At 44.3% G+C, this 57,671-nt stretch carries 34 protein-coding genes and 1 pseudogene (1 of these 35 running past the window's edge); 15 read left to right on the top strand and 20 right to left on the bottom strand.

Translation table 11 applies throughout. The annotated features are described in order from the left end of the window. On the bottom strand, positions 1-2,069 hold the 5' portion of the coding sequence (locus LC586_RS23545) for a non-ribosomal peptide synthetase (RefSeq protein WP_229487081.1). It extends 754 nt beyond the left edge of the window; the window shows 2,069 of its 2,823 coding nt (coding positions 1-2,069); its start codon is at positions 2,067-2,069; its stop codon lies beyond the left edge, outside the window. A 643-nt stretch (positions 2,070-2,712) separates the two neighbouring features. On the opposite strand from LC586_RS23545, the gene LC586_RS23540 reads away from it, so the two are divergent. Further along, the gene (locus LC586_RS23540) at positions 2,713-3,198 is read left to right on the top strand and encodes an AMIN domain-containing protein (RefSeq protein ID WP_438822928.1); all 486 of its coding nucleotides are present in this window, start codon (positions 2,713-2,715) and stop codon (positions 3,196-3,198) included. On the opposite strand, the gene LC586_RS23535 is transcribed toward LC586_RS23540, so the two are convergent. Genes LC586_RS23535 through LC586_RS23520 form a run of 4 tightly spaced genes read right to left on the bottom strand, consistent with a single transcriptional unit; the run spans position 3,195 to position 5,960 of the window. Then, positions 3,195-3,443, bottom strand: coding sequence for a hypothetical protein (locus LC586_RS23535; protein ID WP_229487080.1), 249 nt, complete (start codon positions 3,441-3,443; stop codon positions 3,195-3,197). The two genes, LC586_RS23540 and LC586_RS23535, sit on opposite strands and share 4 nt — an antisense overlap. 42 nt (positions 3,444-3,485) lie before the next feature. Next, entirely contained in the window at positions 3,486-5,288 is a 1,803-nt protein-coding gene (locus LC586_RS23530) for an ABC transporter ATP-binding protein/permease (protein WP_229487079.1), read from the bottom strand. Continuing rightward, positions 5,278-5,643, bottom strand: coding sequence for an aspartyl protease (locus tag LC586_RS23525; RefSeq protein WP_229487078.1), 366 nt, complete (start codon positions 5,641-5,643; stop codon positions 5,278-5,280). The genes LC586_RS23530 and LC586_RS23525 overlap by 11 nt, the downstream gene beginning before the upstream one ends. Then, entirely contained in the window at positions 5,640-5,960 is a 321-nt protein-coding gene (locus LC586_RS23520) for a hypothetical protein (protein WP_229487077.1), read from the bottom strand. The genes LC586_RS23525 and LC586_RS23520 overlap by 4 nt, the downstream gene beginning before the upstream one ends. 87 nt (positions 5,961-6,047) lie before the next feature. On the opposite strand from LC586_RS23520, the gene LC586_RS23515 reads away from it, so the two are divergent. Both LC586_RS23515 and LC586_RS23510 read left to right on the top strand, forming a co-directional pair. After that, entirely contained in the window at positions 6,048-6,278 is a 231-nt protein-coding gene (locus LC586_RS23515) for a type II toxin-antitoxin system Phd/YefM family antitoxin (RefSeq protein ID WP_229454164.1), read from the top strand. A 5-nt stretch (positions 6,279-6,283) separates the two neighbouring features. After that, entirely contained in the window at positions 6,284-6,661 is a 378-nt protein-coding gene (locus LC586_RS23510) for a type II toxin-antitoxin system VapC family toxin (protein ID WP_233715667.1), read from the top strand. Here the strand turns inward: LC586_RS23510 and LC586_RS23505 are convergent. Then, a complete protein-coding gene (locus LC586_RS23505; protein WP_229487076.1) occupies positions 6,641-8,353 on the bottom strand; it encodes an ABC transporter ATP-binding protein/permease in 1,713 nt (570 codons plus the stop codon). The two genes, LC586_RS23510 and LC586_RS23505, sit on opposite strands and share 21 nt — an antisense overlap. Positions 8,354-9,049: 696 nt before the next feature. Further along, positions 9,050-9,772: a VOC family protein gene (locus LC586_RS23500; protein ID WP_229487075.1), complete on the bottom strand. Its 723-nt coding sequence runs from the start codon at positions 9,770-9,772 to the stop codon at positions 9,050-9,052. Positions 9,773-11,301: 1,529 nt separating this feature from the next. Between LC586_RS23500 and LC586_RS23495 the strand changes: the two genes are divergently transcribed. Together LC586_RS23495 and LC586_RS23490 are read left to right on the top strand one after the other, a co-directional pair. Further along, a complete protein-coding gene (locus LC586_RS23495) occupies positions 11,302-18,687 on the top strand; it encodes a pre-peptidase C-terminal domain-containing protein (protein WP_229487074.1) in 7,386 nt (2,461 codons plus the stop codon). 434 nt (positions 18,688-19,121) lie between these two features. Next, positions 19,122-20,174, top strand: coding sequence for an LLM class flavin-dependent oxidoreductase (locus LC586_RS23490; RefSeq protein WP_229487073.1), 1,053 nt, complete (start codon positions 19,122-19,124; stop codon positions 20,172-20,174). 212 nt (positions 20,175-20,386) lie between these two features. Here the strand turns inward: LC586_RS23490 and LC586_RS23485 are convergent, their stop codons facing one another. Beyond that, positions 20,387-21,241 carry a sterol desaturase family protein gene (locus tag LC586_RS23485; RefSeq protein WP_229487072.1) on the bottom strand — a complete coding sequence of 285 codons (855 nt, stop codon included), beginning with the start codon at positions 21,239-21,241 and terminating at the stop codon, positions 20,387-20,389. Between the two features lie 151 nt (positions 21,242-21,392). Here LC586_RS23485 and LC586_RS23480 point away from each other — a divergent pair, with 151 nt between their 5' ends. Next, the gene (locus tag LC586_RS23480; RefSeq protein ID WP_229487071.1) at positions 21,393-22,112 is read left to right on the top strand and encodes a COG4280 domain-containing protein; all 720 of its coding nucleotides are present in this window, start codon (positions 21,393-21,395) and stop codon (positions 22,110-22,112) included. 293 nt (positions 22,113-22,405) lie between these two features. Further along, positions 22,406-23,473, top strand: a complete 1,068-nt coding sequence (locus tag LC586_RS23475; protein ID WP_229487070.1) for a ferredoxin family protein — start codon at positions 22,406-22,408, stop codon at positions 23,471-23,473. A 31-nt stretch (positions 23,474-23,504) separates the two neighbouring features. On the opposite strand, the gene LC586_RS23470 is transcribed toward LC586_RS23475, so the two are convergent. The 7 genes from LC586_RS23470 to LC586_RS23440 form a co-directional block, all read right to left on the bottom strand. Then, the gene (locus LC586_RS23470; protein WP_229487069.1) at positions 23,505-24,482 is read right to left on the bottom strand and encodes a DUF3102 domain-containing protein; all 978 of its coding nucleotides are present in this window, start codon (positions 24,480-24,482) and stop codon (positions 23,505-23,507) included. A 426-nt stretch (positions 24,483-24,908) separates the two neighbouring features. After that, a complete protein-coding gene (locus LC586_RS23465; protein ID WP_229487068.1) occupies positions 24,909-26,198 on the bottom strand; it encodes a serine hydrolase domain-containing protein in 1,290 nt (429 codons plus the stop codon). Positions 26,199-26,224: 26 nt separating this feature from the next. Then, positions 26,225-27,085: a bluetail domain-containing putative surface protein gene (locus tag LC586_RS41205; protein WP_306423285.1), complete on the bottom strand. Its 861-nt coding sequence runs from the start codon at positions 27,083-27,085 to the stop codon at positions 26,225-26,227. Positions 27,086-27,351: 266 nt separating this feature from the next. Continuing rightward, positions 27,352-28,680, bottom strand: coding sequence for an MFS transporter (locus LC586_RS23455; RefSeq protein ID WP_229487067.1), 1,329 nt, complete (start codon positions 28,678-28,680; stop codon positions 27,352-27,354). Beyond that, the gene (locus LC586_RS23450) at positions 28,626-29,207 is read right to left on the bottom strand and encodes a hypothetical protein (RefSeq protein ID WP_229487066.1); all 582 of its coding nucleotides are present in this window, start codon (positions 29,205-29,207) and stop codon (positions 28,626-28,628) included. The genes LC586_RS23455 and LC586_RS23450 overlap by 55 nt, the downstream gene beginning before the upstream one ends. A gap of 22 nt (positions 29,208-29,229) precedes the next feature. Next, positions 29,230-31,779: a TonB-dependent siderophore receptor gene (locus tag LC586_RS23445; RefSeq protein WP_229487065.1), complete on the bottom strand. Its 2,550-nt coding sequence runs from the start codon at positions 31,777-31,779 to the stop codon at positions 29,230-29,232. A 16-nt stretch (positions 31,780-31,795) separates the two neighbouring features. After that, positions 31,796-31,960, bottom strand: coding sequence for a hypothetical protein (locus LC586_RS23440; RefSeq protein ID WP_229487064.1), 165 nt, complete (start codon positions 31,958-31,960; stop codon positions 31,796-31,798). A 451-nt stretch (positions 31,961-32,411) separates the two neighbouring features. Between LC586_RS23440 and LC586_RS23435 the strand changes: the two genes are divergently transcribed. The 4 genes from LC586_RS23435 (at position 32,412) to LC586_RS23420 (ending at position 52,594) form a co-directional block, all read left to right on the top strand. Continuing rightward, the gene (locus tag LC586_RS23435; protein WP_229487063.1) at positions 32,412-36,188 is read left to right on the top strand and encodes an AMP-binding protein; all 3,777 of its coding nucleotides are present in this window, start codon (positions 32,412-32,414) and stop codon (positions 36,186-36,188) included. 100 nt (positions 36,189-36,288) lie between these two features. Next, entirely contained in the window at positions 36,289-36,447 is a 159-nt protein-coding gene (locus LC586_RS23430) for a hypothetical protein (RefSeq protein WP_229487062.1), read from the top strand. 178 nt (positions 36,448-36,625) lie between these two features. Beyond that, a complete protein-coding gene (locus LC586_RS23425) occupies positions 36,626-44,476 on the top strand; it encodes a type I polyketide synthase (protein WP_229487061.1) in 7,851 nt (2,616 codons plus the stop codon). Positions 44,477-44,638: 162 nt separating this feature from the next. Then, on the top strand, positions 44,639-52,594 hold the full coding sequence (locus LC586_RS23420; RefSeq protein WP_229487060.1) for a type I polyketide synthase: 7,956 nt from the start codon (positions 44,639-44,641) through the stop codon (positions 52,592-52,594). A 341-nt stretch (positions 52,595-52,935) separates the two neighbouring features. Here LC586_RS23420 and LC586_RS40790 read toward each other — a convergent pair whose 3' ends face one another. Genes LC586_RS40790 through LC586_RS23410 form a run of 3 tightly spaced genes read right to left on the bottom strand, consistent with a single transcriptional unit; the run spans position 52,936 to position 53,480 of the window. Continuing rightward, positions 52,936-53,061 carry a hypothetical protein gene (locus LC586_RS40790; protein ID WP_267921718.1) on the bottom strand — a complete coding sequence of 42 codons (126 nt, stop codon included), beginning with the start codon at positions 53,059-53,061 and terminating at the stop codon, positions 52,936-52,938. Positions 53,062-53,090: 29 nt separating this feature from the next. Continuing rightward, on the bottom strand, positions 53,091-53,255 hold the full coding sequence (locus tag LC586_RS23415) for a hypothetical protein (protein WP_229487059.1): 165 nt from the start codon (positions 53,253-53,255) through the stop codon (positions 53,091-53,093). Positions 53,256-53,297: 42 nt separating this feature from the next. Continuing rightward, entirely contained in the window at positions 53,298-53,480 is a 183-nt protein-coding gene (locus LC586_RS23410; RefSeq protein WP_229487058.1) for a hypothetical protein, read from the bottom strand. A gap of 231 nt (positions 53,481-53,711) precedes the next feature. Here LC586_RS23410 and LC586_RS23405 point away from each other — a divergent pair, with 231 nt between their 5' ends. Continuing rightward, positions 53,712-53,915: a hypothetical protein gene (locus tag LC586_RS23405; protein ID WP_229487057.1), complete on the top strand. Its 204-nt coding sequence runs from the start codon at positions 53,712-53,714 to the stop codon at positions 53,913-53,915. Between the two features lie 425 nt (positions 53,916-54,340). On the opposite strand, the gene LC586_RS23400 is transcribed toward LC586_RS23405, so the two are convergent. Together LC586_RS23400 and LC586_RS23395 are read right to left on the bottom strand one after the other, a co-directional pair. After that, positions 54,341-54,496, bottom strand: a complete 156-nt coding sequence (locus LC586_RS23400) for a hypothetical protein (RefSeq protein ID WP_229487056.1) — start codon at positions 54,494-54,496, stop codon at positions 54,341-54,343. Then, the gene (locus LC586_RS23395; protein ID WP_229487055.1) at positions 54,497-55,147 is read right to left on the bottom strand and encodes a hypothetical protein; all 651 of its coding nucleotides are present in this window, start codon (positions 55,145-55,147) and stop codon (positions 54,497-54,499) included. A 125-nt stretch (positions 55,148-55,272) separates the two neighbouring features. On the opposite strand from LC586_RS23395, the gene cas8a1 reads away from it, so the two are divergent. The 3 genes and pseudogenes from cas8a1 to cas4 all read left to right on the top strand — a co-directional run. Next, positions 55,273-56,205: a type I-MYXAN CRISPR-associated Cas8a1/Cmx1 gene (cas8a1, locus tag LC586_RS23390; RefSeq protein WP_229487054.1), complete on the top strand. Its 933-nt coding sequence runs from the start codon at positions 55,273-55,275 to the stop codon at positions 56,203-56,205. Next, entirely contained in the window at positions 56,202-56,828 is a 627-nt protein-coding gene (cas5, locus tag LC586_RS23385) for a type I-MYXAN CRISPR-associated protein Cas5/Cmx5/DevS (protein ID WP_229487053.1), read from the top strand. Before cas8a1 ends, cas5 begins: the two co-directional genes overlap by 4 nt. Positions 56,829-57,010: 182 nt before the next feature. Continuing rightward, a pseudogene (gene cas4, locus LC586_RS23380) lies at positions 57,011-57,577 on the top strand (CRISPR-associated protein Cas4); the annotation flags it as partial. Positions 57,578-57,671: the final 94 nt, after the last annotated feature.

The raw sequence follows: 57,671 nt of genomic DNA, 5'->3' as shown, positions 1-57,671 counted from the left end.
ACAACGAGGTTGACGGGATTGTGTTCGGGATTTTGGGCGATAACTGGCCAATCTTTGTCTAAACAAACCACTTGACAAGAATGTGGTAACTGAGCGGCAAATGCATCTGTTGTTAGTAGTATGGCTGGTTGAGCATCCGCCAGCATATACGCCAAGCGATCGCGGGGCAATTTACTATCTAGGGGAATGTATGCTCCAGAAGCTTTGAGGACTGCTAATAGGGCGATAATTAATTCAGGCGATCGCTCTAAATAAATCCCCACTAAAGACTCTGTGGTAATACCTTGCGATCGCAAATAATGTGCTAGTTGATTGGCTTTGCTGTTGAGTTCTGCATAGGTTATTACCTCACTCCCCTTGTATCCAGGAATTACCCCCCTTAATCCCCCAATGTTTTGGGGGGAAACCGGAAAATCTAGTTCCCTGCTGTCACTCTCCCTCCCCAAAGCATTGGGAGGGTTGGGGTGGGGTGAAATAACAGCGACATTTTCCGGTGTCTTTTCTACCTGAGCCTCAAATTGCTGATGCAGCCATTGTTGGGGATAATTAACTTGGGTTTGATTCCATTCTTCTAAGATTTGTCGCCGTTCTTGAGAAGTCAAAATTGGTAATTCCGATAGGCGTTGTTGGGAATTAGTGACAATTGCTGTTAATAAAACCCCCAAATGCTGAATCATTCGGGCGATGGTTTGCTGATGAAATAAATCCGTACAGTACTCCAGCACCATCAACAACCCTTGGGAGCGTTCTACCAAATGGCAAGTCAAATCGAATTTGGTTGAACCTGTTTCTACCCAAGATTGCTGAATTTGTAAATCTGGTAGTAAGTTCAAGGTGGAGTCATTCTGCAACTGATATGCCTCGTTTTGCACCTGAAACATGACTTGCACTAAGGGATTATGACTCAAGTCACGCTCTGGATGTAGCGCTTCTACTACCTTGGCAAAAGGAACATCCTGATGCTTAAAAGCCTCTGCTGCTGTTGTTCGCACCCGTTCCAAGACGGTGTGAAAGCTCGGATTGCCAGATAAATCTGTACGTAAAACTAGAGTGTTGACGAAAAAGCCGATTAGTGGTTCAACTTCTGAACGATTGCGATTGGCGCTTGGTACTCCTAAAACAATCTCATCTTGGCCGCAATAGCGATGCAGCAACACTTTAAATGCTGCTAGCAACAGCATAAATAGAGTTACACCCTGCTGCTGGGCGAGGTGTTTAAGTGATTCCAGAAGCGACAAGGGTAGTAGTTCTGATTGTGTCGCACCGCGAAATTGTTGTAAAGGCGATCGCGGCAAATCTGTCGGTAACTCTAGCATGGGCAAGTCGGCTAACTGTTTTTGCCAGTAGGCCAATTGCGCTTTCATCTCTTCACCCTGAAGCGATTGTCTCTGCCACAGAGCAAAATCTGCATACTGAATCGGTAATTCTGTTAAAGATGGGTTTTGCCTCAAAGCCAGTGCCCGATAGCATTGCGCTAATTCCCGCAGCAAAATTCCCCGTGACCAACCATCAGCGATGATGTGATGTACTGTTAGTAATAGGGTGCTTCGTTGGGGCGCTAGACGAATTAATCTCACCCGCATCAGAGGCGCTATGCTTAAATTGAATGCTTGACTAGCTTCGGCTATGGCTAAACGTTGGGCTTCTTGCTGCTGTTGAGTTGGAGGTAAAGCTTGCAAATCAATAACTGGCAATTTTAGGTTGAATGTTGGTGCAATTTTCTGACAGGGTTTGCCTTCAAAAGAAGCAAAAGCCGTTCTCAAAACCTCTTGTCGCTGTCCAATTATCTGCAAACTCGCCAGCAAAATCGGAATGTCGAGTTTACCTTCTAGCTCCCAGGCGATCGCAATATTGTATGCTGGGTTATTGGGATCAAGCTGGTGCAGAAACCATAGCCTTTCCTGTGCCAGGGAAAGAGGCAATTCTTTCGTAGCCCCACGACGAGGAATAGATAACTTGCTCTTAACTTGCTGGCGTTTGAGTTGCTCAAACAGCGCCCTTTGTTCTGGAGTCAGGGCGGCAATTCGTTGGTTTAGTTGATTATTAATGCTTTCTTGTGAGGGATTCATCTCAGTGTTACCAACTTCTTGCGTTATAGAATTTAGGACTTACGCACTGTACAAATGTATCGTGATGTGAATTAACGATAATACGTTGTTTCAGGCTTTGATTAATTATCCTGCGATGGTCAATAGACCATGCTGTAGGGGCTAAGCAATGCTTAGCCCTTACGAAAAATATGGTTTTTCAACTTATTCATATTTGGCATTTATTGTCAATGCGTAAGTCCTAGAATTATAAATTTGCACACAGATATACACCTGTACTTTCGCCAGTCATATCATGTCCGTATAATTAGTTATTTTCCACAGTCATTGCACCCCACCCCCAGCCCCTAAGAGCTCTTCGGGAGGGGAGACAAAGCGACGATTGTCGGGGTGGGGTTCTTCGGGTTTAATAAGTAATCTAGCGGACATGATATCACTCAAGTGGTAAAAAGTTATATTATGATTATTTAACCAGATTATTGCAAGTTTTTACTAATAAACCTAGTAGTCTAACAATCAAATGTGATATTACTTAAGTACAATAAACAGTTATTAAGCGTATGGTAGCAGATTTAAATCAGTGAAAAGTTACCACGATGGTAATTGATAACTAAATAATTGATAGGATGTTCTCTCAAAGCCGAGTAATCCAGGTGTAAGTTAGATGAAGCGATCGCTAAAAGTTTTGTTGCTAACAAGTTCATTTTTCGTACTATTAACAAATCCTGCCCACAGTCAAGATACATCTCCTGCTAATAACGTCCAAATACTAGTGCAGTCGCCAACACCAGAAATAACCGCAGTTACAGGAGTCAGGGCGAATCGCACAGATCAGGGTGTGGAGATAATTTTACAGACATCTCTTGGGGATAAGCTACAAATCGTTAATCGCAATGCGGGGAATGACTATATTGCAGATGTTCCCAGCGCTCAACTGCGCCTACCAAGCGGTAATGCATTTGCATTCCGCTCGAACAAGCCACTTCCGAGTGTCCCGGAAATCACAGTGACTAACTTTGATGCCAATACTATTCGGATTACAGTCAAAGGTGAGGCGAGTTTACCAAATGTCGAATTGTTTGATAGTCCAGATGAGGGTTTGATTTTTGGCATTGCTGGTGCTGCTTCTTCCACACCGCCGGGAAATTAAATCCAATTCAATATCGATCGCGTTAAAAATGACAACCAAAGGCAATTTGGTATAAGCAACAGATACCTCGAAGTCGTGTTGAGGTACTTAAAAATCGTGTTGAGGTACTTGAAAATCGTGTTGGAGTACTTAAAAATCGTGTTGAGGTACTTAAAAATCGTGTTGAGGTACTTAAAAATCGTGTTGAGGTACTCCAAAATCGTGTTGGAGTACTTCAAACTTTGTCGCACCGCGATCAAGTACACAGGTGCGTAGGCTAGCAAACACCGTAGGCATCGCTTTCAAAATTAAGCATCCTCAATCAAAGACAGCATAAAACTGCCACCACCTTGTAATTCCAGCATCCAGCGATGGAAAGAGCGCAGTGAGGAACGATGCCCAACGCTAATATAAGTGATGTCCGTTTTTTGTAATAACTCATATAGTAAGGTTTGATTGTTCTCATCTAAAGCGCTCGTGGCTTCATCGAGAATCGCGTATTGTGGCGACTGCAACAGCAAACGGGCAAAAGCCAGCCGTTGTTGTTCTCCCACTGATAGTACTCGTCCCCAATCTTCAACTATATCTAATACCGCAGTTCGTTCAACTAAATTAGTTAAGTTTACTTGCTGCAAAACTTGCAAAAGTTCATCCTTTGCCACTACTCTATCAGAATGGGGATAAAGTAACTGCTGTCGCAAACTGCCCAGAACCATGTAGGGACGTTGGGGTAAAAATAAAAGGTGCGATCGCTCCGGATGAGTGATTGTTCCAGAGCCAGCCTCCCATAACCCTGCTAAAGCACGGAGCAAGGAAGTTTTACCAACACCGCTTTTGCCACTAATCAACAGAGATTCCCCAACAGTAAGGGTGAAGGATAAATCCTGTACCAAAACTGTTTGATAATCAGGGGTTTGGAGTGTGACATTCTGAAAGCTCAGACAAGCATCTTCAACCCAGTTGAGAACAGTACACCCCTCACCATCCCTTCCTTTAGGAATTACCCCCCTTAATCCCCCAATGTTTTGGGGGGAAACCGGAAAATCTAGTTCCCTCCCCAATGCATCGGGAGGGTGTCCGATAGGACGGGTGGGGTTTTGTGCGCCATGCATAACTGTTTGCAACTCGTCAAGCCGAGTCACAGCTGCTGCTAAAGCACTTAGTTGCTCAAATTGACTGACAATTAAACCCAAAGCAATCAAAATACTGCGAAACGCAACTCCTGCTTGAGCAGATACACCAATTTCTAACTCACCAGAGAGAATCTGAGGAGCCAGAACCAATGTTGGTAGTAAGAATGTAATGTATTGATAGCTGTTCTGAAATAAATCTAAGCCCAACTGCCAGCGAATTAGGCGAGTAAAGTTACTAAAAACGCGCCCAAATCGCTGCCAAAGCTCTTGAGATTCCACAACTTCCCCTTGGTAGAATGCGATCGCCTCAGCATTATCCCGAATCCGAATCAAGCCATAACGAAAATCTGCTTCCCGTTTAAGTTGCTCCAAGTTAATCCCAACCAAGATCCGTCCAAAAGCGATTGTTGTCACCACCGTGCCAGCGATCGCGTAAATGATTAAAAACATCATCAACGGCTGAGAAATTCTCCACAGGAGTCCAGAGAACCCGATGAGTTGCAAAATTGAATCCGATATAACAAGAGCAAAGTAAAGGCATTGTTGAGTAAAATTTTGAATATCTTCGGCAATTCGTTGATCGGGATTATCAATTTCAGAATAGGCGGTGAGGCGATAAAAATTCTGTTGATAAAAGTATTTATTGAGAAAATAATCTGTTAACCATTGTCTCCAAAATAAATTTAGTTTCCCTTGAATATATACCTTCAGAGAAATAATCGGTACACCGATAAATAACACCCCAAAAAATATAATAACTGCTTGGTAAAAGCGATTTTTATCTGCTGCTGCTAAGGAAGATTCCATTTCTCCTAAAAAAATACTCACTGCAATCAGTAAGCCTGTTCCCAACAGTGATAGGCAAAGCAATAACAATAATAGTGCAACTGCCTTCCATCTCTGTTGTGAAAGCCAGTAAAGTTTCCCAACTCGCCAAAACTGATGTAGGAGGCGATAGTTAAATAATTTATTCCCCAAGTGTTAATGTTCCCGATTGAATATCTACCACTAAGCGTCTGGTTTTTAACCACTGACGACCAAGTAAAATTTCCGTGACTCCTTGTCCTACGTGGACTGGAATATCAAATTCTTGCCGATTAATTTTTACCTTACCAGCATAAATTTTAAAATTTGCTTCCCCTTGTGCAGTTTGCTGTACTCTTGTCTGCAAGTAAATCCAGTCCAGCCCTTGTAAATCTTGCTCGTTAATAGCTAACCAACCAGAAAAACCTGTATCTAACATGACATCAACAACTAACTCTAACTCATTCGCAGTCACAAGCTCTATCTCAAAAAACAAAGCCTCCTGATCACCAAACCAGCCTTGAATCATATCGTTCCCGAAACCCCTGTATCATTAATTCTGAAGAGAAATAATGGTACTGTACCGGGGTGCTTCTGGCGAGCAACTTTCATCGCTACTTCTTCATCTTGGTCAATAAAATAATCTCCACTTTCTGGCTCAACTACCATATACCAGTTGTAATGAGTTTCAATCACTTCTGGTTTAACGCGGTCAAAAATAAGCTGACAACGTTGGTGAAAATTTTCATCTTCTGCTCTCTTTTGCGCTTTGTGTTCTTCTGTCCACTGGATGTGAGGAAAAATTCTTCCCCGGCGTGCTGTTCGACTAGATTGTGCTTCGCTCATGGTTATCACTTTCCAATCAATATCTATTATGTTCCCACATCCAGGGCTATAGGTTAAAATTGAATGGAAGTTTTCAAGGGGATTTTCATGCAACAAGTGACCCTAGCTGAAGCCTCTGAACATCTGGCTCAATTCATTGATGCAGCTCTTAAAGGTGAGGAGATTGTCATTCTCAAAGACAAGCAACCTGTTGTTAAACTCACACCAATAGAGCCAGTCAAACGCCGTCCTGCTAAGGCTGGTAGTGGCAAAGGGTTGATATGGATGTCAGATGATTTTGATGAACCTTTGGAAGATTTTAAAGAATATATGGAATAAGATTCTTGCTGGACACGCATACTTTTATTTGGTTTGTCACCGATAGCCCTAAACTCAGCCTTTCAGCAAAAGCACTAATTGAAGACGAGTACAACGAAAAGTTGTTCAGCACTGCCAGTATTTGGGAAATGGCAATTAAACATAGTCTCGGCAAGTTGAGATTTGATTTACCACTTCAAACATTTGTGAAACAGCAAATCACACAAAACAGTATGGATTTGCTGAGTATCGAATTGGATCATCTTGCGGTTGTTGCCACCATGCCATTGCATCATCGAGATCCATTTGACCGATTGTTGATTGCCCAAGCGATAGTAGAACAAGTACCCATCTTGGGAATGGACTCGGCTTTTGATGCATATTCAATTCAAAGACTTTGGTAGATTTTCCCTTTTTTCATAGTCTTTTGTTGAAAACAATTGCCATTCTTGTTGTTGCCGTAATTCCAACACAAACTGATGATAATTCAGCAATTGGGTGCGATGTCCGACACTGATGTAAGTGATTGGTGTTTCTTGTAACTTTTGGTATAAACTGGCTGCGGTTTCTTCATCAAGAGCGCTTGTCGCTTCGTCAAGAATAGCGTATGTTGGTTCACTCAATAGCAGTCGGGCAAAGGCGAGTCTCTGTTGTTCTCCCAAAGATAACACCCGTGACCAATCAACAAAGGCATCTAGTCCACCGTAACGGCCAGCTAAATCTGGTAGATGAACCTGATGAAGGGTTTGCAGAAGAGTTTCTTTAGCGATCGCTTTTTCTGTATGGGGATAAAGTAACTGTTGGCGGAGAGTTCCCCAAGGCATATAGGGACGTTGCGGAAGAAACAGTATGCGGTCTGGGGCGGGTCTGGCGATCACACCTTCTCCTTCTACCCAAAATCCAGCGATTGCACGCAATAGGGATGTTTTACCTACTCCACTTGCTCCCATAATCAATAATGATTGACCAGGTAATACTGTTATAGATAAATCTTGAATTAGTTTGGTTTGGCGATCGGGAATTTGTAGTGTCAAATGGTTAACGGCAATATACGTCTCTTCGATCAACTGAATTCCCGAATCTGGCTGGAATGATGTGATCTTTTCCATCTTGGTTGTAAGTTCAGTCAGCCGTCTAATTCCTGCTGTCAAGGCACTGAGTTGATCGAACTGGGTAATAATTAGTCCTAGTGCAAATCCCACTCGCTCAAAGGCTGCTTGAGATTGCGTAACAGCCCCCAATTCTAATTCACGAGAAAAAATTCGAGGTGCCAAAATGATAAAGGGCAAAATAAAGGTTAAATATTGATAACCGTTTTGAAAAATATTTAAGTTGAATTGCCAGCGAATCAGACGATTGATATTAGTAAACACGCGCCAAAATCGCTGTTTCATTTGTGCTGATTCCTCTGCTTGTCCTTCATAAAAGGCGATCGCTTCTGCATTGTCTCGAATCCGCACTAAACCATAGCGAAAATCTGCTTCTCGCTTCAGTTGCTCTAAGTTAATTCCAACTAATGCTCGTCCAAAGACTAGTGTTGTGATTAATGTACCAACGACTGCATAGACCAGCAGAGTTATCATCAGAATGGGAGAAATAAACCACAGTAAGCCAATAAAACCAATTAATTGCACCAGGGAATCTAGACACATAACTAATAGGAAAATTAGTCGTTGGGTGACATTTTTAATATCCTCAGCCATGCGCTGATCGGGATTATCAACCTCAGAAAAAGCCTGTAAATGATAAAATGATTGTTTGGTAAAGTATTGATTAATATAGTAAGATGTTAGCCATTTTCGCCAATCTAGGCTAATTTTTCCTTGGATGTAGTTTTTCCCAGAAATAAATATAATATTTACAATTATAATGCTGAAGAAAAAACCAATTGCTTGCTGAAATCGATTGACGTTCTGCTGTGCTAGGGATGAAGTCAATTCTCCTCGTTGTAATGTTTCAAAAATTACGAATGTGCTGCTTCCCAAGGAGAAAGCTATTAGGAGTAGTAACTGGAAAATTACACCCCAACGTAGCTGGTTAAACCAATAAGGTTGAATAATTTGCCGAAATTGCTGCCAGATTTGAAAATTTAGCATTTTTATTTCATATGATGTCCAGTAATTTGCCTATAATTCTCGCGTTATATCATGTCCGCATAAATAGTTACGCTAACCACAGTCATTACACCCCACCCCCAACCCCTCCCCGCAAGCGGGGAGGGGAGACAAAGCATAGCTTTGGCGGGGTGGGGTTCTTCGGGTTTCATAAGTAATCAAGCGGACATGATATTACCCCTCCCCAACCATCCCCAAAGCATCGGCTACGGTGTACACACAAGTGCTGTCCACATACGTTTCAACTTTTTTACCCACATTTTTGTCAGAGTTAAACTGTCACACTTACCGACATCCCGCCCAGAACTAAAGTTCACCGGCTTTTAGCTGAAGTCCACGCTTTGTGGACTAAATTGATTATTCAGTCCACAAAGCGTGGACTTTAGCTATGAGACTCGGAATTCATTCCGAGGCGGGATAGAAACGCAGTGCAAGATTTATTAATAAAGATATGGCTGCGACAAGACTTGTGTGTACACCGTAGCCAAAGCATCGGGGAGGATGCCCGATAGGGCGGGTGGGGTAGTTTTATTATGGGTAATTGAGCGGACTTGAGATCATGCAGAGACAAGAGAGGCGCACAGAGAACGCCAATGAGTGTAGTTTAAGAGTCAGGAGTGAAAATCTATAACCAATTTTTATGCTTTATCTTCTTTCTTAACTGAAAAAGCAGCGATACTAAAATTTTAAAACTAGAGGAATACTGATCGCTCGCGCATTTAATATACTCCTCTGCATATAATTGTCAAAGGTCAACTCTAGACATGGGGAAATTCCCTGCTCAACTTGCACTACTCCATCCTCTACTAGCAGTGCTAGAGGTTGAGTTAGAGGGTAAGTATGAGTAACAGTTACCTCTATTCGTGTCATTTTTCTCAGCCCTAGTGGATGAGACACAAACTGTTTCTGGAAGTTGGGAAAGTTTTTTAATAAAGTTGGTAAGGCGATCGCATCAGGAATGACAAAGCATAGGGGTTCAGTTTGTGTGACTAAATTATCACTGGAAAAACTTAACAGTAGTTCTGTCTTTTGGGGTTGCGATCGCCGAAGTTCATCCTCCTGCAACGAGGATGTAGCGCGATACTGCTGGTGCAGGGCAATGCCAAAGGGAGAGATTTGTGTTTGTTGCCAATGCGATCGCGCCAAAAAGTCTATGCCTGTGCGGACAGCATAGATTTCAGCGGCTACTTCATCCTCAACCCAGATAAATTCTAGATAAAAGTTCTCAAAAAAGAGAATCTGTGAGGCTGTACCTCGTTCTGCCTGCTGCACAGGAGGACTGGCAAACATCAACCCTGCTCGCTCAAAGAACTCAACTTGAGGTGCATCCTCAACACAAATAAAAATGTGGTCAACTTCTAGCAAGGAATTATTTATCGAAATCAGCAACTGAGTTTTCATGTAAAAATTTGCACTGCTAAATGTAAAAATACGTAAATCAAATAATTCAGTTAAAACCCTGACTGTGTAAGCTATTGTGATGATTTTTTTGATACATCTAAATCTAACTTTGCTTTTTCAACTGGCTAAACAGCAAATGTTTTTAGTAATATTTGCTACTAAAATTCAGTACAATATGCAAACTGAAATTTATGTCTGTTTTGTAAAAATTACCAATTTTATTAATCAGACAAGCCTCCTGATAAAGCAAAAACCATGCCAGCATTTTTAACTAAATATTAAAATAACTAGTAATTATTCTCAGTTAACACGTAAATGGGATTTTTTGTCAAGTCCCTAGTTGTCAGCACGGGTATCTTGCTCCGGTGTACACACAAGTCGAATTTCTTTTTACATTTACCCCCCTTAATCCCAGGGCTGTTTCATTCCCTAAAAGGCGCTGATTTACAAGCGTTTCGAGCAAATAAATCAGGTGACTAAAAAATCTGATTGAACAAGAAAATGGCGATCGCACTTAAATTTATCCGTTGAAGTGGTAGCTTTTCGATTACAAAGTCCCCTAAATTTCTCGCTTATACTCTTGACAAAATCATGATCTTATCGAATGAAACAGCCCTGCCGTGGTGGAAAGTCTTCTTTGAATTGGTCTATCTTACACAACTTTTTCATTCCGATCGCGCGCAAACTCGGTTTCCGAACTATTCCTCAAGCACAACGCGCACTCTCTAACCAACTCGATAGAGTTTTTTCTTTCTTTGTATGAAACCACCCTGCTCCCCTTAGCAAGGGGAGACAAAGCACAGCTTTGGCGGGGTGGGGTGCATTTCTGGAGATGTCTACTATTTATTTTTACGCTTCATGCAAATTTTGCACTAATTGCCAATCTGCTGCAATGCATATAACCAAAAAGGCTTTACTTAAATTTTATAATTCATATTTCCGATTAAATACGGTTGTGGTATTGTTTATGGTATAGTTCTGTTATCAACAATATTTCTCAACTAAAAGCTAATCAAGGTGTTATGCACGAATAAGCTATACCGTTTCAAAACTGCAAGCCTTGACAATCAAGGTTTTTCATAAATAAAACAGGTAGTTTATTTTGGCGTGGCTCCTAACTTAGTTTTTGCTTGACTCAGGGTGTCTAGCACTGGATTTACAGCCATTTTCAACTGGGTAGAAGCCCATCGTCGGGGTATGGCAGTGCTGTTCCTCAACTCTTGTATTCAATTCCGATGAAATTCGCTGTAACAATTTTCAGTGGCAAGAAATGAAAAATAGTGGAAGGAACCAAACACAACATTGACCTGCAATGAGAACGGTTTCTTCCACTACAAAAAAATGCAGACTTTACTGGCAGTTACAGCAGTTTTCATGTATTTCAACCACATCTGTCGTAAGGGCACAGCATTGCTGTGCCCCTACCGCGTGGTCTATTTACCTGAAAATAGCTGTAATGATGGCAAAGCAGATTCAACGATTGCCACAGCCACTATCACCGTTTATCCACTAACACCAACACATAATTTATGCCAACGATTATTGGGATTAGTTCGACACCGATTACCGTGGATGCTGAAGATAATCTGCTCACTTACGGACTCGTAAAATCTACGACAGGTGTAAGTGTCCTCAACCTATCACTGAATGTAGAAGGTTTAATACCAGAAGAAGGGTTAGTAGTCAATGTTGTCAGCAATATTGACTTGTTGAAGTACCTGAATGGGTTGGGCACCTCACCCTTTGCACCAGGTGCCGAAATCCTAGAGGGAATTTACGACGAAACAGGCAAAGGCATTGGCTTCAAGGTGAAGGTGGCAACCCCGAATTCATTGATCGCTTTCCGCTTAAAGAGTGAGCTACCAGCAGATGAGTTAGAAACAGTCACCTTCTCCGTGCAACCAGGAAATGGGTACAATGTGAACCCAGAGAGTGATTCCACAACATTTCCTGTATACAACACTATACAAGACGTTCCCACTCCTAGCGTCACCCCAGAAGTTAGCTTCACGGCCACCAATACAACCATAGTAGAGTCACAAGGCGATCGCATCACCTTCAACTTCACCCTCAGCGAACCTCCACCAGCAGAAGGTGTAACTATCTTTGTCGGTGGCGGTGGATTCGGTAGTTTGGGCGAGTTTGACGTGTTGAATGCCCAAGTGAGCGGTGGTGACTTTCCTGCTGCCAACTTCGCCAGCAATGGTTTCTACTTCCATATTACCGAGCAGACAGCCAGTGTCTCAGTAGCAGCGTTCCCAGATGATACCTCAGAAGGACTTGAGGGCATTAACTTTAGCCTCCAAGGAGGCCCAGGCTACACGGTAAATGCTGCCACCAGCCAGGTGTTAGTGACGATTCAAGACACACCCGAATCGACCTTACCGCAAGTCACACTCATAGGTACACCCACCACCCTAATAGAAGCAGATAGCACAGTATCTCGACACACCTTCACCCTAAGTGCGCCTCCCTCAGCCGATGGGCTGATTGTCTCGGTCAGCGCTGCTAATTTGAGTGAATTTGACCTGGCGCAAATCAGCGTTACTGGCGGCAGTATTACGGCAGTGAGAGCCGATGGCTTTGACTTGAAGTTCACCAGCCAAGAGGTTTTAATTGAATTGCCCGTGAAGAATGATGGAGTAGCCGAAGGAACAGAAACGGCCGTCTTCACCTTGTTAGCGGGAACAGGCTACGTAATTGGTGAGAGTAGCCAAGCCACATTCACCATTTTAGATACCCCTCAACCCCTGAGCGCAGAAATCGAAAGCAATGACACCATTGCCACAGCCAATAACACCTTATTGAGCGCCGCCAATCCCACACTTGCCATCACTGGGGCAATTGATTACAACGCCGCCAACCGTTATCGGATCAACCCTACAGACGCAGGCTTTACCTATGTTGATAACACCGAAGATGTAGACCTGTATAAAGTTGAGTTGAAAGCAGGCGATCGCTTGGCGCTTGACATCGACGCTCAACAAAACGATTCTACCCTCTCCTCAGCCCTGCAAGTTTTTGATGCCAGTGGTCAAGTACTAGCAGCTAACCGCAGAGCGCCTGCTCCTAATGAAATATTCCTCTCCCGCAACGACTCTTATCTCGATTTCACCGCATCTGAGGCAGGGACATACTACGTTGGAGTCAGTAGCAATCCGAACTACAACCGGAGTGTCGAAAATCCCACTCTCACCAATTTTGACCCCTACAATCCCAACCAGCAGGGAAGCGGCACAGGTACAAGCAGCGGCACTTATACCCTGAATCTGAGTCTCAACCCAGAAGTTGGTACAGTTGTCAATCCTCCCCTACCTGTTCCCAGGGGTACTAGACCCATCATCTCCTTAGAAACAATTACTGGTACTTACTCTGGTCGTGATACAGGTGAAAAGATTCTCTCTCCATACCTGGTAACATCTCCACCAGAGGGTGCAGCAGTATTAGTCATCTCTTTGCAGGCAGACGGGGACATTCCCGAAGCTGGCGCTGATGTCACCATCAACTCCAACATCGTCCTGCGGGAATACTTCGGTAACTCCGTCAGAAACAAACCCTTCAGTGTAGGTGGTGAAGTTGGCAATGCCATTTATGACGCACAAACAGGTGAAGCGACGGGCTTTACTTTCAACCTCACCCAGAATAACGCCTACATCAGCTTCATTGTTCCCACCACTACCGAGATTGAAGGCTCTCAATCAGCCACCTTCGCTTTATTACCTGGTGACAACACCAGAGTTAACCCAAATGCTGACTCGTCTACAGTTACCTTCTACGAAACTTTAGAGCAAGCACCCCCACTAACGGTTATTCCCAAGGTAGGACTGGAGGTTAGCCAGACGCGGCTCGTCGAGTCAGAAGGAACTTCTACCGTACTCACATTTACCCTAGACCAGGCACCACCACCCGAAGGTGTACTAATCTATGTCAATAGCAGTGTTACTGGAGCGGTGGCTGAGTTTAACGTCTTCCAAACCGAAGTCAATGGTGCTTCCTTCCCCTATGGCAACTTCCAGGCAGGTGGTTTTTACGTCAAACTGACTGAGCAGACCGCGACTCTTACCCTGTCGGCTTTTGATGATGCGGAAGTTGAAGGCATAGAATCTCTGAAATTTGAACTTCAGTCAGGTGAAGGATATACAATTGATCCAATCAAAGCAGCCGTTACTTTTACACTGCTTGATACGCCGACATCTCAGATTCAAGTTAGCGATGAACTCAGTCCCACTAATCTGATTGAGTCGGCAGAAACAGTAGTTGAGAACGAAGGTGACAGCCTGCAAACCGTCAATGATGTCATCCCACAGGCAATTGATACGAAACTGGACAAAGATAACACCAGCTTCAAGATTCAGGCGGAAATCGGCAATGCACCAGGGAACTTCATCGATAAATCTGAAGATGTAGACCTGTACAAAGTCGAACTCAAAACAGGCGACAAGATTAAAATTGACACTGACTCCGTGCCTTTTCTAATTGAAGGGTTTGAAAACGACCAATTTGTAGATACGGAACTGCGGCTATTTGACTCCACAGGTCAGCAGTTGGCAACATCGTTTAACAACCCCGCCCCGGATGAGTTATTTGTTTCCAACCGCGATGCCTACCTAGAATTCACAGCCACCGCAGACGGAGCCTACTACATTGGTGTCGCCGCCAATAGTAATCGTTACTATGACCCCTTCACAGCAGGTAGTGGCGGTGGTCGGATTATTCCTGCCTCTGGAACTAACATTGGCAACTACGAACTTAGCATTGACCTCACCGCTGTTCCTCGTCCCCCTGAGCCAACAGTATCCTTCAACACGATCGCTGGAGCATTCGATTCATCAGATAATCTGTTGGCACCAGTCATAGTCAAAACCTTAGAAGATGGCACTTCCCTACTGACATTCGTCTTCAGTGTTGATGGCGAAATCCCAGAAGATGGTCTAGTTGTCACACTCAACAGTGATATTGCTTTCCGAGATTACTTCAGCAACCTGGGAGTCGAACCATTTAGCCCCGGCGGTGAATTTGTCGGTGCAGTCTACAATTCAGATGGCGAAGCCACCGGATTCAAATTCAAACTTACTCAAGCCAACGCCCTCATTAACCTGTCAGTTAAAGACAACAGTGCTGGTGCGACCACCGATACAGCCACCTTTACCCTAGAAGCAGGCACAGGCTACGACGTTGGCGCTGCTAGTTCCACTGTCACCTTCTACGAGAGCCTCGACCAAGTACCTGCTGCGACGGTAACTCCAACGGTTAGCCTCAGCACCAACAATACCTCCCTCAGTGAAGCCACAAATAACACAACCACCTTGACCTTTACCCTCAGCGAACCACCTCCAGCCGGAGGTTTGCTGGTATATGTCAACAGTCCCAGCCAAACAGGGGGAGAAGGTGATGCAACAGGACGCACCCTGGCAGAATTTGATGTCTACAACGCACAGGTTACAGGCGGAGTCTTCCCAGCACCCAACTTTGGTGCCAGTGGTTTCTACTTCAAAATTACCGAACAAACAGCAAGCATTACCCTGCCAGCCTTTGCTGATGGCGAAGTCGAAGGTATCGATGAAATCGCCTTCAACTTGCAACAAGCACCGGGTTACACCATCGACGCTGACGCCCCAGGAGTGACATTAACAGTTGTAGACGATGCAACTTCCCAAATTCAGGTGAGTTTGACAACCTCTCCCTCGGTGTTGGTAGAGTCGGAAGCAACGGTATCACTACATACCTTTAGCCTCAGTGCTACGCCACCAGAAGCAGGTGTCACTGTCTCAGTCAGAGCGCCCAATCTCGGAGAGTTTAATCTGGATGGCATCGTAATTGAGGGTGGCGAAATTGTCGCTGTCCGCAATAACGGCTTTGACCTGAAAATTACTGCCCAAGATGCCACTATTCAGCTGCCTGTGAAGGCGGATGGCATCCCTGAGTTAGTCGAGCGGGCTTTGTTTACCTTACTACCAGGTACAGGATACCAAGTTAACTCAGCCGCTAATTTTGGTAAGTTTACCATCGCCGATATCCCAGAGTTTACGCCCCCTCTGACTGAGGTGAGCGAACCCAATGACACCATAGAGACGGCGTTTGACACCAAACTCAGTTCTGCCTATCCCTTCTTTAGTATCGATAGTGCAATTGACTTTGAGTATGATAACAACTACGAAACTGAGAAAGGCTTGATTTTTGTCGATGCCTCAGAAGACGTAGATTTATACAAGGTTGAACTCAAAGCCGGAGACACCATCAAGATTGATGTTGACGCTAACCAGTTTGAATCAGGTCGTAAGGTGGACACCTCGCTGCGTGTCTTTGATGCCAACGGTGTCCAGGTAGGCTACAACGAAGATGGTGCGGCTCCTGATGAACTGTTTGTTGGCAAGTGGGCATCCTATTTGGAATTTACAGCTCCTGAGGATGGTGTGTATTATGCTGGGGTTGCCATCTACAACAATACAAAATACGATCCACCCCAGCCAGCTAGTGGCAATGGCAACTCGGCTACTGACCCCAATGAGTACGGCACCGGCAAATACACGCTTAACATCAGTCTCAACGATCCGGATGCATTTATCGCCAACCCGACAGAGATTCCTGCTGGTAACGGAGAAGGCCCGGCAATTTCCTTGTTCACCATTGCAGGGACTTACAAGAACGACTTTGACAAACTTGACTTTGGAATTGTCTCACCTGAGATATCAGAAACTGTTGCAGAAGGTGCAACGTCGGCTATTACCTTTGTCCTGACAGCAGAGGGTGAAATTCCCACAGGTGGAATCGAAGTTTTTATCCAGAGTGACAATCCCTTGCTGGACTATTTGGGAAATCGTGATTCTTTCGGTTCTCTCCTCAGTGATAAACCCTTTAGCCGTGGCGGACAGTTTTTAGATGCTGTTTATAACGAAGCAGGTGAAGCAATTGGTTTTAACTTCCGCCTGGAGGAAGCTTTTGCAACGATTGTGATTCCGCCTAGTAATCGGGAAACATCTGAAACCAATGGAGCTGAAACTGTTACTTTCTCTGTAGTGGAGAGCGTAGGGTATACCGTTTCAGATTCCAGCAGTTCTACTGTTACCTTCTACGACACCGTAGCTGAAGTTCCCACACCGACTGTTATCCCAGAAGTCAGCATTGCATTTAGTCAGACGGAACTGATTGAATCAGAGGGAACCACCACTGTGATCACTCTGTCACTCAGTGAACCACCTCCACCAGAAGGGGTGCAAGTTTACATCAGCGGTAATGCCCAAGATGCACTGAATGAATTCGCCATCTTTGATGGCCAGTTCACAGGTGGCGTACCTGCTGCTGATGGTGCAGTTAGCGGCTTCTACTTCAAGCTGTTGGAGCAAACGGCAACCATTACCCTACCTGTGTTCAACAGCACCGACATCGTTGAAGGCATTGAGGAGTTTAAATTCGAGGTCAAACCCGGAGCAGGCTACACTGTCAGTCCAACCAATGGTTCGGCTGTCATTACCATCAAAGACACCCCTGACTCGAAGATTCAAGTGAATCTCAGCACGGAACCAAAAGTGTTGATTGAGACAGAGGAAACTCTAGGCAAGCTCAACTTTAGCTTGAGTGCCACGCCACCCACTGAAGGCGTAATTGTCACAGTCAGTGTTCCCGACCTGGAAGAAAACTTCGTTACAGATAGCCTGGTTGTGGAAGGAGGCTCTCTGGTTGCATCTTCAGCCCAGGATAATACCTTCACTCTGAAGATTACTGAGAAAAACGCTAGTTTGAGTGTGGCGATCGCTAACGATAATATAGCAGAAGGTGTAGAAACTGCTACCGTAACGATATTAGCTGGCGAGGGCTATCAAATTAATCCTGAAGCCAATAGCGCCACTTTCACACTCGTTGATTCTCCAGATCAGGCTCCTGCTTCAACGGCAGAATCAAATGATACTTTAGCAACTGCGATCGCTACTGGTCTGACAGCAACCAATACCAGCGTCACTTTTGACGGCGAAATTGGTGAATATACTGTTGGTGAAGGTGATAATCAGATTCAAGTCGATGGTAGTGAAGATGTAGACCTTTACAAAGTCAATCTCAAAGGCGGGGATAAGCTCTCGATCAACGTTGATGCCGCAGAAATAGACTCCAAGTTGCTTTACTCACAGCTACGGGTCTTCGATGTCGAGGGCAAGGAACTGCTGAAAACTGGCTTCGATGATTTCCAAGCAGCACCAGATGAAGTTTTCTCAACCTTCAACGATCCTTACCTACAGTTTTCTGCTCAAACGGATGGCACTTATTTTGTCGGCATCAGCCAACTTGGCAACGAGTTCTACGATCCCAATACGGTGGGCAGTGGTTCCGGCGAGGTGTACCCTGATTTTGGGATTGAAACTGGTAAGTACACAGTCAGTTTCGGGCTATCTGCTGAAGAACCCACCAGTCCCTTTGGCGACGCGGGTGACAACACCCTAATTGGCACTGCTGACAACGACCAACTGTTTGGCAACGGTGGTAATGACAAACTGTTGAGTAGAGGTGGCGATGACCTACTGTTTGGTGGCTCTGGCAATGACCTGCTGAATGGTGGCGATGGCAATGACCAACTATTTGGCAATGGTGGTAAAGACACTTTGCTCGGCGGTGCTGGCGATGACATCATCTACAGTGGTTCGGGAGACGACTTGATTAACGGTGGTGTTGGCAATGACACCCTCTACCTGAACGGCGGTAATGATGTTGTTGTTTTGGCACAAGCTCAGGGTGTAGATACCATCAACAACTTGCAGATTTCTTTTGGTCAGCGCCTTGGTTTAGGTAGCAGTTTGAGTTATGACCAGTTGACTCTGAGTCAGAGTGGATTAGATACTGTGATTAAAGTCGGTGATGAGACACTTGGAGTACTGAAGCTTGTTCAAGCAAGTAGTCTCAATTCATCGGCGTTTACCAGTGTTTAATTAGCTATGCACAACGCCAGTTAATTAACGTGAGTTCGATGAACCTCTCCTTTAGGCGCTACGGTGTACATACAAGTCTGAAATATCTTACAAATCTGGGTTGGGGCTTGAGTTTTACCCCACCCTAACCCTCCCCGATGCATTGGGGAGGGAACCGGAGATCGGATCTCTCCCCTTTGGAACCGGAGATCGGATCTCCTCCCTTTGGAACCGGAGATCGGATCTCCCGCCTTTGGAACCGGAGATCGGATCTCCCGCCTTTGGAACCGGAGATCGGATCTCCCCCCAATGCATCGGGGGGATTAAGGGGGGTAATGCCATATAGCAGTTGTCGAACTCACGTTTAATTAGTCAAATGTTTGAATGAACAAAGGGGGGACTTTCAGATATTTCATCTGAATCCCCTTTTTCCTCAAGTTGAATGCAAAAGAATTATGGATTTTAGCCTGTTTTATTTCGATGGTGATGGCTCTGTTGCTCGTCCTCATCAATACCAACTTTTAATCGAAAGTGCTAAATTTGCTGACCAAAATGGTTTAACAGCTATTTGGACTCCAGAACGTCATTTTCACGCCTTTGGAGGACTTTATCCAAATCCAGCAATTACTAGTGCAGCGATCGCTATGATTACTAAACAAGTGCAATTACGTGCTGGTAGTTTTGTCCTACCTTTACATGATCCTGTACGAGCTACTGAAGAATGGGCGGTAGTAGATAATTTATCACAGGGAAGGGTAGCGATCGCTTTTGCTTCTGGTTGGACTGTGGATGATTTTGTCTTAGCCCGTGAACCCCATGTTAATCGCAAAGCCGCAATGTGGCGAGATTTGGAGGTGATGCGAAAACTCTGGCGGGGCGAGTCGGTTGAACGTCAGGACGCTACGGGAAAAGTATTTTCAGTAAAAACACTGCCTAGACCTGTACAATCAGAACTTCCTATCTGGATCACTTGTCAGTCGTCAGAAACTTTTGTGGAAGCTGGTAAGCTAGGGGCGCACGTCTTAACTTCGTTGCTCGGTGGTACATTAGATGATATTGCCCCCAAAATTAAACTTTACCGCAACTCTCTAGCAAAACATGGACACGATCGCCAAGCAGGGAAAGTAGCGCTGATGATCCATACTTTTTTAGGGGATGACATCAACGATGTTAAGGAAAAAGTCACGCAACCTTTCTGCAATTACCTTAAAACTCACTACGAATTAATAGAAAGTTTGGCGAAGAGTATGGGCTTAAAAGTCAGCCTGAAAAATTTTTCTGAAGACGATATCGATAGTATACTGCAATTTGGTGTCGAAGGATTTATGAAAGGGCGATCGCTGATTGGTACGCCCGATAGTTGTCGCCCTTTTGTTGAAGAAATTCGCGCCGCAGGTGTGGATGAAATTGCTTGTTTAATTGACTTTGTACAAGATTACGATTTGGTAATGGCAAGTTTACCGTTTGTGAGTCAATTACAACAAAAATTAGCCCCTTCGTTGAGGTAAAAAAGTAAAAGTTTTGTGAATATGCTCTATAGAAAATGGAAGATTTTTAAACTCCTCCAACCCATTAATTCATCGTAGCTAAATTCTGTATCCTCAAAGCCGCCAAAAGCTTTAATTGGACAAGATAATGATGCTTGTGGGGTAGAAACTTAAGTTTCTAACACCGCATCAGCCTGCAATAACTAGGAAATTGTTTGGTGGTCATATTAAAATTACCGCAATAGTTTTTTCTGAGCTAACTTCTTTTTTAATACTCCCAAATAGCGTTGCCCAAACCATTCTCGAAATGGCAAAATAGTAGCATCCCAAAGGTTATTGTACTTTTCACCAGTAGTTAATCCTGTCGCTGGAAATTCACCTTTTCGCGCTCGGTGGTAAGAGCCAAAAACAATATCCCAAATCGGGAAAAATAAAGCAAAATTTTTATCTATATGTTCTGGCTGAAATGAATGATGAATTCTATGGTGTTGTGGCCCAACTATAATTGGTGTGAAAATACCTAATTCTAAACGTAAATTTAAATGGATAAATTGTAACCAGATAATTTCAATAAACGCCAATAATCCTACGGCTATTGGTTCAATGTGAAACAATAAACTCATAGGAATGACAATAAACGCGAGAATCAATGGTTCTTCTAGCCAATGTACCCGCCGAGTACTGGTGACATTTAAGGAAACTTCACTGTGGTGAAATTTATGTTGTTCCCACAAAAAGGAATTGGTATGTTGAAATCGATGTAACCAGTAATAAAAGAAGTCAACAATTAGAAAATAAAAAACTATCCCAAGGATTGTTTCTATCCAATTACTCGGTTCTGGTAGAGTTAAATAAGGGCCGCCCAGCCAATGCCGAGTTATTTCGACTAATGCTCCAATCCCGATCGCATTGAGCAAAAATGCAAATAAAGTATAGACAACATACCACTTTAAGTTAAAAACAATATCACGAAACGGCTGATTTGGCTCCACTGGACGCAACCGTTCAATCAAAATAAAAACACCATATATCAAAAATGCCTTCAGCACATATTTAATAAAGCCGAAGACAGCATCATTCCATTCCATATTTGAAGTAACCTCAATTTGTAGAGCAGAGGGATTATTGGATGCTGTGAATTTTTATAATAATAGCACAGACTGGTGCATAATTATTAGGAATCGCTCTTATTCTACTAGATTGCCACTGTGTTTTCATCATAGTTATTAAGGAGATTCAATGAATTTGAGTATTTTCCTAGCTGCACTTGGCAGCACGGGCATTGAATTTTTAGAAGTTGTAGCGATCGCCTATGCTATTGGTAGCTCTGGCTATGTCCGTGAGGCGATTTGGGGGGCGATTACAGGTTTAGTTGTGGTATTACTAGGAGCGATCGCTCTTGGCACAGGATTACAGTTTCTCCCTCTGCAACCGTTGCAAATCATCATTGGTTTGCTTCTGCTGGGGTTTGGCTGGAGATGGGTAAATAAATCTGTGCGCCGACTAGCAACGGGACGGCGAGCAGGTTGGGTTGATGAGAATGTTCTCGAAAAAGAAGGTATTGCTTTAGATCAGCAATCGCCAGGATTTAGTAAACTGAATTTTTTGATTATGACCAAAAGTGCTGCTCTGGAGGCTTTGGAGGTGGGTGTAATTGTGATTACACTGGGATTAGCCTCTAGTGCTTGGTATGAAGCGATCGCTGCTACAGGACTGGCGCTATTATTATCGCTAGTTGCGGTAGTCGCTCTACATCAATATTTGGTTAAATTGCCAGAGGTGTTAATCAAGCTTGGTGCTGGGATTATGCTCAGTTCTTTGGGAACTTTCTGGTTAGGGGAAGGTATGGGGGTAGAATTCCCTTTTGATGAGTTTTCAATTTTGATTTTGCTTGGGTTATATAGTACTACTGCAGCAGCTGCTATTTATTGGTTGAGAAGGGAAGTTGTAGCGGATTAAAGAGCTATCAATTAAACCTGGAGAACCCCACCCCTTGCTACTACGGTGTACACACAAGTCTGAAATAGCTGATTAACCAAGGTTTTACCCCACCCTAACCCTCCCTTTACAAGGGGAGGGAACTAGATTTCTTGTTTCCCCCCAAAACATCGGGGGGATTAAGGGGGGTAAAACCTTAGCAAGGGGAGGGGAGACAAAGCATAGCTTTGGCGGCGTGGGGTGCAATAACTGTAAGAATCATAACTAATTATCCGAACTTGATATCACGCAAAGGCACAAAGGTAAGAAGTCTAATGGATTGTCGTTACTGTTCGGTGGTTTCTCAAGCTAATGGTGAAGATCCAATTGGCACCGCAGGTACGGTGGATGAATGGTTGCTTGTGGAAGTACCACGTCCCTGGAAGGCTGAACTTTGGCAAGAAAAACCGGAATTTCAGCCACTTTTGCAAGTTGTGGAACGGTTAGCGTCTAACCCGATGCGGTATTTCAAAGGTCGGCTGTTAGCGATCGCTCCTGACAAGGCTTATACTCATCCAGAATGGATCAGAGTCTTTTGTTATCAGCGTCCAGCCCAGCTATTTGCTCAGTATACCAAGCAGGAATATTTACTTCCCCTAACTCAGGTTGCTCTTTTGGCAGAAGCTCTGTTATTTCAGCCGCAAAATTTACCCAGTTTTCAAACTTATCGTCAGCCAACAGAACACATTCGAGAAATTCTGGTTTGTACCCACGCCAACTACGACTTAGCTTGTGGGCGGTTTGGCTATCCCCTTTACCAACTTCTACGCCAAAAGTATGCAACAGAATCAGATAGTCTGCGAGTATGGCAAACTAATCATTTTGGTGGACACCAGTTTGCGCCGACGTTGATTGATTTTCCCACCGGTCAAGTTTGGGGACACCTGAAAGCGGATGTTTTGGATTGTTTGATTTATCGACAGGGTGATGTTTCCCAGTTGCAACCTTTCTATCGTGGCTGGACAGGTTTGGGGAAATTTGAGCAAATTGCTGAGAGAAAAATTTGGATGGAGTCAGGCTGGGATTGGCTGGATTATCCCAAAAATGGGCGTATTTTAGCAAAAGATGAAGGTGGTATGGCGCGATCGCTCCTTAAGGGCATCTTTAAACGTGTTCCATTTCCAAAATTAAAACTTGTGGTTGCAAGATGGGATGAACAAGCAACCTGGGCAAAAATACAGATTGATTACACGAGTAGTAATAATAGCCACCGAGGTGCATACGAAGCCACCGTTAAATTGACGGGAACAGTCACTAGTAAAGGCAAATCTGGAGATGATGTACCCCTAACTACCGTCAACCAGTACAGCATAGATCATCTCTTAAAAATTCGTAATTCGTAATTCGTAATTCGTAATTCCCCATGCCCAATTTTCAAACTTCTTTTGCACTCAATCCTGATCCGACAATTGCCCGTTGGCACAATTCCAGTGACGGATCTCCAGCAACTACTCGTCGCCCTAGATGATGAGCGATCGCAATCATATTTTCTTGAGGCAGCCAGGGAAACACTACTAAGTCTCCTGGTTGCGAAAACATGGTCACTAATTGCTCAAGGGTATTTGTTTGCAAGCTAAAGGGTTGCAGAATGATTACTGTTGCTGCTTCCTCAATCAGCCAATCATGATCCCAATCATCTGAAGTCACAGCAACAGCTAAAGTGACTGGAGGGATTTTAGCAAAAAACTCTGGTGAAGCTGTATCACCGTGAAATAACAGGTGCTGCTGTCCTAACCGCCACCAACGAAATTGGCTCCTAACAGTAGCTTCAGGTGTTGTCTCTACATGAGTGACAGGAACCTCAATAACTGGGGATGGAGAATTGTTTTTTTGGCTGGATTTTGGCAGAATGGCGACAATTTCTGGCTTTATTGCCTCTTGTGATGTAGTTATCGAGTCAGTTTTTTCTTCTTGCTGATGTTTAATAGTTTGGACTAAATCTTTGTGGGTGATGCGCTTACCAGTTTTCGCTTCTTCTAGATACTGCTCCCGCAGTTTTTGGGGTGTGGAGGGTGCAGCAAGTAGATACAAAGCGGAGGTAGCAATGTCAATTTGTGCAAGATTTGCACGGTTGCCAAAGGTTTCATATACATTAATAAAGTTGTATGCTGTCCGACGGCTCCAACCAAATTCTGCTTTCAACCAAGTATCAAATTGTCCATGCTTCAGTTTAGAACGCACTTCTGCCAATCGTTGCCCAATCTCCCAAATGTCCTGGGCAGTCCGCCGTAGCTGCTCTCGGATTTCTGTTGTGTGCTGCTCAACTAAAGTCCGTTGCTCTGGTGTGAGAAGTTCATAATCAAAACGAGTGATAATTGTATCTTTTGTATCCTTGTTACTTGATTTTCTCATTGTGATTTTCCAGATCCATTGGCGAAGAACTCAGCTATTTTGGATTACAGATAGAACATACACAAAATCGTGAGGATAATCTCACTCAGATGTAGCTAGACTTCCTGCACTCAATACACTATATTCTTCATTTTATTTTAAAAGTAGAAAAATATGGAAATTAGACTCACTACAAAAGCTGAGTATTTGGTAGCTGGTAAAATTTTACCTTCTTAACACAAGAGCTTGATGAATAACCTGAATTGCCCATATAATAACCTCAAAGAGCCTCTAGCTAAAGCTAGAGGCTGCGGTGGTGTACACAAGTCTGATTTACCCCACCCTAACCCTCCCCGATGTATTGGGGAGGGAACCGGATTTCTGGTCTTCCCCCTTGTCAAGGAGTGGGGTTCTTTGGGTTTAATAAGTAATTAAGTGAACATGATATTAAACCTTATTCCGGCAACATATATTGTTTAGGAGTGGCAATCTTGACCTCAAAGTTAACCCCATGCTGACAAGCAACAGCAGTCCAGGGATCATTCCTGGTTCTGGAACTGACGCAGTGGATTTATGCCGTCTTAAGGTAGTTAAGGTTGCACCCGATAAGTTTTGGTTAGATCGCGCATTAATTAATTCAATATAAGTGATGTTTTCCAAAGGCGAGTACCACATATTGGAGCGATATCCCAGAGTTTGTCCTCGATGGATGTACCAGAAGCGATTGGGGGATTCAATAGTACCGATGCCCAGTCCATAAGCAGAATAATTCTCTGATGCAATGGGGCTGATGGTCGTCAGCATTTGGTTGAGGGTATCAGGCTCCAACAGTTCGCCGCCGATTAGGGCTTGAATAAAGGTAGCTAAATCCGCAGTGTTGGACACCATCGCCCCAGCAGACCAGGCCCAAGAGAGATTGGCAACAGAAATATCGTTGAGCGTGCCATTTTGATCAAAGTCCCAATAGCCTTTGACATAGCCACCTGGGATAGCTTCTTCTTCGGCAAAAAAGGTATTGCTGAGGGCTAGGGGATCGAGGATGCGATCGCGGATTTCATCTGCAATATTACCTTTCGTTGCCGCTTCCAGCACCATGCCCAACAAGAGAAAGTTGGTATTGGAATACTCCCACAACTCTCCTGGCTCAGAGCTAGCCTCTGTGCCATTAATTAAGCTCACCAGTTCCTCTGGTTGCCAATTATTAAAAAAAACTCCTGGGTTGACCGCAGCCTGTGTAAACAGCACATCGGTATAGTCGGCAAGGCCGCTAGTATGGTTCAAGAGTTGGCGCACTGTAATCCGCTCTGAGTTCGGAATCGCCGCCGTTACTGTCTTTGGTAGTCGGTCAACTAGGGTATCCTCCAGACCAAGGATACCCTCTTCGACTAGTTGTAATATGGTTGTTGCCACGAAAGTCTTGGTAATGCTGCCGATTTGGAAGCGATCGCTAGGCTGTAATTGTGTATCTGTTGCTATGTCTGCCACCCCGCTAGCCCCAAACCAGGTGACTTTAGGGCTGATAATCGCTACGGCTGCCCCCGGAATGTTGCCCCGTGCTTGATCCAGACTTGCCTGTAGCTGCTCTGCCAGGTCTTGATTGACAGAAGATGGTAATGAATTTGTTGCAAGAGTGATCGATAAGGCAGGGGAAGAAATCGATCCAGTTACCAGGGTTACAGCTGGAGCAAACAATAGGGCTGAGGTGAGAATACTTGTTGGGAGGATTCTAAAAAGCATAGTTATGATCAAGGTCAAAAGGACTGCTACGCCAACGTGGTTGTAAAATTACTGCTCCCCAGGGTTCCAGTTAATCCTGTTACCTCAATGATGGCATCAGTAGTGCCGTTAAACCCTGCTGTATTATTATTAATGGCGGCAAAGGTGCGACTTCCAAAGGTAAATCGAGCAGCAAAGTTTGCTCCAAAATTAGCGGTGGTTAATTTAGCTCCAATTCCAGCCTCATTAAGAGTTGCAACACTTCCCGCATTCAAGAATCCGGCTCGTGCAGTGGAAACGAGGAATAGATCATTACCAGCAGTGGCATTGAAGTCTGTAATAATATCAAAATTACTGAACAGGGAATCAGCTAAATTGCGGTAGTCAAAGCGATCCACTCCAAGACCTCCTGTTAGAGTATCTTTTCCACTTCCCCCAGTTAGTATGTCGTTACCAGCATTACCAATGAGGACGTTGTTAGCACTGTTACCAGTGAGGTTGTCGTTACCTGCCCCACCAATAATCGCATCGTCGAATAAGTTAACAGCGATCGCACTGAAACTTGGATTAACAGTGTAGCCTGTTCCAGGCTGGAGTGTATAAACTACGGTTTGTGGACTTTCCACAATTCCATCGACGAAAATCGGCAGACTAACTGTGGCAACTTGAGACTTAATGTTAAAGTAGAACCCTGTAAAATCAAAATCTCCCTCTGGGGCATCACCTCCGGAATAAGCGATCGCAAATAAATCGAGTTGGGTCAATGATTGGGCGATATTGCCTTTCAGGTAAACTGTCACGCCTGCTGATGGCGGGGTTTCACTTAACTCAAAGCTAAAGGTTAAAATAGTACCTTGAGTTTCAACCAGATTTTGAGTATTGGCTGTGATTTTGACTACTGGCGCCATAAGTCATTTCCTGTGTGTAAGTTAAATTTTCGTTACAGATATCGGGATGAGATGATGTCCGGTAAATTGCCTATAATTCTCGCATTACCCCTCCCCAATGCATCGAGGAGGGTGCGCGATAGCGCGGGTGGGATAGTTTTATTATGGGTAATTGAACGGACTTGATATGAATTGGGCAAGCTGCGGAAATAGGGGAGACTCTGAAAAGATTTTTGCTTTACTCTTGCAAAATTTGCACGAATTTGCCTTCTTCAAGGCTAATGAACTTAAGATTGGGAGCTATCTGGTATTAAGTCCTCTACTCGTCGCAAAGAACGCACGCTGTACCCCAAGATTCCTACTATTACCGTGCAAATACTCATGCTGACAAATAGCAAAGTAATGCCTGAACCAATCCGAGTACCAAAGAAGTTACCGAAAATAGGCGCTAAACTCCCCGTCGGACGCATTGCTGGTTCAAATACTTGGTCAGCTAGAAAACCAGCGATTAACGGTGCGATGGTTGAGATCGTCACGCCAATGAGTTGATCTGCTGCTAAAACTCGCCCTTGTAAAGCTGGTGGCACTTTAGTATACCAGATAGCATTACTAGAACTATAAAACATAGGAATAAGTGCTGCTGCCAGAAAATGGGCAACTATCCAAACTGGTAATGTTTGTCCAAGACCGAGAATTGTTCTAAAGAAACCATATCCGGCAAAACCAAGTAACATTCCATGAATGCGGCGTTTAAATCCTCCCCAGGCTCCCAATAGTAGGGCACCGATGACACCGCCAATACCCGCAGCCGTGGTGACAGCGCCGAGAATTTCTGAGTCGCCACCTGTGCGGGCGAGAATCATCGGGCTGTAAAGAGCTTTGCTGATATCATTGGGAATGGCGAATAAAGTAAAGGCGATCGCCATTGCTGTTAAAGAAGGATTTGCCCAAATATAGCGAAATCCAAAGGTCAACTTTTGCCACAGGGTTTCTTGGTGATCATCCACTGTTTTTTCTATAGATGTCCGGGGAATTCTGACAATCAGCAAGGTTACAAAGGAAGCGATAAAAGTCGCTAAGTCAATCCAAAAGATGCTTTGCAACCCAAAACGCGGATAGAGAAACCCTGCTAAGGCGGGGGCAAAAATTGCCGCACTGTAGTTTACAGCACTCCCCAAGCTTTCAGCACGGGTATATTGTTCTTGGGGAACCAGCAGGGCGATGGAAGTTGAATATGCCAGAACTTGTAACTGTCCAAAACCACCATAAAGGGCGACTATTATATATAGATGCCACACCTGTAATTGCTGAGTGAGATATAGCAGCGCTACTGCTAGAGTACATAAAAAGGCGACAACTTCAGCAATGAGCATGAGCAACCGCCGATCGTAGCGATCAACGGCAATACCGGCAAAGGTGGTAATCAGCAATCTGGGTAGTTGGGCGAAGAAACCCACTAACGCCAAAGCTGTTGCTGAACCCGTTTTGTCCCATACCCAAATTGTCAGTGCAAACACTGTCATAAAACTGCCGATGGTTGATACCATTTGACCCAGCCAGATTACCAAAAAAGTTCGCATTGTGGGAAGTTGGAGGAATTGAAGGGACTGGGGCATGGGGGATGGGGCATGGGGCATGAGGCATGGGGCATGGGGCATGGGGCATGGGGAGTGGAGTTCAAAGACTCATTAACGGAGTTCAAAGACTCATTAACGGAGTTCAAAGACTCATTAACGGAGTTCAAAGACTCATTAATGGAGTTCAAAGACTCATTAATGGAGTTCAAAGACTCATTAATGGAGTTCAAAGACTCATTAACGGAGTTCAAAGACTCATTAATGGAGTTCAAAGACTCATTAATGGAGTTCAAAGACTCATTAATGGAGTTCAAAGACTCATTAACGGAGTTCAAAGACTCGTCGGCGAGTATCAAAGACTCATTAACGGAGTTCAAAGACTCGTCGGCGAGTATCAAAGACTCCTGGGCGAGTATCAAAGACTCGTCGGCGAGTATTAAAGACTCATCCCCTATTCCCCATGCCCCATGCCCCATGCCCAATGCCCAATGCCCAATACTTCGGCTTACCTCGGCTTCGCTCGGCACAAGTCGCTCAGTACAAGTGCCCAATGCCCCATGCCCCATGCCCAATGCCCCATGTCTAATATTAAAATTCCCAGGAAATGGTGCCGGTAATAGCAAAAGGCGCACCTGGGACAACGCGGACAATATCGCGGGCACCCTCGAAGTAATCTTGATCGAACAAGTTTTGGAAATTGATCCCAGCGCGGAAGTTGTCGCGGCGATAAAACAGCGATGCATCTGTTCGCCAGTATGAGGGTAGAGTGAATCTATTTAGTAAATCACCTTGTCGTTCTCCTTGGTTAAATAGACCAATGCCAACTCCTAACCCCTTTAGGCTACCAGATTGCAGTTCATAAGTAGTCCACAATCCGAAAGCATTTTTGGGGACATTTTGTAATTGCCTACCCACAAATTCTGGGCGGCTATCTTCCAGAATTTCTGTATCTGTATAAGCATAGCTGGCTGTTAGGTTCCAACCCGGTAGAATTTCCCCAGCAATGTCTAGTTCAATCCCACGGCTACGTTGTTTGCCGATTTGAAATTGTGATAGGGGATCGTCGAGTCCTTGAGCCGCGATATTGCTGCGTTCCAAGTTGTAAAATGCTAGGGTGGTAGAAAGGCGATCGCCTAATAGATTTGCTTTTACACCGACTTCGTATTGAACACCACGTTCTGGTTCAAATGGATCACCATTATCAAATTCTCCAGTCTCATCATTGAAGATGCGAGTTCTGCCAGCAACTGGTTTAAATGATTCGCTGTAGCTGGCATACAATGAAATATTTTCAGTTGGCTTAATTACTAAACCAACACGAGGACTAAAGACAGTATCGCTACGCTCAAAACTTTGGCTGGGGTTAAGTAAATCATCATAGATTTGTTCGGCAAAATCCAAACGTCCACCCAAAACTAAGATAATGCTCTTTGATAGAGAAATTTGATTTTGGAGGTAGAGACCGATAGTGTTTTCCTGAGCGTCAGTGTTAGTATCAATATCCAGATCTAGCAAGCTCGAGGGAATGATGTTCTCAGGGTCATAAACAGGATTGAAGATATTAATGGGACTCAAAAAGTTAATGTTCTGCTGATCCTTAAACCTTTGTCTAGCAAGCTCTACACCGAATAGCAAATTATGTTCAATACTTCCAGTTTGAAATTTACCCTCTAAACTAGTATTGAATGTCAAGGTAGATAATTCACTGGGATTTTCCACCAAGGTTCGGTTGAGAGTTTGTTGATCTGGCTCCAATCCATCTGGTGTATCGGGATTAGTAAAGCTACGGATGGCAATCACCCCAGTATTTTCAGAAACATCTAAAAACGAAGCTAAAAATTCATTTTTTATTGACCAATTAGAACTAAGACGTTGGTCTAATCGATAACCTAAGCGGGTTACGTTTGCTTCACTTTCAGATAGGGAAGGTTCACCCAAGTTGGCATCTAGTGCGACTTTGCCATTGGGGTTAGAAATCACCGTCCCAGAGGCGGGTAAATCTGGTGCTGTCTCAAAGCTGCGGTATTTGAGATATTCTAAATCGACAATTAATGTTGTGTCTTTGTTACTAATCAGCCTGACGGATGGAGATATAAAGAAAGATTCATTATTTTCAAATTGTTTGAAGCTGTCAGCCCGTTCATAGGAAGAATTTAAGCGGTAAGCAACACCATCTGTGCCCAAAGGGCCGGAGAAGTCCAAGGAGGGACGCTGTAAACCGAATGATCCCACTTGATACTCAACTGAATAAAATGGTTGATCTAAAGGTTGCTTTGTGACTAGGTTAATCACTCCACCTAAATCCCCGCGCCCAAACAGCACCGAAGCTGGCCCTTTGAGGAGTTCTAATCGTTCAACGTTACTAATGTCACTATTAAAGCGTAGGGTTTCATCCCGCAGACCATTACGCAAAATATTAGTAGATTCAAATCCCCGAATCACCGGATTTAAAGCTGGGGCTTGGGATGGCGAACGTCCGGTATTGGCGCTACTGGTGTTTTTCAAGATTTCCCCGACTGTGCGCGTACCCTGATCCTTGATCACCTCTTGGGGGATGACTTGAATCGCTTGTGGTACATCGATAATTGGGGTGTCGGTGCGAGTACCAACAGAGGAATTAGGAACTTGGTAGGTTGGCCGGGGACTTTCTCCGATAACGGTGATTTCGATGGGTTCTTCTGGTTCCTGTGCTTCTGAAGTTTGGTCAGCTGGTGGGGGTGGATTTTGGGCGGTGGTAGATGGGGTGAGATTAAAAACTAATCCTTGGTTACTTTGTTGGATATTTGCTGTGGGTAATGCTGCATTCCCAATGACTCTGATCTCAACGGTGTTGGCATCTAACTGGGTAACAGCAACTTCGGCTATATCAGGTGCGGGATTCTGTTGTAAAAAAGATTGTCCTTGTGTTAACTGGAGTTGAGTGTTAGCGACGGTGATGATTAGGGTTTTACCTTCGCTAGTAGTTATGGTGTTTAAAAATTCTGTGGTTGGTGTTTGGAGAACAATTTCTAAACCTTGATTGTTAGAATTGATTTGCACTCCTGTTACAGGAATGGGTGCTGCCCAAGCTGGCTGCAATGCTAAAAGAGTTACTACGCTAGCAACTACTATCGATGGTTGGCAATAATTCCACGTCATGTCAAAGTTTCCTCACTCACACTCGAAAATATTGGGCATTGGCGAGCCAGCGCCGTGGGCGGGTTTCCCGACTTGAGGCGACTGGCGTCATTGGGCATTGAGCATTGGCGAGCCAGCGCCGTAGGCGGGTTTCCCGACTTGTTCGCGCAGCGTCTCCGACAGGAGAAGCAACTGGCGTCATTGGGATAACTCTTGACTTATCTTCCTAATCCCTAATAAAAATGCTGTCATACCGTTTCTTTGTGAAGCTGCATAATTTACCCCCCGGCTACGCCGTTCCCCCAAGGCATCGGGGGGACTACAGAGGGGTTTTATTAAGTGCATCTTCATACATAATTGGTATAAATTTTGCTATTGGCTGATCGCAATCTGTGTATTTCAGTGTCAATTATATACATGGATACAAAAAGCTCAGTATGATAACTATCAAACTAAGATGGCAAATTTTACTAAACTTCTTGAGAAGTATTATGAAAAATAATATATCCTATATTGCATAGGTTAGATTAGAAAAAAAATGATATTTTTACTGTGTTTGCTCTAGTTGCAGATAAAAATAGCGGTAACGTGCAAATTTTTCACAAATTAGTTAGTCAATTTCACTCCCTCATCAAGCAGTTAGTTGCATGGTTATGTCTCGTCAAAGAGAAAATTTCTCAATAGCTCTACAAGAAGCAGTAACACTCCCGGATGTTTTGCTCTTGTGGATACAGGAGCAGCCTAACTCTATCGGGTTCAATTTTCTACAAGACGGAGAAAGTCTTAGTCTTACATATTGGGAGTTAGATCAACAAGCACGGGCGATAGCGCAAGCGCTGACTTGTCAGTTCGCAACTCATTTACAAACCCAGGATTGGCAAAAAGAGCCTGTACTGTTGATGTACCCACCAGGGCTAGAATTGATTGCGGCAATCATGGGCTGTTTTTATGCTGGCGTGATTGCTGTTCCTGTATATCCACCACGTCGCAATCGTAATTTAGATCGGTTATTAGCGATCGCATCTGATGCCCAACCAAGTGGAATTTTGACGACGGTGGCTTTGTCAAGCTCGTTAAAGGCGATCACTACTCTGCCGATAATTGCTACTGATGGCATTTCTTTAGACTTGGCTGATGGTTGGCAACGTCCCTCACTGAATGCCGACAGCATCGCCATGCTTCAGTATACCTCTGGTTCAACTGGTACACCAAAGGGAGTGATGCTCAGTCATGGGAATTTACTGCATAATTTAGCGCAAGTTTATCATCGTTTTGGACATTCATTTAGCAGTAAGTTTGTCAGTTGGTTGCCGCCGTATCATGATATGGGTTTAATTGGGGGAATTTTTCAGCCACTTTATGGCGGTTTCCCTGTGACGCTGATGCCTTCTGTGGCCTTTCTCCAGAAACCAATTCGTTGGTTGCAGGCGATTTCCCAAACCCGCGCCACAACTAGCGGCGCTCCTAATTTTGCCTACGAGATGTGTCTGCACGATATTCGCCCAGAAGAATGTCAAGATTTGGATTTGAGTAGTTGGGAAATCGCATTTACCGGGGCAGAGCCAATTCGGGCACAAACCCTAGAAAAATTTGTCACAACCTTTGCTCAATATGGGTTTCGGTCCGAAGCCTTCTATCCCTGTTATGGGTTAGCAGAAGCAACATTATTTGTCACTGGCGGACATAAGGACAAAGCACCGACTATTGAGACTTTTACTGACCAAAAGGCGATCGTTGGTTGTGGTTGCGCTAGTGCTGAACAAACAGTCATAATTGTTGATCCCGAATCCCGAAAACCACGTTTAGAAGGAGAAGAAGGGGAAATTTGGGTTAGGGGTGCGAGTGTAGCTCAAGGTTACTGGGGTCGTCTAGAGGAGACAGAAGCAACTTTTAGAGCGACTTTGGCATCAGAAGCGGGTTCATTTTTACGAACGGGAGATTTAGGGTTTTTGCGGGGTGAGGAATTATTTGTCACTGGGCGGATAAAAGATATTATTATAATCAGAGGGCAAAATTATTACCCTCAAGATATTGAAGCTAGCGTTGCTCACAGTCATGAAATGCTTAATCCTCATTGGGGAGCGGCTTTCAGTGTGGAATTTTCTGGGGAAGAACGGTTAGTAGTTGTTCAAGAAGTAGAACGTAGTGCTTGGCGATTGCTCGATACCGCAGCCATAATCACAGCCATTCGGGGGGCAATTTCCCGCGAACATGAGTTGCAGGTGTATGCTATTTGCTTGCTCAAACCCAGCAGCATACCCAAAACTTCCAGTGGCAAGGTGCAACGCCATGCTTGTCGGGCTGGGTTTATCAATAAGAGTTTAGATGTAATTTCTCAGTGGGAACTTCAAGATATTACCCCACCCGCGCTAACGCGCACCCCCCTCTGTCCCCCCTTGGTAAGGGGGGATGAAAGGGGTGTAGGAGGGTTGGGGAGGGGTGATTTGGTGGGTAGCAAATACAAAACAGATAACTTAATTGAATGGTTACGAGATTACGCTAACCATCATATTAATTCGCGCTTGATGGATGAACGGCGTTGTATTTCACCCCACATTGTTTTAGATTTTGGCAATCGGGGTTTATTGGGAATGCAAGTACCACTTAATTATGGTGGGTTAGGTTTAGGATATACGGACACCATCAGGATTATACAACAATTAGGGGCAATAGATTCTACCTTAGCGCTGTTTGTGGGACTGAATAACGTGTTGGGAATTCGTCCAATTTTGTTGCATGGTACGTCATCGCTGAAGGAAGAATTACTGCCAATGCTTGCCACGGGAAGGGAATTAGCAGCATTTGCCCTCACTGAACCGGGAGCAGGTGCTAATCCCCAAGCGATCGCATCCCAAGCGATCGCAAATGGTAATGGTTGGCGGTTGCGGGGTGAGAAAATTTGGAGTGGTTCTGCGGCTTGGGCGGGTGTAATTAATGTGTTTGTCCAACATCAACATCAAGGTATTAGCGGTTTTGCAGTGCGTCGGGGTAGCCCTGGATTGCGCCAGGGGAAAGAAGCACTAACAATGGGAATGCGGGGAATGGTACAAAATACCGTTTATTTAGAAGATGTTCCCGTCACATCTGAGCAACTTTTGGGTGGTGTGGGCACTGGGATGAGTGTTGCCCAGGATGCGATGATGTATGGTAGATTAGCGATCGCAGCTGCTTGTGTAGGTGGGATGAAACGCTGCCTCCAACTGATGTGGCGCTATAGTGAACGTCGGCAAATTTCTACCGGACGATTGCTAGAGCATCCTGTGGTTTTACATCGCCTTGAGGAATTGACAGCGGCAATTACCACAGTTGAAACCTTGGTAATGCGAATTTGTGAGTTACTCGACCAAGGAATTACCGTCCCAGTGGAAGCGTACACAGCTTGTAAAATTTCTGCCCCCGAATTTTACTGGATAACAGCAGATTTACTGGTACAAACCTTGGGTGGACGCGGCTATATCGAAAGCAACCTAGCACCACAAATTCTTCGGGATGCGCGAGTTTTTCGGATATTTGAAGGGCCGACGGAAACCTTATGTGGATTTTTGGGTGCGCGTCTGCTGAAACAGGGCGAAGAACTGCAACAATTTCTGACTCAGACTTTGGGTGCAGTGGAAGTAGCTCAAAGATTAGCTAATGCAGTAGAAAGAATTAGCGATCGCTTCACTAATAATATAACTACTCAGCGTTGGGCATCCTATCAACTTGGTGAATTGGCGAGTGATGCTATCCTTTGGGCAGCAATGGGAGGTATGATGGATAAATCAGCGAATATCCAAAGAGCGATCGCTTGGATCAAAAATCGGTTTGAAGAGAAACTCCACCAAGCTTTAAATTTCACACCTGATAACTTGTCATTAGCCAACCTGCAAACAACAGCTAATTTGATTAGTGAGTATGCACAGACGATTGGTGATGTAGAACAAACTTTAGCAGGTGAAGACGATCAGCTAGATGAATTGTTACGTAAATCAACAGTCTCCTTAGAAAATCCAGTTTCCCAGAACTTAACTGTTTTCAACTTCCCCTTGCCAAGAACAGAGTTAACAAGAGGTGGGTTTAATTCCGAAATCCAAACCTGGTTAATCACTTGGTTGAGTCAGAAATTGCACGTTTCTATCTCAGAAATTGACTCAACGAAAGCCTTTGCTGACTATGGCATCGATTCTGTTACGGCGGTAGAATTAGCTCAAGATTTACAAGAATGGTTGGGTATTTCTCATAAATTAGAAGCAACCATCGCCTGGAATTTTCCCACAATTGAAGATTTAGCCCATTATTTGAGCGATACATTTAGAACTCAGCCCGCAAATGGGGAAGCAGGGGGAGAAAATTTTACCCTATCTCCCTCATTAGAAGATTTATCAGCAGCAGAAATGGCAGAACTGCTAGCTCAAGAAATTGCTATAGCACGACAAAGGACACGTTCATGAACACACAAGTCTCAAAATTTTTTTTAACCAACCGCAAAGGACGCAAAGGACGCAAAGGAAGAGATAGATAATCTTATGGCGGGAAGAGAGTAATATAAATTTGCTTGTTGGGGCTAAGTACACCATTTCATTAATTCGTAGCGAATTAAAGAAAGGCAAAACTCTGCGTCCCTACCCTGCGGTTCGGCGAAGCGCCTATGCGTTTACTTTGCGTCCCCACCGTCCCTTGCGCGTCTTTGAAGGAGAAGTTCAGATGTAAGGAAGTCTTATCTGGGACAACTCTGGGCGTTTAAAAACGTTACGATTTTACGCAAAGCTGTGCTCAGGTCGTTGCTTCCAAAGAGGGGAAATCACAAATCCAGTTCTTCTCCTTTACAAAGGGAGGGTTAGGGTGGAGGAAAAACACACGCTAATAAATTATTGAACCCATATTTCTCATGAGCAATTCATCATCGCCAAACATCAACTATCAAGCTTTGCTTAAGGATGCTTTGCTGGAAATGCGCCAGTTACGAGCAGAATTAACAGCTATTGAATCACAAAAAACCGAAGCGTTGGCTTTGCCCGCCGCAGGCATCGCAGTTATTGGCATGGGTTGTCGCTTTCCGGGTGGTGCGAATAACCCCGAAGCATTTTGGCAACTCTTGCGGGATGGTGTCAATGCGGTGAGCGAGATTCCCTCTGACCGTTGGGATGTACCAGCTTACTACGATCGCAATCCTGATGCGCCGGGAAAAATGTACACCCGCTACGGTTATTTTATCGACGGCGTAGATCAATTTGATGCCCACTTTTTTGGCATTTCTCCCCGTGAAGCCGCAGCCATAGATCCTCAACAACGCCTTTTACTGGAAGTTAGCTATGAAGCATTGGAACGAGCCGGACAATCTCCCCAGCAGTTGAAAGGTAGTCGCACCGGGGTATTTATTGGTGTCTGTTTTGATGACTACGCCAAATACAGCATTGCATCTAATGATCCCAGACAAATTGATGCTTACAGCAGTTTGGGCAACACTCGCAGCATCACCGCCGGACGCATCGCCTATGTTTTAGGACTGCAAGGCCCAGTAATGCAGTTGGATACAACCTGTTCTTCTTCCCTACTGGCGCTGCATTTAGCATCTGAGAGTCTCCGCACCGGGGAATCTGATTTAGCATTGGTGGGAGGTGTAAATCTGATATTAGCGCCAGAGCCAATGATTGGCTTTTGCAAATTGCAAGCTTTGGCAGTAGATGGACGTTGCAAAACCTTTGATGCCGCAGCAGATGGTTATGGACGGGGAGAAGGCTGTGGCATTGTTGTCCTGAAACGACTTTCAAACGCGATCGCTAACCATGACCAAATTTTAGCGGTGATTCGCGGCTCGGCAGTAAATCATGACGGTAGCAGCAACGGTTTGACAGCCCCCAATGGCACAGCGCAATCAGCGGTAATTCGTCAAGCTTTGAAAAATGCGCGGTTAGAACCTAAGCAAATTCAATATGTAGAAACCCACGGCACGGGTACTGTGTTGGGCGACCCCATCGAAGTTTTGGCCTTAGCCAAAGTTTTGGGTGAAGGGAGAACCAAAGCTGAATCGTTATATATTGGTTCCGTCAAAACTAACATCGGACATCTCGAAGGAGCCGCTGGAATTGCTGGATTAATCAAAGTAATTCTTGCCCTCCAGCACCAACAAATTCCACCCCATCTAAATTTCCAACAACCTAACCCCTACATTCCTTGGGATGAATTACCTGTTGTCGTACCCCAAAAATTAACTCCTTGGCAGGATCAAAATAAACAGCGACTAGCTGGTATTAGTTCCTTTGGGATGAGTGGGACGAATGTGCATATCATCTTAGAAAATGCACCTTCATCAATTCAAAATTCAAAATTCAAAATTCAAAATTCAGATGCTATTGAACGTCCTTGGCACCTTCTTACACTCTCTGCCAAAACTCCTCAAGCATTGCGAGAACTCACCCAACTCTATAAAAACTATCTCGCAACGCCACCGGATACAGCCTTCGCTAATGTTTGCTTTACCGCTAACGCTGGGCGATCGCACTTTGAATATCGTCTGGCGATACCCGCCAATTCTTATATATTATGTTATCAAAATATTGTAAATTATTTAGACAATACTACAGATATATCTAAAAGTCAAGTATCTAAAATCGCCTTCCTGTTCACCGGACAAGGCAGCCAGTACATCAATATGGGTAGAGAATTGTACGAGACTCAATCTTATTTCCGCCACCAAATTGATTACTGCTGCGAGTTATTGTATCCCGACTTAGGCTTAGATTTGCGAAATCTACTTTATTTTTCCCCAAATTTATCCCAAACTATCTACACCCAACCAGCCTTATTTGTCCTCGAATATGCTTTGTGTCAACTATGGCTCTCTTGGGGTGTGCAACCAGATTTTGTAATGGGACACAGTGTCGGCGAGTACGTTGCAGCTTGTATCGCGGGAGTCTTTAGTTTAGAAGATGGACTAAAATTAATTACCAACCGCGCCCGTTTAATGCAGCAGTTGCCTGATAATGGTCAAATGGTGGTAGTTGCTGCGTCTGCGGCAGACATCGCCAAACAACTGCAAACCTTTCAACAACAAATATCGATTGCGGCAATTAATGCACCAAATAATACAGTAATTTCTGGAGAGCAAACAGCGATCGCGCAACTTGTAGAAACCTTGCAAAACCAAGGGATAAAAACTACAATACTTTCAGTCTCCCATGCTTTTCACTCTCCCTTAATGGAACCGATGCTCAGAGAGTTTGAGCAAATGCAAGAGAGCATTTCTTACTATCCACCCCAGATTCCACTAGTCTCGAATATCACTGGCAAAATTATCGGTGCAGAAATTGCCACACCTGAGTACTGGTGTCGTCATATCCGCCAGCCTGTACAATTTGCTGCCGGCATTCAGACATTAGCACAAGAAGGTTGCCAAGTCTTTGTGGAAATTGGTGCAAAGCCGACTTTGCTCAGTATGGCACAAACTTGTCTTCCAGAAGCACAAAACCTCACATGGTTGCCAAGTTTGCGTTCAGGACAAAGCGATTGGCAGGTAATGCTATCCAGTTTGGCATCATTATATATGCGGGGTGTGAATATCAATTGGCAGAACTTTGAAGGTGCTCAGCGTGTTTTAGTACCTACTTATCCATTTCAACGCCAGCGCTTTTGGGTTGAAATGGATAGCATAACACCACAAAACAGGTATTTTTATCAACATCCTTTGTTGGGACAAAGATTACAACTAGCCCATGCAGAGAAAATTTATTTTCAAAGTCAAATCAGCCAGAATCAGCCGCTATTTTTGCAGCATCATCAAGTTTTCCATCATATTGTCATGCCAGCTGCGGGCTATGTGGAGATGGCACTGACAGCAGCAAAAAAAATCTGGAAAACTGATGCTTACACGATCAGAGATATTGTCATTAGCAAAGCATTATTTCTGACAGAAAGTATAACTATCACCCTGCAACTCATTCTCCAAGCAGTAGATCAACAAACCTACCAATTTGAAATTGCCAGCACAGACAATATTTCCCAAGATGCAGCATGGGTAACTCATGCTACAGGCATCCTCCAGAATGGCGTTGCACAAACAAGGGATGAAATTCATGTATTAAAATCTAAAACTCTTTATCCTCTCTGCGCGACGGACTCTTTCCTCAAGTCGGGAAACCCGCCCACGGAAGTGTCCTCCTCTGCGCCTCTGCGTGAAAAAAATCATCCCGCAAATATGCAACGCCTCCAGAATAGTTATGCAGAATCTTCTAGAAATGCTGTAGATTTAACTCAACTACAAACAAGTTGCCCTCAAGAAATTGCTGTAACATCCTACTATCAAACTTGCCAAGAATTGGGAGTGGAATATGGAAAGTCCTTCCAAGCAATTCAACGCCTCTGGCGGGGAGAAAAACAAGCTTTAGGCGAGATTCGTTTATCTCCATTGCTCACAGATGCATCCTGTTATCAAATTCATCCCGTTTTGTTGGATGCTTGTTTTCAGGTAATGGGTGCAATCTTCCTCACTTCCCAACCATCCACAGCCTACTTACCTGTAGGTGTAGAGCAGGTGCATTGCTATGGTAACTTAAGTGAGAGCCTCTGGAGTTATGTGCAACTTCGTCACGAGTCTTCCTACATTGCCGACTTGCAACTATTAAATCCAGATGGTACTTTAGTTGCGACCATCGATGGCTTACAAATCCAGCCAGTCAGACAGGATAGTTTGAGGAATGCTGGGTTAAATACTTGGCAAGATTGGTTGTATCAAGTGGAATGGAAGGAACAGCCATTAAGCTCCGTTGGATTATTTTCTCATACTTTCCAGAATCCGTCTACCATTAGCAAACATACTTCCGCACAATTCACCCAAAATCAGCCAGACCTCGAAGCCTACGCATCATTATTACCACAACTGGAGGAGTTGAGTATTGCTTGTGTACTTGAGGCATTGGAGCGATGCCTATGGCAAACTTCGTTAACACAATTTTCACTGCAACCCGGTGAGGAATTCTCTACAACTGAAGCAATGCTAGCAATGGGCGTTCTCAGTCATCATCAGCGATTGTGTCACCGCTTGTTGCAAATGCTCCAAGAAGCGGGCATTTTACAACAACAGGATGACAATTGGCAGGTTTTGCGAACAACCCAATCTACTGCAACTACCCCAGTCTTTGCCCATTTGCGCCAAACCTACCCCAGTGCCATAGCAGAACTCACCTTACTCGAACGCTGCACTAGTCATTTGCCAGAAGTCTTACAAGGAAACATTGATTCCTTACAGTTACTATTTCCCGAAGGAGACTTCAGCGACTTGACGCAACTTTACCAAAACTCACCAGTGGCACAGGTAATGAATACTTTAGTGGAACAGGCAGTGATAGCGGTTATAGAAGAAATACCAGCAGAATCAACCCTGCGGATTCTCGAAATTGGCGCTGGAACTGGTAGCACTACCGCACATATTTTACCAGAATTAGCACAGCGAAAAGTTGAGTATTTTTTCACCGATGTTTCACCCTTATTTTTGAGCAAAGCACAAGAGCGATTTGCCAGTTATTCTGGGGTGCGTTACCAGCTTTTCGATATTGAGAAATCCTTATCTTCCCAAGGGTTCACAGAAAACAGCTTTGATATTGTCATTGCTGCCAATGTCCTCCACGCCACCCAAGATTTGCACCAAAGTGTCACCAACATCAAGCAGTTATTATCCCCTAGTGGATTACTCATCTTATTAGAAGGTGTGCGTCCTGTGCGTTGGTTAGACTTAATTTTTGGTCTAACTGAGGGGTGGTGGCGCTTCCAAGACCAAGCATTACGTCCAGATTATCCCTTAATTTCTACCAAAAAATGGCAGGAATTATTAAAGGATGTGGGATTTGAGTCTACAACCCTCCTCAACCCAACAATAGAGAATTCCCAATTCTTTGATCAACAAGCCGTATTGATTGCCCAAACTCCCAGATTATCTTGCAATTCTGAGAATTGGTTAATTTTAGCAGATCAGCAAGGTGTTGGTTTGCAACTTGCGGCAGCTTTAGAGGCGCATGGTGGAACAAGTCATCTTGTATTTGCAGAAGATTCAGATTTTACTCTAACTTTTACCCCATCCCACCTGATCAATCTCTGGGGTTTGGATGTACCCCACGCCAAGGAGATGATAACAGAACAACTAATGGCAACACAACAAGTTCTCTGTGGTCAAGTATCGCATTGGTTACAAACACTGTCAACACTATCTACTCAGCCTCAATGGTGGCAAATAACTCAGGGAAGTGTCGCCACAGGTGTAGAAAATGATATCCCCGGTATGGCTGCTGCTACTTTGTGGGGGATGAGTAAAGTTATGCGGTTAGAGCACCCAGAGTTATGCTGTCGCTGCTTGGATCTTGACCCAGTGCGATCGCTCACAGCACAATTAGATATCCTGTTACAAGAATTGCTGGCAAATTCTCCAGAAGAGGATATTGCTTGGCGCGGCCAAACTCGCCGTGTGGCTAGACTTGCGCGGTATTCTCATATCGATACATCTTGGCGTCAACTGATAATTAATCAGCGAGGAACCCTAGAAAATCTCTACTTCCAAACTATCAACCGTCGTCCCCCAGCGACTCAAGAAGTAGAAATCTGTATCCGAGCAACTGGGTTAAACTTCCGTGATGTGTTGAATGCCTTGGATTTATATCCTGGAGATGCAGGACTTTTGGGTTGTGAATGCGTCGGAGATATTGTTGCTGTCGGTACGGGAGTTAAAAATCTCCAAGTAGGACAAACAGTGATGGCATTAGCCAGTGGCAGTTTTAGCAATTACGTAACTGTGGATGCACAGATGGTTGTACCCAAACCGCAACATCTGAATATAACGGAAGCTGCTACTATCCCTGTGGCATTTTTGACAGCATTTTATACATTGCATCATCTGGCTAAAATTCGTGCAGGCGATAGAATTCTAATTCATGCTGGCGCTGGTGGTGTCGGTCAAGCAGCAATTCAAATTGCCCAACTAGCTGGGGCAGAAGTATTTACCACAGCTAGTCCTTCCAAATGGGAAGTATTGCAAAAACTAGGTGTGCAGCATATTTTTCACTCCCGCACCTTAGATTTTCGCGCCGAAATTGCCGCCCAAACTCAAGGAGAAGGTGTAGATATTATCCTCAATTCCCTGAGTGGGGAGTTTATACCCCAAAGTTTGGCAGTTCTCAAACCCCACGGACGATTTGTGGAAATTGGCAAAATCGATGTGTGGTCAGAGGAACAAGTTAAACACGTCAAAGCAAATGCAGATTATTTCTTAATCGATATCGTGGATTTGTGCCGACAGCAACCAGAATTAGTGCAACAAATCTTACAGCAGTTGGCAAGGGAATTTACTAATCATCGTTTACAACCATTGTCGGCTCAGGTATTTCCGATGGCAAACGTCGTGGATGCTTTTCGGTATATGCAGCAGGGTAAGCATATCGGTAAAGTAGTGGTAGAACAGGGGCGTGGGGATACTTTTTTACACTTAAAACCCGATCACACCTACTTAATTACTGGTGGTTTGGGCGGCTTAGGTTTATTAGTAGCTCAATGGCTCGTAGATATGGGCGCTCGTCATCTGGTTTTGTTGGGACGGAATGCTCCCATATCTACTGCAATATCTCGCATTCAGCAGTTAGAAGCAGCCGGTGCAACCATAACTGTTGCCCAGGTAGATGTATCGCAACAGCAAGACTTGGCAACCGTATTAATGCAAATACAAGAATCAACTATACCCTTGGCTGGTGTTATCCATGCGGCGGGTTTGTTGGATGATGGTGTAATGCTACAACTGAATTGGCAGCGCTGGGAAAAGGTGATGGCTGCTAAAGTTATGGGTGCTTGGAATCTACATCTTTTAACTAAAAAGACTCCGTTGGATTATTTTATCATGTTTTCCTCAGCAACGGCCTTATTTGGTTCTCCCGGACAGGCAAATCATGTTGCGGCTAATACTTTTCTGGATACTTTAGCCCACCATCGCACCTCTCAAGGATTACCTGCAATGAGCATTAACTGGGGTATTTGGTCAAAGATTGGTTCTGCTACACAACCCCAAGTCACCAGCCAGATGGAACAGCGAGGAATTAGAGCGATCGCACCGATTGAGGGCATCGAGGTTTTACAATATCTGCTGACTCAACCTATTACCCAGGTGGGAGTTGTACCAATTGATTGGAGACAATTTACACAACAACGACTATCTTCTAGATTTCTGGAACGGTTTGAGACACCTGTAACCTCATTAACTCCAACCACATCTATATTAGAGCAATTGTCATTAGCTACCCAGAGCGATCGCTATGACTTACTCAATACCTATATCCGTCAGCAAATCGCCCAAGTTTTAGGATTTAAACCTCACGCCATTGATATTCAATCTGGATTTTTTGACCTAGGTATGGATTCTCTAACAGCGATCGAATTCAAAAACCGTTTGCAAACCAACCTCAAATGCACACTTACCACCACCCTTGCTTTTGACTATCCGAACATCAAGAAATTAGTGCGCTACTTAATAGAGGAAGTATTACATCTAGATGACTCCCAACCTCTCCAAGAGAGAACAGAAGAACATAATAAAATTACCCCACCCGCGCTAACGCACACTCCCCCCGATGCCTTGGGGGATGAAAGGGGGGTAGGAGGGTTGGGGAGGGGTAAGGCGTTAGATTCTTCTGCATCAGAGTTATCCCAAGAGGAGATTGCCGATTTATTGGCACAGGAATTACTGGAAATTGAACAAGAAAAGTTTTGACCAAAAATAATTCGTAATTTAGGGTTTAAAGCACCAAATCACCAAATCACCATTATTTATTTTTGGCAAACAAAGAAATGCGTAGCATCAATGTCCAAAACCCTAGATTTATCTATGGGGTATTAATTACGAATTACGAATTACGAATTGGAGCGAAGCGACATGACCCAGCCTGAATCCAAAGACTATCGTGCTTTAATGCAAAACGCTCTCCAAGAGTTGCGGGATTTACGTAGGAAAGTCAAGGCACAAACAGAAGCAATCGCCATTGTGAGTATGGGATGTCGTTTTCCCGGTGGGGCAGATACTCCCCAAGCATTGTGGGAACTGTTACGCAATGGCGTTGATGCCATTACAGAAGTACCAGGCGATCGCTGGCAGTTGGATAAATTCTATAACCCCGACCCAAGTGTTCCCGGTAAAATGTATAATCGCTACGGGGGTTTTATTGGGCAATTACAAGAATTTGACGCAGAGTTTTTTGGTATTGCCCCTAGAGAAGCTGTTTCTCTCGACCCGCAACAGCGTTTGTTACTCGAAGTCAGTTGGGAAGCTTTGGAAAATGCAGGCATTCCTCCAGAACAACTGGCAGATAGTCCTACGGGTGTTTTTATTGGTATTAGTAGCAATGACTATTCAACTCATTTATTAAATCGTCCCGTCACAGATATAGATGCTTACTTAGCAACTGGTAATTCCCACAGTACTGCTGCTGGTCGTCTATCCTACACACTCGGATTTACAGGCCCTTCTTTAGCTGTTGATACCGCTTGTTCTTCCTCATTAGTAGCGGTACACCTTGCCTGTCAAAGTCTGCGTCGTGGTGAATGTAATATTGCTTTAGTAGGTGGTGTGAATCGTATTTTATCGCCAGAATTTACGATTAATTTCTCCAAAGCACGAATGCTTGCCAATGATGGACGTTGTAAAACCTTTGATGCCACAGCAGATGGCTTTGTTCGGGGCGAAGGCTGCGGTATCATCGTCCTTCAGAGATTGTCAGATGCCATTGCCGCCGGGTATCCCATCCTTGCAGTCATAAAAGGTAGCGCTGTCAACCAAGATGGACACAGCAGTGGGTTAACGGTTCCCAACGGCCCATCCCAACAAGCTGTTATCCGCCAAGCATTAGCAAATAGCACAGTCGATCCCGCAGATATTACTTATATTGAAGCCCACGGCACTGGTACAGCTTTGGGTGATCCCATTGAAGTTGGTGCATTAGGGGCTGTGTTTGGTGACAATCATACCCGCGATCGCCCTTTATTGATCGGATCGCTTAAAACTAACATTGGGCATCTCGAAGCCGCGGCGGGAATTGCTGGATTAATCAAGGTGGTTTTGGCATTGAAATACGGTGAAATTCCCCCTCATTTGCATTTTCAGGAACCCAACCCTCATATTGCTTGGGAACAATTGCCCATCACCGTTCCCACTACCTGCATCCCTTGGAATTCTGGCAAACGGCTGGCTGGTGTCAGTTCCTTTGGTTTTAGTGGCACCAATGCCCATATCGTATTAGCAGCAGCACCTACAGAAATTCCAAACAAAGATAAAATTGAACGTCCTCTGCATCTTCTAACTCTGAGTGCTAAAACTCCTACAGCTTTAGAACATCTCGCCCGTAACTATGTAGCCTATCTCAGCCAACATCAAGATGTTTCTTTTGCAGATGTTTGTTTTAGTGCCAACACGGGGCGATCGCACTTGGAATATCGTTTAGCTATAATTGCCGATTCTCCTACCGTTGCTTGTGAAAAATTATATCATTTTATTGACAGTCAAGAAAATATATCCATCTCTAATCCTACCCTTGGTAAGGGGCTATCCATACCTAACGAACTTGGGTTTGAGCGGAAAATACACCCCTCCCTAACCCTCCCGATGCATTGGGGAGGGGACTTGATTTCCGGTTTCCCCCCAATGCATCGGGAGATTAAGGGGGGTAATACAAGATATGAAAAGGAATCCGACTTGTCTATACACGGTAGTGGCGCGGGTGGGGTTCCTCAACTACGTCCGAAAATCGCCTTTCTCTTTACCGGACAAGGCAGCCAGTATATCAATATGGGTAGAGAATTGTACAAGACTCAATCCTCTTTTCGCCACCAAATTGATTACTGCTGCGAGTTATTGCATCCCGAATTAAGCTTAGATTTGCGAAATCTACTTTATCTTTCCTCAATCCCCATTCCCCATTCCCAAAATTTAGACCAAACTATCTACACCCAACCAGCCTTATTTGTCCTTGAATACGCCCTCTGTCAACTGTGGCTATCTTGGGGAGTGAAACCTGATTTTCTCATGGGCCATAGTGTTGGTGAATATGTCGCTGCTTGTATTGCAGGAGTCTTTAGTTTAGAAGATGGACTAAAGCTGATTGCCACCCGCGCCCGTCTGATGCAGCAGTTACCCCACGGTAAAATGATTGCGGTGGCTGCTGCTAAGTCTGAATTACAAGAACTAATTCTACCCTTCAATCAACAGGTATCCATTGCAGCTGTCAATGCACCCAATAACACAGTGATTTCTGGCGAAACCGTTGCTGTTGACCAAATCGCCGCCATATTGGAAGCCCAAGGCATCAAAACCACACCTTTACCAGTTTCCCATGCATTCCACTCTCCTTTAATGGAGGCGATGCTCACAGAATTTGAGCAAGTCGCCCGTACTGTCAACTTTCATCCGCCGCAATACCCAATCATTTCTAATCTTACTGGCAAAATCATTGATACAGAAATTGCCACACCTGAATATTGGTGTCGTCATATCCGCCAGCCAGTGCAGTTTTTTGCCGGGGTTCAAACCCTGATTCAGCAAGAGTGTAGTGTATTTTTGGAAGTTGGAGCCAAGCCAATTTTACTCGGTATGGCGCGATCGCTGGTAGCGGATGAGGGAAAATATCTCTGGTTACCCAGTTTACGAGCCGGACAGGAGGATTGGCAGGTAATATTATCAAGTGTGGCGGCGCTTTATGGGCGAGGAGTTCAGCTTGATTGGCACAGATTTGATCAAGGTTACAACCGTCGGCGTCTTAATGTGCCAAATTATACTTTTCAAAGAAAGCGTTTCTGGGCAGAAATTACCCCACCCGCCCTATCGGGCATCCCCCTCTGTCCCCCCGATGCCTTGGGGGATGAAAGGGGGGTGGGAGGGTTGGGGAGGGGTCGTGTGGATGTCCATCCTTTATTGGGACAGAAATTACACTTAGCTAAATCCGTTAATTTATACTTTGAGCAAGAGCTTGCCGACAATTCTCCCATATATCTGCAAGACCATCAGGTATTTGCCCAAGTAATTTTACCAGGAGCTGCCTACATAGAAATGGCATTGGCAGCCGGAAAGGAAGTTTTTCAAAGCGAACGCCTATACTTAGAAAATATTTCTCTGCAACAGGCTTGCATTTTCAGCCCAGATTCTCCACGGATTGTACAATTCATTCTCACTGACAGCTACGAATTTGAAATTGTCAGCGCCGCAGAAAATGCTTGGACTGTTCATACAACAGGAAAAGTGGGAGTGAACAAAGATATTAAGCCAAATGGGATTTTTAATTTTTTAGAACAGCAACGGCATTGTACCCAAATTACAAATATTGCCGACTTCTACCAAAATCTCAAAACGGTTGGCATTAATTACGGCGAAAGGTTCCAAGTCATTACCCAACTCTGGTACAATGAGAACCAATCACTCGCAGAGATTCATTTACCAGAAATATGTACTGAGCGTAGTGGCTATCAATTCCATCCAATTGTGTTGGATGGATGTTTACAAGCGATCGCAGCTATTCTATCCCATCAATCCACGTCGTCTGTTTATCTGCCCATCGGTTTGGATCGCTTGACTATTTGGGAAACAGTCGGGGAAAATCTATGGAGTTGGGTGCAACTGCGTCGAGCAGATATTTCATCACCAATTATAATTGCAGATATCCAAGTTTTAACGCCAGAGGGAGTAGCGATCGCAACTTTTTCAGGACTGCAACTGAAAGCTGTGGAATCACAAAGTATCTTTGCTGAAGATTCATCAGCAGACTGGCGAGAATGGTTGTATGAAGTGGAATGGCGCTTACAATCTCACCCCAATCCTCTCTTGAAGGAGACATATGCGCTCCCTTCTCCAGAGATGATTGCCCAACAGTTAGCACCTCAATTCACTAAACTGTTAACAAAATCGGAGATCCAAATCTATGCAGAATTATTACCCCAGTTGGAAACTCTGAGTCTTGCCTATATTGTTGAAGCGCTGCAACAGTTGGGTTTATCTTTGCAGATGGGTGAAGATTTTTCTGGGCAGCAATTGCAAATTATACCTGAGCAAGAACAATTATTTATACACCTGCTGTCAATGTTAACAGCCGCAGGCATTCTACAACAACAAGATGAACGGTGGTATGTGCGACAGTCTCCCAATGTTGGACAAGCACAAATTCTCCAAGCACAACTACAAACAAAATACCCATCTTCTTCGGCAGAACTCACGTTAATTGAACGCTGTGGTTTACGTTTATCAGAGGTGTTGCAGGGACGATGTGAACCTTTACAAATATTATTTCCCAATGGAGACTTGAGTGCGATCGCTCAACTGTATCAAAATTCCCCTGGTGCCCAGATGATGAATACTCTGGTACAGCAAGCGGTACTCTCAGCTTTAGAAAAGTTACCGTCTGGGCAAACTGTACGAATTCTGGAAATTGGTGCAGGTACTGGGGGAACTACAGCTAATCTCTTACCGCAACTTGCTACTCAATCAGTGGAATATGTTTTTACTGATATTTCTCCATTATTCTTAGCAAAAGCACGCCAGCAATTTTCGGACTATACCTTTGTTCGTTACCAAAGTTTGAATATTGAACAGCCAATTGTATCTCAGGGATTTACTGCCAACAGTTTTGATATTATTATTGCCGCAAATGTTCTACACACCACCAAAGATTTAAGCCAAACCATCACCAACGTCAAATCCTTACTCGCACCCAACGGATTATTGATACTTTTGGAAGGTACTCGTCCCAGTAGTTGGCTGGATTTAATTTTTGGTTTAACTGAAGGCTGGTGGAGATTCCAAGACAAAGATTTGCGTAAGACGCATCCCTTAATTTCTACCCAGCAGTGGCACAATTTATTACAAGTAAATGGATTTGCCAGCGTTGCAGATATTATCCCTAACTCCGTGCTTCCAGAGGTATTGGCTCAACAAGCAGTCATTGTGGCACAGTCAGATCAAGCTAGAGACGCGATTAATCGCGTCTGTACTGGGGAATGGTTAATTGTCACAGATTATTTTGAGTTGGGAGATGCGATCGCACAACAATTACAGCAGCAACAGCAACAGCAATTATGTACCATTTTGGCTCCTGGTGTACACAAAAGTGGGGAAGTAGCTTCTGAATCTCAGTTTTACCCCTCCCTAGCCCTCCCGATGCATTGGGGAGGGGACTTGATTTCCGGTTTTCCCCAATGCATCGGGGGGATTAAGGGGGGTAATTCAGACACGGTAGCCTCAGAAAACATTCAGAAATCAATCAAAAACATTGTTTATATTTCTAGTTCACAAGAACACATTGAGACTCTACCTCAAGACTGTTACGCTGAATGTACCAATGTTCTCAACCTCGTCCAAGCCCTAATTCAAAAGCAACATCAGCCTATTAACCTCTGGCTAGTTACTCAAGGTGCAGTCAATCCCACCTCCACAATCACAGGATTGATGCAGTCACCTGTATGGGGTATGGGTAAAGTCATCCGTCTGGAACACCCAGAACTCAATTGTCGCTGTGTGGATTTAGATCCGACAAAAGCAGCAATTTCCCAAATTGATACCCTCTTAACTGAATTCATGCACCCTTCCCAAGAGGAGGAAATTGCCCTCCACTCAACTGGGCGAAGGGTAGCACGATTAACTCACTTCACTAATCCCCAAAAATTACTTGCTGTTCCCGAACAGCCTTACCGCTTAACAATCGGTACACGCGGTTTACTCGACTCACTACAATGGCAAACCTCACAGCGTCGTCAACCGCAGCTAGGAGAGGTAGAGATTCAGGTACGGGCGACGGGATTAAATTTTATTGACGTATTAGATGCTTTGGGACTACTACCTTTTGATCGCAACTGGTTTGGTGTTGAATGTGCCGGTGAGATTGTCGCTGTTGGTGAGGGCGTAAGTGAGTTTAGTATCGGTGATGCCGTCGTAGCCTTAGCTGCTGATAGTTTTAGCCGATATGTTACTACTAATACCAGATTGGTTGTTGCCAAACCCGACTTTTTGAGCTTTGAGACAGCCGCGACAATTCCCGCCAATTTCCTTACCGCAGAATATGCCCTGCGAGAAGTTGCTGCAATTCAAAAAGGACAACGCATTCTCATTCACGCCGCCACTGGGGGTACAGGTATGGCAGCTTTACAAATTGCTCAACAAGCTGGGGCGGAAGTCTTTGCCACAGCAAGCCCAGGAAAATGGCAGACACTGCGTTCTTTAGGTGTTCAACACATCTTTAACTCACGCACCTTGGATTTTGCCCAAGAAATTCTAGAAGTCACTGACGGTGAAGGTGTAGATATCGTATTTAATTCCTTAGCTGGTGAGTTTATTCCCGCCAGTCTAGAGGTTCTCAAAGCCAACGGATGCTTTATTGAAATTGGCAAACGGGGAGTTTGGAATTCACAAAAAGTTGCTCAAGTCAAGCCACTAGTTGCCTATCACCTGGTGGATTTGATGAATATGGCTGGGCAAAATCCTCAACAGGTGCAATCCTTGTTGCATCGTCTCATAGCACAGTTTCAAAGCCAAAAGTTGCAACCTTTACCCCACAAAGTTTTTCCTGCCCAAAAAGTGGTGACAGCATTGCAGATAATGCAACAGGCGCAACATATTGGCAAAATTGCGATTACCCACGAACCGACAGATGAAGATTTGGAAACATTGCCAATTCATCCCGAAGGAACCTATTTAATTACTGGTGGTATGGGCGGTTTAGGTTTACGCGTTGCCCATTGGTTAGTTGAAAAAGGTGCGAAATACTTGGTACTCGTGGGACGTAGCTGCCCGACACTAGAAGCACAGTCACAAATTCAAGCATTACAAGCCACAGGTGCTACGGTTATCACAACTCAGGCAGATGTTGTTCAGGGAGAAGAGTTAGCAGCAGTCCTAACTAACATCCAACAAAACTATCCGCCTTTACGTGGTGTCATTCATGGAGCAGGTGTTTTAGATGATGGAGTTTTACAGCAACTAAATTCGGAACGGTTGCAGTCTGTGATGTCTGTAAAAGTTGCAGGCGCTTGGAATCTACATCTTTTAACCCAAAACATACTTCTAGATTATTTTATCATGTTTTCCTCTGCCGCTTCCCTATTAGGTTCTCCTGGACAGGCAAACCATGTAGCCGCTAACACATTTCTCGATACCTTAGCACAGTATCGACACAGCCAAGGATTACCAGCATTGAGTATAAATTGGGGTGTTTGGTTAGATATCGGTGCTGCTGCCAAACGTCAAATTGCTACTAAAATGAGTTTACGTGGTATTAGTGCGATCGCTCCTAACCAAGGTATAGATATTTTAGAATTTCTCCTGACACAATCTAGCACCCAAGTGGGAGTAGTACCAGTGAATTGGTCTGAACTCCTAGCCCAAGGTTTATCCTCTCCTTTCTTTACAGACTTTCAAACCCAAGCACCATCGCCCATTCATCAAACTTCCCAGTTGATGCAGCAATTAACATCATTGGGAGTGAGCGATCGCATTCCCTTATTGATCACCTACTTGCAAACTGAAGTTGGTAAAGTTTTAGGTTTACCACCTTCTCAACTACCAAATGCCCAAGTAGGGTTCTTTGATATGGGTATGGATTCTTTAATGATGGTAGAATTACGTAGTCGATTGGAAGCCACTTTGAATAAAGCGATCGCTTCCACAATCCTTTTTGAGCATCCCACTATTCAATCCCTAGCGCACCATATTGCCAGCGAATTCCTACTAAACACAGAACAAAGAGAATTAGCGCAGGCGATGATTGTCTCTGAACTGGAAAATTCCATATCAGAACAGGGTATCGAAACCTCAATTACAGATGAACTAGAAGCTATAGAAGCTTTACTCAAAAGTCAGTAACTGTAGTTTAGTGCAGGGTTAGCACGTCTCAAACTCTATTGACAGGTGGATTCTAGCTCCCGTGTTGAGTTTGGGAGAGCGATTTTTATCTTTGTCCTCTAAATGCAAAACAAGTCCCCCAAGAACAATTAACCGAATATCTTCAAACAGTTTGGGATGGCAAACACCAAATTGACCGACTGATTGAAGTTCAAGGAATTGCTAAAAAGCGGATCACTCTCATCAAAAACGCGGTTCCGACCGAGGATTTACGTTTTCATATTCGGCAAGCTGTATTAGAAATGCCGTATCTGCTGCTGAAAACCCTGATATCACTCCATTGTGGCAACCCAAGTAAAAACCTAAGTTCTAAAGTTTCTTACTTTGAGGTTTTTAAAAGCATTTTTCGCCTCTGCTTGCGGCTGGCGATCGTTCCTTGAGTCTACAGGATAAGCTTTTTCAGACCATCTTACTGTGGCTGAAGCCAAAGAGTATTTTCTAAAGAAATGTAAAAAGATCAAAATACCGACTTTTTTAAGGTGCCGAAACTGTGCGGCTGGTAATCTGGGTCATCCTCAACATTAACAACGCTAATAGTTTCTGGTTTGGAGCAAAGCCTTGCTTTGATGTCAGCAGCAGCAAGGTTTGCTACTTCTAGAGCGTCGTGCACGGTGTAGGTCATGGCTGTATCTCCTGTACTAGCAAGGCATACTAGTTTAGTATTTCACTTCCATAAGCACTTATAGGAATACAAGCGTTCACGTAGTGTCCGCACCAGAGGAAAAATTAAACGAGGTAGAGGAGCGATCGCTCTCCTAATTCTTAGAGGAAAAGGTGCATCAAGAGAGCGATCGCTATAAAGAGCGGCTCCATGCGATGGAATAGCAGTAAATGCTTGCCTACGCATCCCCTACATCTGCTCCATTATTATTGAGAATTCTGATTAAAACAGATTTGTTTGGACTAACAGTTTGCGAAAATGCCCTGACTTGGCGGTAGCTTGCCTTGAAAATCAAGCCTTACAGGCAGCTATAGCGTAAATTTCAGAACCTAGCCTCAAACGCTAAGAATAACGGCTGTTATTATTGTCCAGCAAGGGTTTTAAGCTGATTTACATACGTGTTTAGCATAATAAGTAATGAAGAGCCAAAAATACAAGCGAGTCAAAGTTACACCTCTTGGGCGATCGCACTTTCTTGCCCAAGCTAGGTATCGCACCTCATTAAATGGGAACCCTGTTAATAGTTGCGTTTCTCACCACCATGAAATTCTTAAACTTCCTCAATCCCAAACCAGCCCAGCCAACTATTCTATGCTACGGACAACAAAGCTACGGCGTTAGCCAAGAGCAAATTCAATCGCTGATGGAATGGCTGGAGAGCTAGTTTAATGGCGGCTAAATATTTCGGTAAATCCCATATTATCTGGTATGACGACAACAACCCAGACCCCAGCCTAGAGCAGATGATAAAGAAAGCTATGCGCGGAGAGTGAACCAGTTTTCTTGTACCGTTGCGGTGGTAGGGTGCAGTCGCCGCCTACTGGGTATTACTGGCGGATGATGGACGAATACCCATCAATACGGATTTATCAGTTAGAGCTTACGGATGGAGAGTGATAAGGTTTTCAGTTCTGGCCCAAGTGGGAGCGATAGCGATCGCAACAAGAAAGAGACTCACTCGAAAAAGCCTATACACTGGACTAAATTGAATCAAAACTTGATGAATTTTTTGTAAAAGCTTACTAAGCTTAGGCTTTAATATAGTGCTAGTTTCTTCTTTCTATCAAACCCAACAGCTTCTCTTCCACCGCAGTCAAATATGGACGCTTCAATTCCCCCAAGTGCTTCAGCACAGCACGGGCAGCCTCTTCCAAGCTCTCGTTTTCCCGTAACCAACTGATGCGATCGCTAATCTGCTGCATCTATTGACACTCCTGGGGCAGGTAGTTGAAGGACTTCAGGTGCTGCAACCCAATGGTGTACTCGCCATCCCAAATTCTAACGGTACAACTGAAGTCATTCACTGCGCTGACAATCCCCCAACACCCACCCTTTCCTCTCAGTTCTGGGTTGTCCTTCGCAAGGATTTGGCAGACTTCGCCAATTTGGTAGGTGTTTGGTACTTGAGTCCGTTCCATTATGCGCCGCACAACATCTTTGACGATTCTACCAGTCGGCACTTTCCCGCCAGCTTGTTCCACTGCCCTTAGCCACACTTCTTGCTGTTCCTGGGGTTCAAGCTTGGTCATTGGTCGGACTTGGCGTTCGCTTGTTGGCAAAATGTGATCCATTGGATCACATTTTTCAAGCAAATTATCAAAAACAATAGCTGCGTCCATCAAAAGGTAAGGCTGTCGGCGGCTGTAACCAAAGCGATCGCGGCAGTATTCTTCAAATGTGCGGTGAGTTGAGCGGTACAGCCGTCTGTCTCGTAACTCCATTAGCGCTTTACCTGCTTCAAAAACTGCTCTCTCGACTTTGCGTTCCAAGTGCAAGCGATCGCTTTGCTCCTCCTGAGTCAACTCTGTTACTTCAACAGCACTAACCGTAATTGTTGCTGAACCTGGGCTCAAAGATGGTCAGTACCAATTCATATTCCTAATAATCGTGAGAAATTATCACAGTGGAAACGGATCAGATTTTATCTTGTAGCTCCGTCTGAAGATATATATTACAGCGAAGAGACGGGGGCTGAACTATGCAAATAGAGTTTGATTTGGGTGATCCTAGTTTAACGTTGCTGCATCGTGCTGGATTAGCTGGGTTGTGGATGACATTGAACCAGCTGAAAACAGAAAAAGTTACGCCGCCGTTCGGGTTAGATTGGCAGCTTACCGATAGACAAGTAACGTTGAATTGGGAAAATAATGATCAAAAAGTGCTGGAATGGTTACTGAAAGAGTCTTTTCAAATTAACAACGGTATGATTTCTCTGAGAGGATTAGATTCAAAAACCATGCGTCAGGATTCTCAGGCGATCGTTCATCAAGGAATTTTAGGCACTTTTTTACAACACAATAGTACACATAAATCGGCTGGAACTCAAACTATATCTTTACAATTGGAAGAAGATAAACCAGAAATTGCTGTCACATACAAAGCACTGCAAAGTTATGCTTATCAAGATTTTTCTAGTAATCTTTGTGACAATAAAGGTGTGTTTTTGTTGAAAAAACCAATTAGTGTAGCAGGTTGGCTTAATCCTGGTGCTGTAGTTGGTTTTGCTCTGACACCCGATCGCCTAAAAGATAAATCCCGCATTATCCCAGTTTTAGATGGTTTAGCTTCTTTGGGAGAAGTTGCTGGAAATCACTCGCGTTTTTTGTATGACTTTTCACCAGACAGTCTGGTGCTACGCTGGACACACGACTTTGCACCGAGAATTCTTTACAGCTTTGAAGAAGGTGATGAGGGTCAAATCACGGCTTCTGAATTAGTTCGTCGAGTGGAATCACAAGATATTAATCCTCAAGAAGTATGGGTAGCAGGAGCGATCGCCAGCACCTCTGATGGTAAAAAATTAGCCCAGTTGGGTGTTAATGTCTTGACAGGAATCAAACTTGTTGTAGAAACTCTCAAGCAGAGAATTGCCAGAGATTTACAGTTACCAGTAGTGGAGTTGAGAAAATGATTGCCCTCCAAGTAGAAGTTCCCATTGCTTGCTTTCGGCAATCCCGTGCCAGAGAATATGCTGAAACTTATCTAGTACCACCACCTTCAACTGTTTATGGAATGTTGCTCTCAATTGTGGGAGAAATGAATCGCTATAAACATTGTGGAACTAGGTTAGCGATCGCCCTTCTCACTAAACCTGCAAAATCAACCATAATCAGAACATTCCGCCGATTTAAGAAGAAGGAAATTAGCGATCCGACCAATGCTCGACCAGATTACCAGGAGTTGCTCACAGACACTCAATTTATCGTCTGGGTAGATTCAGGTATAGATGCAGAATCCCCAACTTTGTTAGAACGCCTCCAAATAGCATTCACTCATCCTGAAACTATCAATCGTTTTGGTGGTCTATGTCTTGGTGAAAGCCACGATTTAGTCAATTCCATTAATCTTTTACCTGATCATATCCAAACTGTATCTCTGCACTGGTTAGTACAGGACTCAAATGGAACCCTGATCCTACCTTATTGGGTTGATCATGTTGGTTCTCAGGGTACGCGTTGGCGGCGATATTTATTTCAAGAACTGCCTCAAAAACATCCGCCTGAGTCTGCCTGGACAACCATTGAGATGACTTAATTGAACTTAACCTCAGATGTCGTAAGGCGTTAAGCAAAATTCATTGCTCAATCAAACCACCTTACAGAGGTTATGATGTATACTCTACAACAGTCAACGACTACTCATTCTAGCATTCGCGTTTCTGCCCTCCACGTCCTCGCTTATTTTACCTAGAAGAAGTCGAAGAACTTTACACCCAAAATGCAGCCGTCTTTGCCGGACGCAGACTGCACACTGAACTAGAAAAACAAGAAGATGAGGAATGGGAGGAACTGTTTCTCGAAAACGAGGAACTAGGATTACGCGGTCGCTTGGATGCCCTTCGCACCCGTGACGGACAAACAATCCCCTACGAACACAAACGCGGTCGCTGTCACCGGGACGAGAACAAGCAACCTCAAGCCTGGGAGAGCGATCGCCTACAAATCCTTGCTTATGCTTATCTGTTAGAATCCGCCTTCGGAATTACAATTAAAGAAGGACGCATTCGCTACCATGCTGATAATGTACTGGTTCACGTACCTGTGGATGATGCAAGACGGGCATCTGTTCGTGAAGCAATTCAACAAGCACGCACTCTGAGACAATCTACCCACCGACCACCTGTAATTGATAACGAGCGATTGTGCGCTCGTTGCTCTCTAGCTCCCGTCTGTTTGCCAGAAGAAGCGCGACTCGCCCATGATAAAGAGTGGCAACCAATTCGCCTGTTTCCTGAAGATGATGAACGGCAGGTAATATCATGTCCGGATAATCGCTTACGATAGAAGTAGTGAGTGCAAAGATGACTAATGCCGAAACGAATTAGTGTAGCTACACATCTAAGTATTGAAGAGCTAGAACAACGTTACCGTCAAGCTA

Origin of the sequence: Nostoc favosum CHAB5714, assembly GCF_020829495.1 — a bacterium.
In the GTDB taxonomy this organism is placed as follows: Bacteria; Cyanobacteriota; Cyanobacteriia; order Cyanobacteriales; family Nostocaceae; genus Nostoc; species Nostoc favosum.
The sequence above is the reverse complement of the archived record's forward strand: the minus strand, read 5'-3'. Positions and strand labels throughout refer to the sequence as shown.

Excerpts from the sequence above, each read along its gene's own strand:
- LC586_RS23540 (WP_438822928.1), top strand. The coding sequence starts at position 2,713 with ATGAAGCGATCGCTAAAAGTTTTGTTGCTAACAAGTTCATTTTTCGTA.
- LC586_RS23525 (WP_229487078.1), bottom strand. The coding sequence starts at position 5,643 with ATGATTCAAGGCTGGTTTGGTGATCAGGAGGCTTTGTTTTTTGAGATA.
- LC586_RS23520 (WP_229487077.1), bottom strand. The coding sequence starts at position 5,960 with ATGAGCGAAGCACAATCTAGTCGAACAGCACGCCGGGGAAGAATTTTT.
- LC586_RS23515 (WP_229454164.1), top strand. The coding sequence starts at position 6,048 with ATGCAACAAGTGACCCTAGCTGAAGCCTCTGAACATCTGGCTCAATTC.
- LC586_RS23505 (WP_229487076.1), bottom strand. The coding sequence starts at position 8,353 with ATGCTAAATTTTCAAATCTGGCAGCAATTTCGGCAAATTATTCAACCT.
- LC586_RS23500 (WP_229487075.1), bottom strand. The coding sequence starts at position 9,772 with ATGAAAACTCAGTTGCTGATTTCGATAAATAATTCCTTGCTAGAAGTT.
- LC586_RS23495 (WP_229487074.1), top strand. The coding sequence starts at position 11,302 with ATGCCAACGATTATTGGGATTAGTTCGACACCGATTACCGTGGATGCT.
- LC586_RS23490 (WP_229487073.1), top strand. The coding sequence starts at position 19,122 with ATGGATTTTAGCCTGTTTTATTTCGATGGTGATGGCTCTGTTGCTCGT.
- LC586_RS23485 (WP_229487072.1), bottom strand. The coding sequence starts at position 21,241 with ATGGAATGGAATGATGCTGTCTTCGGCTTTATTAAATATGTGCTGAAG.
- LC586_RS23480 (WP_229487071.1), top strand. The coding sequence starts at position 21,393 with ATGAATTTGAGTATTTTCCTAGCTGCACTTGGCAGCACGGGCATTGAA.
- LC586_RS23475 (WP_229487070.1), top strand. The coding sequence starts at position 22,406 with ATGGATTGTCGTTACTGTTCGGTGGTTTCTCAAGCTAATGGTGAAGAT.
- LC586_RS23470 (WP_229487069.1), bottom strand. The coding sequence starts at position 24,482 with ATGAGAAAATCAAGTAACAAGGATACAAAAGATACAATTATCACTCGT.
- LC586_RS23465 (WP_229487068.1), bottom strand. The coding sequence starts at position 26,198 with ATGCTTTTTAGAATCCTCCCAACAAGTATTCTCACCTCAGCCCTATTG.
- LC586_RS41205 (WP_306423285.1), bottom strand. The coding sequence starts at position 27,085 with ATGGCGCCAGTAGTCAAAATCACAGCCAATACTCAAAATCTGGTTGAA.
- LC586_RS23455 (WP_229487067.1), bottom strand. The coding sequence starts at position 28,680 with ATGCCCCAGTCCCTTCAATTCCTCCAACTTCCCACAATGCGAACTTTT.
- LC586_RS23450 (WP_229487066.1), bottom strand. The coding sequence starts at position 29,207 with ATGGGGCATGGGGCATTGGGCACTTGTACTGAGCGACTTGTGCCGAGC.
- LC586_RS23445 (WP_229487065.1), bottom strand. The coding sequence starts at position 31,779 with ATGACGTGGAATTATTGCCAACCATCGATAGTAGTTGCTAGCGTAGTA.
- LC586_RS23440 (WP_229487064.1), bottom strand. The coding sequence starts at position 31,960 with ATGACGCCAGTTGCTTCTCCTGTCGGAGACGCTGCGCGAACAAGTCGG.
- LC586_RS23435 (WP_229487063.1), top strand. The coding sequence starts at position 32,412 with ATGTCTCGTCAAAGAGAAAATTTCTCAATAGCTCTACAAGAAGCAGTA.
- LC586_RS23425 (WP_229487061.1), top strand. The coding sequence starts at position 36,626 with ATGAGCAATTCATCATCGCCAAACATCAACTATCAAGCTTTGCTTAAG.
- LC586_RS23420 (WP_229487060.1), top strand. The coding sequence starts at position 44,639 with ATGACCCAGCCTGAATCCAAAGACTATCGTGCTTTAATGCAAAACGCT.
- LC586_RS23415 (WP_229487059.1), bottom strand. The coding sequence starts at position 53,255 with ATGACCTACACCGTGCACGACGCTCTAGAAGTAGCAAACCTTGCTGCT.
- LC586_RS23410 (WP_229487058.1), bottom strand. The coding sequence starts at position 53,480 with ATGCGTAGGCAAGCATTTACTGCTATTCCATCGCATGGAGCCGCTCTT.
- LC586_RS23405 (WP_229487057.1), top strand. The coding sequence starts at position 53,712 with ATGAAGAGCCAAAAATACAAGCGAGTCAAAGTTACACCTCTTGGGCGA.
- LC586_RS23400 (WP_229487056.1), bottom strand. The coding sequence starts at position 54,496 with ATGCAGCAGATTAGCGATCGCATCAGTTGGTTACGGGAAAACGAGAGC.
- cas8a1 (WP_229487054.1), top strand. The coding sequence starts at position 55,273 with ATGCAAATAGAGTTTGATTTGGGTGATCCTAGTTTAACGTTGCTGCAT.
- cas5 (WP_229487053.1), top strand. The coding sequence starts at position 56,202 with ATGATTGCCCTCCAAGTAGAAGTTCCCATTGCTTGCTTTCGGCAATCC.